This is a genomic window from Amycolatopsis samaneae, from assembly GCF_039541975.1.
GTDB classification, from domain to species: Bacteria; Actinomycetota; Actinomycetes; order Mycobacteriales; family Pseudonocardiaceae; genus Amycolatopsis; species Amycolatopsis samaneae.
Window position 1 is genome coordinate 56,166 of sequence record NZ_BAABHG010000004.1, and the last position, 57,671, is coordinate 113,836.

The following is a 57,671-nucleotide window of genomic DNA, read 5'->3' on the forward strand; positions in this document are numbered from 1 at the left end:
GCCGAACGTCCAAGCAGACGATCGGGAAGCCTTCAGTCGTTTCGCGCGGATCAAGGATGGAGAACTGGCCGTCAAGAGCGGGATGCCAGCCGCTGCCGAACGGCACCACGCGGAGATCGACGTTCCCCCACCCGGCGACCTTGCGCAGACGCTGAAGCTGCTCGCACATCACCTGCCTGTCACCGATGATCTGCCGCAACGCGGCTTCGCCGACCAGGACCCGGAGCCGCGCGGGATGCTCGGTGCGCTCGTGGTCGATCACGCTCTGACGACCCATCCGTGTCGCCACGCGGGTGGCGATCTCGCCGCGCGGAACCGTGCTCGTCATCATGATCGCCCGGGTGTACCCCGCGGTCTGCACGATGCCCGGGATCAGCAGTGGCGCCACCTCGGTGATCGTCTCGGCGCGCGCCTCGAAGTCGATGTACGCGGCAAACTGCCGCCGCTGTTCGGGCAAGGTGGTCGCCAACCACTGCTCCTCACCGGCGCCCTTCGCCAGCTCGATGATCTCGTCGTAACGCTCGGGGCCGACTCCGAGCGCACCCAGGAGCCGGGCGACCTTGTCCACCGAGGGCACCATCTTGCCGGTCTCCCACCGCGAGATCTGGGCCTTGTCGATCCTGATCCGCTTGGCGAACTGCGTCAGCGACTCGTTCGTCGAAGTACGTGCCTCGCGGAGGGCGGCGCCGAGCCGCAGACCCTTGGTGGTGGAACCGTTGTCGTCCATACAACCAGCATAGTGCAGTAATAGCTGTCAATGGGTATCACTCGATCAGGTTCTTGCCTGCACTATTGTGATTGTTGATAATTGTTTATCAACAGCGTTGACGCTCGTAAAGGGGGAGGCAGGCAATGACAGGTGGGCAGTACTGCGCGCAACCACCGGACAAGGACGTGGCCCGAGTTTCGTTCACCTGGCGGACAAAACTGGCGATGACCTCATCCTACCTGGACGGTACCACCGCGCTGCTGGCGGTCGGCGAGGTACGTACCGACGGCGGACAGTTCGTGGCGATCCAGGTCGGCGACGGAATTCCGATCCGCCTCGACGGCACCAAACCGGTCAATCTCGCGGTGTTGCTGCGCCAAATTCATTCGAACAAATCCGCGGGCACTCCCTGACGCCGAACTGTCGGCGAACTCATCACCCCTGATCGTCCGAAGTGGACGATTCGGCGGCCCCCGAACCGCGCCCGACCTGTACCGGCGGGCACGGAGCCGGGCCCCCGGGAGTTCTGCGCGCCCGGGGGCCCGGCGCGAACCCATGCCAGAACGGGAGAAGCGACACCGATGAACGCGACGATCTACGTGGACACCGACGCGATACACCCCGTGGCGAACGGCGAGTGGCACCACGCGCGGCTGACCCACGTGCCCGAGCCGGGCGAACGCATCACCATGCTGTGCGGCCTCGTCGCGTCCGCCGAGTTCGCCCAGGTCATCCAGCGCGACGTGCACGGAGTCCCGCGCACCTGCTGGCACTGCGACTACGTCTACCGCCGCGAACACGGCATGGACATCTGGCCCGGCCACCCCGCACTGCCGTCACCCCGGCCCCGAACCTGAAAGTCCACAGTGGAAAAGAACCGATGACACAACAGCATGTGACACCCCCGACCACCGCGCTCGGTCTCGGCCTGCGCGCGCACCGGGAAAGACTCGGCGTCACCGTGCGCGCACTCGCCACCGCGCTGGACGTCGACCCCTGCACCGTCTCCATGATCGAACACGCCGCCCGGCGCCCGAAACTCGAGTACGTCACCCGGTTCCTCGGCTTCCTCGGCGTCACCGGCTCCGAGTACCGGCGGCTGCGCGAGCTGGCCGAACACACCGAAGACACGCACTGGCTGGAGCACGGCCCGGTCGGCTATCCCGTGCTGCGCCTGGAATACGAGCGCACCGCCACCGCGATCACCGAATGGTCCCCCACCCTCGTCCCGGAGCTGCTGCAAACCCCGGACTACGCGCGGGCGGTGCTCGACGCGGGCATGTTGACCGGGGACGAGGTCGACGAAGGCGTCATGCTGCGGCTCGCGCGCCCCGGCACCGACGACCACGGACCCCGGTACACCGTGCTGCTGGGCGAGCCCGCGCTGCACCGCCGCTTCGGCGCCGTCCACGTCCAGCGGGAGCAACTGCGGCACCTGCTCACCGCCGTCGACGAGCGGCGCGCGACCGTCCGGGTCGTGCCGGGCGCGGGTGGCTGGCACCCCAGCCTGATCGCGCCGTTCACCTTCTTCGAATTCCGGAAACGCCGCCCGCTGGTCACCCTCGAACACCACTACATCGGCACGTACGTCACCGAAGAAACCCCGGTCACCCGATACCAGGAGGCACTGGAGCAGCTGGCGGCCCGGCGCGCGCTCGGCGGGGCGGAATCCCGTGACGCCATCGCGCGGACCCTCGGCGCGCTCGGGCCCGGCACGTGAGGCCCGGCGGGTCAGAGCGTGTCGATCGTGGCGCCGAGCGAGGTGAGCAGATTCTCCCGGTTCCCCGGAAAGAGGTTGATGCGCCTACCGCCGCGCTCGTCGCGGTCGAGATAGGTCAGCACCCGGCCCCGCGCGGTGAGATCGACCGCGCTGATCGGCAGGCTCCGGTTCCGGGCGCCCGAACCGTCCCTGGCGGCCGCGTACAACTGATGCGCGGCGTCACGATCGGCCCGCATGATCTCCCACAGCCGCTCGGCCTCCCGGTCCGGTTCGGCGAACGGATCGTCCTCGCGCCGGCCGCCCGGGTCGGCGAAGTCGGTCGCCGCCACGTGCAACGGCCGGACGTCCGCGCCGGGCACGTCCGGCAGGGTCTCGACGAAGTGCTCGCACAACCGCTCCGCCGGGACCGGGTCCAGCCGGACCGTCCGCTGGTCGGTGATCAGCCGGACGGCGTCGTGGCCCAGCGCGGCGACCAGGATGGCGCCGTCGTCCTCGCTCCGGTCCGGGAAGTTGCTCCAGGAGTAGAATTCCCGGCCGGGGCGGGCGATCGTGGTGAGCGTCTGCCGGAAGTCCGGGGTCAGCACGCCGCCGGCCGAGGCGAGGCCCAGCCGGGCGAGCCCGTCGAGCGACCGTTGCCGCAACGTGGTCCGGAACTCGTCGGTCATGTAGTAGTTGTTCGGCCCGATCACCGGGTGGGGCTCGCCGAGTTCTTCGAGTTGCCACGCCACCAGGAAGGCCAGCCGGGGCATCCGCACCGGTCTGTCGAGCACCGCCATCCCTCCCCCTCTTTCCCCGCTCAGCCGCCGATCGTCGGCGGGACGATCGGCAGGCCGGTGCGAGGATCGACCTCCCGGTCGCCGTTCTCGTCGATGGCGAACACGGAGTCGTCCTCGACGCCGTACTTGCGACTGTGCTCGCCGTCCTCGCCGCCCTTGCCGCCGCCCATCCCGGCGCCGCCCATGCCCTGGGCGCCCCGGCCGCCGGGCGTGCCCCGGCCCTCGCCGGGCAGGCCGCCGTTCGCGCCGCCGCGCGGATTTCCCGAGGTGGCCGCGCCGCTGCCCCGGCCGTTGCCGTTGCCTGTGCCGGTGCCTGTCTGGTTCGCGGCCCCGCCGCCGAACTGGCCGGTGCCGGGCCCGAACTCCCCTGGTGTCGCGCCGCCGCCCCCGGCCGAGCCGAACGCCGTCGGCGAGTAGCCGGAACCTCCCGGCGGGGTGTACCCGGCCGCGCGGGTGTGGTCACGCTCGTCGGACGGGGTGTGCTGCAGGGGCATGGTGTGCACCGGAGGCCGGTCCGGCCGCGTGTACACCGGCGGTTGTCCCGGCTGTGGTTGTCCTGGCTGTGGTTTCCCCGGCGCTGGTTTCCGCGGCAGCGGCGGGCGCGGGCCCGGCGGCGGCAGTACCGGCGGCGGCGGGGCCTCCACCTTCGGCTCCGGCGGGAACGGTTCCCTGCCGTGGTACGGCGTGAACGGCTTTCCGGGTGGTGGGGCCGCCTTCTGCGCCAACGTGACGTCGCCGCCGTCGTAGTCCTGGAGCTGCCCGTAGTCGATCTTGAGGTCCGAACCGCCGGACCGCGCCTGCCGCGCGTAGCTGTCGTAGCGCTGGAGGTTCTGCTGCGCGGTCTGGTTGTATTCCCGGATTTTCTTTTCGGTGTCGGTCTCCCACGGGGCGATCACGTCGCCGAAACTCTTGTGCGGCGGCCGATCCGGCATCGGCGTCATCGAGCGTTTCATGTCGTCGAAGCCGTGCGCGAGCCCGGTGAGATTCTGCGAATTCGCGGTGAAGGTCCGCGCCGCCGCCTCCGCGACGTCCGCGAGCGGCTTCATCTTCGCCCGCGCGGCGTCCGCGCCCGCCCCGGTCCACACCGACTCCAGCCCGGCGGTGACCTCCTGGATCCGGCCGCCGATCTCGCTGTGGTCCCTGGCCAGGCCGCCGGCGGTCTGCGCGCCACCATGCCAGTCCGGTGCTCCCCGGCTCTTCATGATCTTGTCGACCAGCTCCGGCGCCGGAACCGCCTGCGTCCCGAGATTCCCGGAAAACAGGTCCCCGAACCAGCCCCCGACGTCGCTGACCCGATCACTGACCCAGTCGACGGCGGCGCCCACCCCGTCGACCACCGCCCCGGCGGCGTCGGCGACCGCGTTCCCGACCGCTTTCGCCGCGTCCCCGATGGCATCGAAGAACCCCATCAGGAACCCGCCTTCTGCCGCAGATTCGTCACGACCATGTCCGCGACCTGAGCCGTCACCTGACAGGGATCGACCTTCCCCTTCTTCGCGGGGCCCAAGATAATGCTCGCGTCGAAGGAGAGATCGTCGGCAACGCCGACGCTGACCTGACAGAAGTAGTCCGGCTCTCCGCCGCTCGGTGTCACGTGCGCGACGGCGGGGAAACCCTGGATCGGCGGCAGGGGGCGCCACACGACCGCCTGCGGTTTGGTGTTCTCGTATTCACCACTCAAGCCTGTACGCGTCTGCGTGTCGTAACTGACGGACGCGTGGGACCCCTTGTCGCTGTTGTGCCAGTTGCACGCCGGTCCGAGCGGGCTGCTGTCCGGCTTCCCTTGCGGGGCCGTGCCCAGGATCTTCTCCAGCTGTCCCGGCGTGAGCGCACTCTGACAGGGGTCGCTGCTCAACGCCGATACTGGCATGGGACTGTCGACCTTGGGCGCGCCTCCGCGCGGCAACCCCGCAGAGGGCGACTCACTCCGGGGCGTGCCGACCGGGTTCGCGGCCGGTTTGCCAGTACATCCCACCGCGAGGGCGGCTATCACCACACAGCTGAAAGCAACAGATGTCGCGCGGTGTTTCATCCCGCGAGCCCTCCGTTCCCCGCCGTCCTGGCAAGGCCCTCCTTGGCGTGCCGGTCGGACGCCTCGGTGACGCCCAGCGCGTCCCGCAGCCGGACAGCCAATTCCGACAGGTAACCGAACTCGCGCTTGATATGCCCCGCGCCGTACTGGAATGCTCCGGCGCCCTGCGCGCCACCGACCAGCTGAGAGTTGTACCCGTTGCTCGCCGGATCGTCCGCGGGTGGACGCATCTTGCACAGGCGCTCCGCTTTCGGCAGCAACGCGGCCAAGTCGTCGAGAATGCCCTCGGCCTTCCGGAGCATGGTCCTGGCTTCCTCGGCGTTGAGGGTGAATCCCGGCGCCGAGGGCGGAGCCGCTCCGGCGCCACCCCCTCCCCCGCCGTGGTCGCCGACTATCGAGAACTGGACGTCACTGAGCCAGTTTCCCGGCTCCGGCGCTGGCTGTGTCATGCGCTCCCCTCGCTTGTGACACGTGCCGGGTCAGACGGCACACACCGGCTCGGGAGTTTCCCTCCCGAAACGACCTCGACTGTCACCGTAGCCGATTGGTCACCCGTGGTCAGCCAGGTGGGGAAATAGATTTCCGAGTGTTCGCCACCACACAGAAGCCGACCAGGTGTTTTCGGCGAAAACGGACCACACGCACTCAGATTGGCACAACATGCGAATATTCTTCTTATTGATAAGGCTGTTCCGACGAGTGTGGGTTCCCTCGATCGTAGTAAAGCGTTCCGCGCCGGTAACACCACAGGTGCCGGGATTCATGATCGTATCCGTTGTTTTCCACAGGTCACATCCCGCGAGACACATCTCATGCCGTGAAGGACCCCTTCACGGCGCTCAACGCCCTGAAGGGCCCCCTCACGACACTGAAATCCACAAAGGACAATCCAGCTACGTGTTCGGGACATCGGCGGCAGCACGAACCGCGTGCCGTGAAGGACTCCTTACCAGCGCCAATGCTGTGAAGGAGTCCTTCACGGACCTCTACCGCGCGGAAGCCGGTGGCCGCAAGTGACGTCACGTCATGTCCGTCCGGCAGGAATGTCATGGCGCTCAGGTGACGCGGTGGCACTGGTCGCGGAGCACCGCGGCCGGTGGAATCGGGGTCACACCACCGAATGATCCCGAAGAGGGGAACACCATCATGAGGAGACCGCGTCTCGCCGTGACGATCCCGGCCGCCCTGTGCGGGCTGCTGGCGGGGATGGCACCGGCGGTGGCGAGTCCCGGCCCCGCCACGCCGGACACCACCAGGATCCCGGCCCGGTACACCGGGCAGGCGCTGGAGTGGCATGCGTGCGCCACGGGCGAACTGGCCGACCTCCCGCCGGGCACCGACATCACCGGGCTCGAATGCGCCACCTATCGCACGCCCCGCGACTGGGACCGTCCGGACGACGGCCAGGAGCTGACCATCGCGATCAGCAGGCTCAGGCCCACCGGCGCGACGACGGCATCGGTACTCACCAATCCGGGCGGACCCGGCGGGCCGGGCCGCTGGTTCCCGATCATGCTGCGCGGCCAGGACAAACTGCGCACGCACCAGGAGATCATCGGCATCGACACCCGGGGCACCGGCCGCAGCACCACCGTCAGCTGCGGCGGGGCGGACGACACCGGCGCCGACCTCGACCCGCGCGACCGCGATCCGCGCAACCTGAACCTGATCGTGGACGCGACCCGGTACACGGCGACCGCGTGTCACCGGGCCACGGGCGAGTTGGGGTCGCTGATCAGCACCTTCCAGAACGTCCGGGACCTGAACCTGCTGCGGACCCTGCTCGGCCGGGACAAGATCAACTGGGTCGGGTACTCGGCGGGGACCTGGCTGGGCGCGCACTACGCCCAGCGGTTCCCGCAGCACACCGGCCGGTTCGTGCTGGACTCCTCGACCCAGTTCACCGGCACCTGGCAGCAGTCGTTCGACTGGCAGCCGCTGGGCTACGAACGTCGCTGGCGGCAGGACTTCCTGCCGTGGCTGGCGCGGTACGACGCCCAGTACCACTTCGGCACCAGCGGCGAGGCGGCCCGGCAGACCTACGAGAACGTCCGGTACGCGCTGACCCGCGAACCGGTCGAGGTGAACGGCACGAAGATCGGCGCGGTCCTGCTGGACTCCTACCTCGTCGGCGCGCTCAAGGCCAAGAGCCAGTTCCCGGCGATCGCCACCACGCTGGTCAAGGTCAGGACGCTGACCGACGCCCGCGCTTCGGCGGCGGCGAAGGACGACGCCCGCGCGGCGCTCGGGACGACGTTGTCGAAGAGCGCCTTGCCGCTGGACGGGCCGCTCCGGGCGGCCGGGGCCGACGACGCCATGGTGTCGACGCTGATCACCACCCTGTGCAACGACGGGCCGTGGACGGGCGACCGGCAGTCGCTGATCCGGCGGTCGCAGGAGTACCTCGACCGTGGCGTGACGCTGCACAGCTCGCTGTGGATGCGGTTGCAGACCTGCGCCTTCTGGCCGGGCAAGCCCCGGCCGATGCCGGTGCTGGACGGCAAGGGCGTGCCGCCGGTGGTGATCGTCCAGTCCGAGCACGACCCCGCCACGCCGATCGAGGGTGCCAGGAAGGCACACGCCGCGTTCCGGAACTCGCGGCTGCTGACCGTCACCGGTGAAGGCGACCACGGCATCTACGGGATCGGCGGCAACAAGGCCGTGGACAGGGTCGTCGACGACTACCTGGTCGACGGCGTCGTTCCGGCGGACCAGAGCGTCCCCGGGCTCCCGCTGCCCACGCCGTAGCCCGTCCTTTGTGGATCGCCCGCGCTGTGCTGAAGGACGCTTTCAGTGCGTTGAGTGCACTGAAGGCGTCCTTCAGCGCCGCCCCGACCGTCCCCAGCCGTCCCGGCCGTCCCGCCGAGGGACGCCCTAGGTGCGCTCAGTGCGACGAGGGCGTCCCTCGGCGCGCCCAATGCACCGAAGGCGTCCCTCGGTGCCGCCCCGGCCGGCCACTCGCGCGGCGCAGAAGTCCGTGAATGCCACATTGAGGGACTCTGAGTCCCTCAATGTGGCATTCACGGACCACGGGGGGCGCAATGGACACGGTTGGTGCCGGAATTCCCTTATCGCGTTGTGCTTAGGTACTTTCCGCTTGCCGGGCCGGTACGCACGGTGTTACCGAAGACGTATGCGCGTGCTGGTGGCCGAGGACGAGAAGATGATGGCGGACGCGATAGGCGAGGGCCTGCGGGACGCCGCGCTCGCGGTCGACGTCGTCTACGACGGCGCCGCCGCGCTGGAAAGATGCTGCGGCACCGCCTACGACGTCGTGGTGCTCGACCGGGGGCTCCCGCTGGTGCACGGCGACGAGGTCTGCCGGACGGTCGTCGCCGAGCACCCGGCCACCCGGGTCATGCTGCTCACCGCGGCGGCCGAGGTCGCCGACCGGGTCTCCGGGCTCGAACTCGGCGCGGACGACTACCTGGCCAAGCCGTTCGCCTTCACCGAACTCGTCGCCAGGGTGCGGTCGCTGGGACGGCGCAGCAGGCCCGCGGTCCCGCCGGTGCTCGAACGGGCCGGGGTCAGCCTGGACCCGGCCCGCCACCGCGTGGTGCGCGGCGACCGGCTGATCTCCCTGGCCAAGAAGGAGTTCATCGTCCTGGAGGAACTGCTCCGGGCGGACGGCGCGGTCGTCTCGGCCGAAGACCTGCTGGAAACGGCGTGGGACGAGCACATCAATCCGTTCACCAACGTCGTCCGCGTGACCATGACCTCGCTCCGGCGCAAGCTGGCCGATCCCCCGGTCATCGAAACCGTCTCCGGCGTCGGATACCGAATCCCGTGAAACGCTGGCCGCTGCGCGCGAAACTGACGCTGGCGTACACCTCGCTGTCCGCCGTCACCGGGGCCGTGCTGCTCGGCCTGATCATGCTGCTGTCGCACCGCGCGCGCCCGATGGGCGTGGCGGGCGTGCTGCCCGACACCGATCCGCCGGTCCCCCTGCCGCTCCCCCAGCCCATCGAAGACCTGGGCACGATCACCTACTCCACACTGCTCCAGAACGGCGCCATCGCGCTGGGCGTGGTCATGGCGCTGGCCGCCGTGCTCGGCTGGTTCACCGCGCGGCGCGCGCTGCGCCCGGTCCGGTCCATCACCGCCGCCGCACAGCGCGCGGCCGAGGAGGAACTGGGCACCCGCATCCGGCTCACCGGCCCGCAGGACGAGATCAAGGAACTCGCCGACGCCTTCGACCACATGCTGGTGCGGCTGGAACGCTCGTTCGCCGGGCAGCGCCGGTTCATCGCCAACGCCGCGCACGAGCTGAAGACGCCGGTCGCGGCCCAGCGGGCGGTCGCCGAGGTGGCGCTCGCGCGGCCGGGCGTCAGCGCCGAAACCACCGCGCTGGGCCGCAAGGTGCTCTCCGCCCTCGACCGTCAGGAACGCATGCTCGCCGGGCTGCTCGCGCTGGCCCAGAACGCGGAAACCGTCGGGAAGAACGACGTCGTCGACCTGGCCGAACTCGCCGACGGCATCCTGTGGGAGCGGCTCGCGCGCGCCGGTACGCCGATCGAGCTGCGGCCGGAACTCGCCGAGGCCAAGGTCCACGGCGACGCCGTCCTGCTGGAACAGCTGGTGCACAACCTCGTCGAGAACGCCTTCATCCACAATGGACCGCGCGGCTGGGTGGCGGTGCGCACCTCGGGGGCGGCGGGCACCTGCGTCTTCGAGATCGCCAACGGCGGACCTCGGCTCGCCGTGACCGACGGCGACGAACTGTTCGAGCCGTTCCGGCGGTCCTGTTTCGACCGGGCGGATCCGCCGCCGGGCAGCGGCCTCGGGCTTTCGGTCGTGCGCGCGATCGCCGAGGCGCACGGCGGCACGGTCACCGCCCGGCCACGCGAGGAGGGCGGACTGCTGGTGCACGTCGGCCTGCCCGCCGCGTGACCTTTCGGGCAGCCCGGCCTTCGAGTCCTTGCCGACCCGGAAAGCACCAGGCGGCCGAGGCACTGATCGGCCACGCGAAGTAGTCCGCGCTCTTCCGGAGCCGACGGCGGGCCCCATCTCCGCGAGAGATTCGCTGGATCGCTAGAAGCTATCACTTCTCGTATTGACACTCACACGCTGCGGTTATAGCCTCTAACTTGAGCAATGGTTAATCACAGCTCTTCGGGTCCGCCACACCAGGAGGAACACCATGTCCGGCACCTGTCATCGGCACGGTGCTGTCCGGGCCGACGCCGTGTCCGTGACGGTCGCCGTGTACTCGCCGGATCCGGTGGCCAGACTGGGCACGGCGAGCATCCTCGACGCCGACCCGCGACTGGAGGTGCTCGGCGAGGCCGAGTTCGCGACGGCCGAGGTGATCACGGTCGTCGAGGATTCCGTCGGGGACGAGACATTCAGGTTCCTGCGCGAAGTCCGGGCCGCGTCCCGCCTCGAAGCACCACCGCGGTGCGTGCTCGTCACCGACCACTTCCGGCCCGAGGGCCTGATGACCGCCATCGAGTGCGGGATGGCCGCGCTGCTGCGGCGGCGCGGCCTCGACCGCGACCCCCTGACGCGGGCGGTGGTCGCGGTCAGCCAGGGCGCGGCCGTGCTGCCGCCCCGGCTGCAGGGCAACCTGCTCACCCACCTCGACCGGATGCAGCGGGATCTGCTGGAACCACAGGGACTCGCGTTGTCCGGTCTGTCCACACGGGAACGTGAGCTGCTCCGGCTGCTCGCCGAAGGGCACGACACGGAGGAGATCGCGGCGAAACTCGCGTACTCGGAGAGCACCGTGAAGAACGTCCTCCACCGCATGATGTCCCGCTACCGCCTCAACAACCGCGCGCACGCGGTCGCCTTCGCGGTCCGTGCCGGGGTGATCTGACCACCCCGTTCACCGGCCGAGGACACCGTCGCCCCACGACACCGGTTCGAGGTCGAGTATCGGCTCGGCGACATCGTTCTCGGCCAGGCCGTCCGCGAAGTCCTCCCAGTCCATATTGGCTATCGACAGGTTGGTCTCGATCTCGACGACCGCCGGTGGTGTCGCGCGGAAGCTCTCGCCGTGGCTGTCCTCGTCGAGGCTGACGACCAGCACGTGGTGCTCGGCGGAGGTCATGGCCGCCCCGTCGGCGAGGAGCAGGATGTCCCAGCTCGCGCCCGGCGGCACCAGCCGCACGAGCTGGGCCGCGTCCAGCCCCTCGAACCGGACGTCGTCGACCGGCACCACGTTCGCGGAGTTCACGATGTCGTCGGCGCGGTACTCGGCGGTCACCGCCCGCGCGGTGGCCGCCCACGCCGCGTCGTCGGAGAAGTCCGTGCGTACCAAGGGAACCGAGTCGCCCGGCGGCAGGAGCGGCGTGCCCACCGGAATCGCCGGGGCGTTCGGGACCAGCGGGCTCAACGGCACCGCCGCGCTCGACGGCACCGCCGGGACCAACGGTGTCGCCGGGATCATCGGCTGCAGGGGTTCCATCGCACGGAACGACGTGGGTACTTCCGGCGCCTCCCCTCCGGCGGGCGTGCCCCGGTAGGCGACCGGAGCCTCGCCCGCGCGCTGGCGGTACCCGGCGAAACCGCTGCTGCCGCTCGCGAACAGGCGGACGGATTCGAGCTGCAGGTAGTAGTCACCGTGGTTGCCGGCGAACTCGAAGCGATAGCGATCGTAGGGAACCGGTCCGGCGATCCGGTACATCCGGGACTGGTGCCGGTCGGTGAACGACTGGCCGGCGCGGGTGTCGAGCACCTGCCAGCGGTTCCCGTCGGCCGAGCCGGACAGCGTCCACCGCTCCGGGTCGCGGCCGGGCTCGTCGTTGGCGGAGGTGAACGAGTAGGTCGTGACCGCGACCGGCCGCGTCAGGATGAATTCGAGGCTGGCAGCGCTTTCCAGTGCGAGCCACTTGTCGCGTCCCCGCTGGACGAGGTTCGCGGCGACCTCGCCCGCGTCGCGGTACTCGCTGCTCGTCCACACCGCGGTGACCAGGTCGGTGACGTCCGCGCCGCCGGACAGCCCCACCGAACGCAGCAGCACCGAAGCGCCGCCGCCGGAGGCGTCCCGCCAGGACAGCCACCGCAGTGGCGCCTCACCACCGTCGTCGATCAGCACCCGCAGCTCGCCCGCCGGGGACCAGGTGTCGGCGCTGGTTCCCCCGACCTCCGTGTGGAACTCGTACCCGCGTGCTTCGTCCCCCGTGGACGTGTGCTCGGCGAGTTCGCCGCGCAGCTCCACCACGTGGCCGTCGACGCCCTGGCGATGGCCGTAGCAGCTCGCCATGTCCGGCGCGAAGCCGACCGAAGTCCGGGTTTCGTCCTCGGTGCCCCAGGACAGCTGCACCGGCAGCGCGCCTTCGCCGTCGTCCACGCGCAGCACCAGGGGCGACTCGGGCAACCACACGGTGGAACCCCAGGTGCGCCGCCACAAACGGAACGGGAACAGCAAGCTCTCTCCTCCGACGACGTGCCACCGGTGAGTCCGGCGACGTCACCGTAGCCGGACGGCCGCGCCAGGTCCGGAAATACCGCAACGAACTGCCCTGACGGACAACGGCGAATGTCCGGGAGAACCTGTTCCGCCTTCGTACCGTCAGCGGCGAGCTCGCCGTCCAGCCATAAAGAAAAGATAAGCCGCCGGTTAGCGGCCACCACCCGTCCGCTCCGAAACACTGGGCGCACTCCGGGAAACGCCCGGAAACCGGAAAGCCTTGGGAGATCTCCGATGACCAGGAACCGTTTCGCCCAGTCGATCACCGTCAAGCGCGCCGCCGCGACGCTGGCCGCCGGTGCCGCGCTCGTCTCGGGCACCGCGCTGGCCTTCGCCGGGTCGGCCTCCGCCGCGCCGGCCGGCCACCAGACCCAGGTGTGCGCCAAGGGCGACTACGCCGCCTACGCGGTGTTCCCCGAGCGGGGCGGCCTGTCCACCGCAGTCGTCGACGCGGGTAAGTGCATGCCGTTCGACCTCGGCAACCGCGACGTCATCGAGACGGTCGAGGTCTGGGGCTTCCTCCCCGCGAAGACCCCGAACGACGCCCCCACGACCTTCCCCGTCGCGACCGGGAAGGTCCACGACAGCAAGGGCGGGACGATCGCCGCGACCGGCACCGTCGAGCACCCGGACGCCCAGTTCCCGCTGCTCTGATCGTCGTCCGTCCTTGGTGGACAACGGTCCGTGAATGCCACATTGAGGGACTCTGAGTCCCTCAATGTGGCATTCACGGACCGGGGGAACTCCGGGGCGGGGTTTCGCCGAGCGTGGCCAGTAGTTCGGTCAGCGCGTCGCCCAGCGGCCGGTCGACGCGCACGGCCGCGTGCTCGTCGCCGCGCGTCACCCCCTGGTTGACGATCGCGACCGGAACGCCCGCCGCGGCCGCGCGGCGCACGAAACGCAGCCCGGACATGACGGTCAGGGACGACCCCAGCACCAGCAGCGCCGAACACTCCCGCACCATCCGGTAGCACCGCTCGACCCGGGAACCCGGAACGTTCTCACCGAAGAACACGACGTCGGGTTTCAGCAGGCCGCCGCAGCTCTCGCAGTCCACCACGACGAACCCGGCGACCTCGTGCTCGGCCAGGTCCACGTCGCCGTCCGGGTTCACCGCGCTCACCGCGGCCCGGAATCCCGGGTTCGCCGCGCGCAGCCGCCGGTCCAGCTCCTCCCTGGCGCTGTATCTCCCGCAGGACAGGCAGATCACCCGGTCCAGGATGCCGTGCAGGTCCACCACTCCCGGCGTGCCGGCGGCCTGGTGCAGCCCGTCCACGTTCTGCGTGATCACGCCGGACACATGACCCAGCGCGCGCAGCCGGGCCACCGCGTGGTGGCCGCTGTTGGGCCGGGCGCGGGCGATGGTGCGCCAGCCGAGGTGGCTGCGCGCCCAGTACCGGCGACGGCCCTCGGCGCTGCCGACGAACTCGCCGTAGGTCATCGGGGTGTGCCTGCGCAGGCTGCCCGCCGCGCCCCGGTAGTCCGGGATGCCGGACTCCGTGCTCAGCCCGGCACCGCTGAGCACCAGCACGCCGCCCCGCCGGAGCAACTCGGCGACCGCGCCCAGCTCCGCCGTGCGCGGCAACGGATCGCCGGTGGGCGTCCAGCTCAGCGTGGGTCGGGTGCGCACACCGGCCAGTTTACGTCCACTCCCGCCGCAGCGCCCCGAGATCACCGGGGCCGCGGGTTTCCTTCCACCGCGCCGATCGTGTCCCTGGTCCAGGCGTCCCAGTCCTCGCGACGGACCTCCGGGAGCCGCGGCGGCCCCTGTTCGACGGGCGGCGGTGGCGGTTTCGTGGCCTTGTCCCACCGATCGTTGAGCCCCTTGTCCAGGTAGTACGCGGGATTCGTGGAGAACTTGCTGTGCGGGTTGAAGGCGTTGTGCGCGGCGTCGCGCGCGCCGGTGAACGCCCCGTTCTCCGCCCCGTACACCTCGTCGCCCGAGGAGCCGGTGGCCGCGTCCTGCGCGGCCGCCTCGGCGACGCCGGTCGCCGCGCCCACGCCGATGTCGAGGGGCGCGTTGAGCGCGAAATGCTTGCCGGCGTCCTTCCAGTTCGTGGGCGGGGTGCCGTCGAGATGGCGGGCCGCAGGTACGTGGCGGCTCGACGATTTCGCGGCGGCGTTCTTGGCGAGGTTGCCCGCCGCGCCCACCCCGAGGCCGACGGCGCCGCCGACGACCGCGTTGACGGCGGCGGTCTTGAACATGTCGGCACGGAACCCGGAAAGCTTGTGCTGGCAGATGAGGACGAACTGGGCCAGGAAGACCACCCCGACCTGTTCGAGCAGGGAGGCGGCCAGGTGACTGACGAGCCCGATGACGGCCCGCCGGATCACGACGAGGGCGAGCGCCCTGGTCGCGGCCATCTCGCCCGGAATGCTCGCCAGCGAAGCGCCGAAGGTGAACGGCGCGGCGGCGATCTCCATGGCGATCTGGATGACGAGCAGGACCAGGAGCTGGATGACGATGATCCGCAGCATCTCGATCTGCACGGCCATCTCGTCCAGCGAGTCCGCGAACCCGAGACACGCCTTCCGGAGTGAGTCGAGGTGGCCGTCCGGGGCGGTGAACGGCGCGATGAACGCCTGAAAGGCTTCCGGTGTCCGGCCTTCCATGGCACGACCGACCCGGTGCGCGCCCTCGCGGACCAGGTCCTGGACGGCTTCGAGCTGTTTCGCGGTGGCTCGCCATTGGACGGCCAGCTGCCTGAGGTCGTCCGGGTTTCCTTCCGGCCAGTCGTTCCCGATCAGCACCTCCAGCAAGTGCTGGACGCCGGACGGGACCTCAGTCGCGGGCATCGGACCTCATGAGCTTCCGGACCTCACCCGCGGCGTGCTCGTCGGTTTCGGCGAAGGCGCGACCGGTTCGGGCCAGCTGATCGGCCGTTCCGTCGAGGAGTTGGGAAAGCGCTTCCAGCGCGACGGGCAGGTGCTGGGCGGGTTCCGCGTACCGGCCGCCGAAGGCCGCGCCCAGCGGATCCGAGCCCCAGGGATCGACGCCGTAGCCGGTTCCGGCGCCGGCGCGTGGCGCGCCGCTCGCGGCCCGGGACGCCGCCGCCGCGGCCTCGTGGAACTTGGCCACCGCGCCCGCCAGCTCCCTCGGTTCCAGCGACAACACCCCACCCGCGGGCGGGGACCATCCCGGCGGAAGGTCTCCCGAGGTGGGGTCGGTAACGGGCGCCGAGGTGGGTGCGTTGCGGTAGCCGCCGGTCGGGCCGTCGAGTGCGGAAGAAGAAGCCACGATTACCAGTCAACGAAAACCCGGCGATGGAGGCCACCGTCTTCACACGTTCCCAACGCGCCGAGGTCAGTCCCTTAACGGCCGGAAAACGCCGCTGTGGCAACGACCACTTTGGTGCTATGAAGGGGTCCTTGGGGGCGTTGAGCGTCTTCAAGGGAGCCTTCAGGACGTCACGTCGGTCGAAGCCCGCGTCGCGAACGGAGCGTTGGGGACACTCAACGTCCCCAACGACCCGTACAAGACATCCACACCCGGACAGCCTCTGACGCGGGACTTTCGGCGTGTGGCCAGGGGTTTGCCACGTCATGAAGGGAGCCATCGAGACGTTCAACGTCCTCAAGGGAGCCTTCAGGACATCCACGTCGGTCGAAGCCCGCGTCGCGAACGGAGCGTTGGGGACGGTGAGCGTCCTCAACGACGCGTACGAGACATCCTCGCCCCGGGCCACACCCCACCCTCAGTGAGAAACCTTGATGTGGAAAAGGATTGGCGAAGAGCAACGGAAAGGCATTGATTTTTGACGCTTTACCCCGTCCCGTGGTGTCGTGATCACCGCTCGTGATCTTCTCGAAAGCACCTTTCCACCAGGAAAGACGGTCCGGCCCAGCATCGGCGAGGTGCCGGCCGCCGAAGTCGAGAAGGAGAAAATCCATGCCCCTGACGACAAACCTCAAGCGAGTGGCGCTTTCGTCCGGGACCGTCGGCGCCGCCGTGGCCGCGGCGGCCCTGCTGGCCACTCCGGCCGCTTCCGCCGCACCGGCCGCTTCTGGCGCTCTGAAGCTGTGCTCGCAGGGAAACTACCCGTCGACAGTGGAGTTTCCCGCTCGTGGCGGCTTTTCCACGTTCGTGATCAACCCCGGCCAGTGCCACACCACCACGGGGCTCGGCGACCGCGACAGCTACGAAGACATCAACGTCTACGGCTTCGACGGTGCGGGCAACCGCTTCGGCGCCGGGAGCGGGCATTTCAACCCGCACCGGGGCGGAAACGTGATCACCTACGGCACCCCCGGTAACGCGTGGGCGCTCACCCCGTCCTGATCCGGCGAATCCGGGTCCGCTCCGGAGACCCGGGAACCGCCGGTCGGCATCCGCGGCCGACCGGCGGTTCCCGTCAACGAACCGGGAACGCACCACGGCCTTCCACCGCCGTATGTCCACTATGGACGTCGGGAGAGCACCGTGCGGATCACTCCTCGGCGGCCGTGGCACGGACGGCGTCGGCGAGCAGCCGCAGGGAGTTCGGCGCGCCGGGGTTGAGCAGGACGTCGACACCGGTCGCCGGGAGCGCTTCGGCCAGTTGCGGCAGCGTCACCGCCAGCCAGTCCGCGGCCGGTACCCGGTCACGATGGCCGTAGGAAGTCGTCACCAGTGCCGAAGGCGCGCCGTCGGGCGCGGGCCGCACGATCGCGGCGCCCTCTTCGTCCACCGCGATGCCGAACAGGACCTTGCGCAGCAACGCGGGTAGCTGCTCGGCTTCGGCTTCACCACGGGCTATCCCGCCGAGCAGCGCGTCGACCGGGTCGAGCGGTGCGTCCGGTGTGGACGGACGATAGGCCGGGTTCGGCATGAACAGGCCGTACTCGCCGTCCGGCAGCAGCGACCAGGCCCCGACCATCGCCTCGATCGGCGGCTCGGGCGCCTCGTCGGTCGCCGTCCACCCGGGATCGACGAGCACCCGCATCTGGCCCTGTTCAACGGCTTCGGTCATCGGTGTGTCCTTCCAAACGGGCCGACAGGCGGGATGAGGAGGGACGCGGGGCGGGCTCCGGCGCGGAAGCGCGGAGGGACGCCGGTACCGGCATGACCACCGTTTCCATCATCCGGGACAGGAACGGCAACGCGGTGTCCGCGGATCCGGTCTCCGCGACGGCTTCCGTTTTCTCCGCCGTCCTGTCTTCCGGCGGGGCCGGCGGGGTCGGTACCGCCCGCACGGCCATCCGCGTCGTGAGCACTTCCGCCTTGTCCTCCGGCTTGCCTTCCGTCCTGTCCTCCGGCGGCGCGGCGGCGGGCACCGCCCGGACCGCCATCCGCGTCGTCAGTGCTTCCGCCTTCTCCTCCGGCCGTGCCGCGGGCGCGGCACCCGCCGTCGTCCGCGTCGTGAGCCGGCCCGGCTGCTCACCCGGCCGTGCCCCGGCGGACAGTGCCGCCGTCGCCTCGCCCGGGGGCGGGGCCGCGACGGGCAGCCGCGTCGTCCGCTCGACCGGCTCGTCCGCCCGCCGCGCGGCGGGCGGCGGCGTCGGCGTCGTCATCAGCCGGGTCGTCCGCTCCGCCTGGTCGTCCTCCGGCGGTGCCACGGTGGACAGCCGGGTCGTCCGCTCCACCGGCGCGTCCACCCCCGGCGCGCCGACGGGGCGGACCCGCGCCGTCGGCGCCACCGTCGGATCGAGACCTTTGATCAAGCCTTCGGCGGCGGCACGCAACCGGTCGGCCGTCGCCGGGTCGGCGGCCTCGTACAGCACCAGCGCGCACGCCGGGTCCACCGGCACCGACCGCGCCGTGTCACCGGTGCCCACCCCGTCGCTGTCCAGCGACCGGACCCACAGTCCGGACTGGACGATCTCGACCACCACGTCCGGCGTGTACCGGTAGACGCCCGGCACGATCTCGGGCAGATCCCCGACCGGTACGCGGTGACCACGCAACCGGGGCCGGGTCTCCCCCGGCCGGTACGCGAACCCTCGCGCGAAGGTCCGCCACCCCTGCCCGCCGTCCTGCCGCAGCGCGACCACCTCCGGCGCGTCCGGCGATCCGACCGGAATTCCGTTGTAGCACAAGGCTTCCGTGCCGATCGCGGCCGCCAGCGCCGGCCCGGCCGCACCACCCTCGGGCACCTTGAGCCCGCCGAGCAGCACGAACCAGGCACTGTCGCGCACCTCCGCCGGCAGGGTCCGCCAGAACGCCGCGACGTCACCCGGGTCCAGGCCGGGTACCTCGGCGCTGCCCAGCACGATCACCGGGGTGCCCGGCTGACAGGGCAGGGTGCCGACCAGCCCGAGGCGTTCACGGGCGAACTTCTCGTCCGCGCCTGCCGGGTGAATCCACATCCCGGCAGGCAGCGGTTCGGCCACCGCGCCCGTGCCCGCCGCGACGACCTCCGCCAGCGCGGGCGATTCCCAGGCCGGTAAGGGAAAGCGCTTCGCCGTCCACGCGGCGGGCTGCTTCGGCCGGAACCAGCCCCAGCCGGTCCGCGGCCCGGAGTGCACGAACAACGCGCCCGCGGCGCCCCGGTGCACCCGGCCGTACGGGGCCAGCACCGGACGGCCGAGCCGTTCCGCGAGCCAGGGCGGGATCGACGGGCTGATCTCCAGGGGCGGCCGCCCTGGCACCAGGCGAACGGGCCGCCGGTCCTTCGGCAGCCCGGCCGCGAAGGACTCCCATGCCTCGATCGGGGATTCGGCGGGCAGATCCGCCACCACCACCTGGTGGTCGGGGTCGACGGGCAGCGACGCGGCCAGCGCGCGAGCCTCGTCCGTGCCGCCGTCGCCCGCGTGCACCGCGACGGCGGCACCGGCGACAGCGTTCTTCCCGGCACGCGCGGACCGGCGGAGCCGGGTCAGCAAGGGCATCGGATTCCCCTTCGGGTCGCGCAACCTGGCCATCCTGCCGACGACAGTAGATCCCCGGAGCGGCGGAAACGACCGTGCGCGGGAAGCGGAGGACCTTCCGTCCGCGAGGAGTGCCCGAAGATCCACCACCGATCCGCGCGAGCGGCTCAGAAGGAGTCGTCCTCCCAGAACTCGCCCTTCGGAGCGGCCTTCGGAGCGGCAGGGGCGGCGGGCGCACCCGTACCTGTCGGGGGCGCGGCTTCGGCCGCCGCCTGCTCGGCGATCCGGAAGACCCGCAGCTCGAACGGGTCGGGGTCGATGAGCGGTTCGCCGTCCCCGGCCATCGGGTCGACGAGCCGGACCCCCTCCGCGTCGGGCACCGCCCAGAGCAGGTGACCGACGGTTTCCCTGCCCCGCCCGTCCTTGCGGCGCACCCAGACCAGGACCCGCGTCTCGGGCGGGAACCCGGAGATCCACTCCAGCGCGTCCACCCAGTTCGAGTGGGCCTGGATCTCCTCGGCCCCGCCCAGCTCGGCCATGGCGGGCGCGAACCACGCGGCTTCGCCGGGCCGCGGCGTGCCGGGCAGGCCGGGCGTCCCGGCTTCCCAGTCGTCCAGCCAGCCCCACGGATCCCGGTTCGGCAGCCCGAACGGCGGACTTCCCGCGTCCTTCGGCACCACCAGGGCCGCGTCCAGCAGCTGGTCGCGCCAGTCGCCGGTTTCGGTGAACCGCTCGGTGGTGATCGCGAACAGCCAGCCACGGCCGAGCTCGTCCTCGGGCACCGGGCCGACCAGGTGGACGGCGTCGGCGGGGTAGGTGCCGGCGAGCCAGTGCCCGGCCTTCCGGATCGCGGCGGGGAGATCCTCGGCGGCCATCTCCCACGGCGCCGCGATCGGCGACTCCGCGTCTCGCGGTGCCGCGGCGAACCGGGCGACGAGGAGTTCGTCGGCCGTGTCGTCCTCGATGTCGGCGTAGACGCCGCGCTGGGCGTCGAGGAAGACCACGCCGTCCTCCCCGTACTCCGCGAAGAGCAGGTGCCCGGTCAGCACGTGACCGTCGAGCCGCCGGCGCAGCCACACGACGGCGCGGGTGCCGGGACCGCCCTCGCCGATCGTCTTCGCCGCCTGCTCCCAGTCGAGGCACGTGGTGGACTCGGCGCCGGGGAAGTGCGTCGCCAGCAGCCGGTCCCACCAGCCCGGCGCCTCGTCGTCCGGGTGCCACGGCAGCGCGCTGGCCGCGTGCCCGTCCAGCACCGCACCGGCCGCCACCACGCAGTTGCGGGCGTTCAGCCGCCAGCGCACGGCGTTCTTCCCGCCACCGAGGTTGAACTCCTCGTCGAGCGGGTCGCCGTTGGCGGTGGGAAACGGATCCGCACCGTCACGCGGCACGCAGATCGTGGCGGCGAGCATCGGCTCCGCGCTGTCGTGGTGACGGCAGGCGAAGAACACCGACCGCTCGCCGGAGAAGACCGGTTCGGCGTCGGCCAGCACGACACGCTCGCCGTAGGTGTGGTGCAGCCATTCGCGGACGCGCCGCTCCTCGTCGCTCACGATCACTCCGTCTCCGGTCCGGGCGCGCCGGAGTTCCAGGGCATGACGTAGAGGCTGCTGTCACCGTCGGAGGGCGTGTGCTCGGCGAGGAACGCCTCGTCGGCCTCCGCGCCCTCACGGACGAAGGTCCCGGTCAGGCGCACCGCCGCGGGGCCCTCCGGGTTGACCAGCACGTCGACGCCGTCGGCCAGCTCCTCGACGAACCCGGCGTAGTCGACCCGGCGCCACACCGGCGCGGGAACCCGCTCCGCGTGCGGCGCCGCGGTGGCCAGCACCACGCAGAGCGTGTCGTCGGGAGCGGGCATCACCAGCGGCCGCCCGTCCCCGTTCATCGCCTGGAAGACCAGGCTCTGCCGCAACAACGCCCGCGCATGCTCCGGTTCGCCGTTCCCCTCGGCCAGATCGCGCAGCAGCGCGTCGACCGGGTCGGTCGGCAGCGTCTCGTCGGTCGGCCGGTAGTCGGGATTGGGCTGGAACAGCCCGACTTCGTCATTCTCCTCGACCGGCCACGCCCCGGCGACCGCTTCGATCGGCGGCGCCTCGCCCTCGTCCTCCGGGGTCCAGTGCGGGTCCATCAGCAGGTACCAGCGGCCGCTGTCCTGCTCCGGTTCGGTCCCGGTCTGCGCGGTCATGGTGCTCCTGAAGTCGGGCCAGGCGATCAACCGCCAGTATCATGTCGGAACGTACCCGCCAGGCCGGATTTGCCCTTAAGTGGAGCCGCCGGAGGAACTCCCGGGCAAGGGGTCTCCCGGCTCCCGCGACGGGTCGAGCCGCCACCCGACCAGGCGCGGCTCCCGCGCGTTCCGGGTTTCCCTTGGCGTCACGTCGACGGTGTCCCTTCGGCGGGGAAAGCCCGTGAACGCCGGTACCAGAGCCTGGCGACACGGTAGGCCTCGGTCAGTTCGAGATCCTCGTCGCCGACCGCTCGCCCGCTCCGCAGCGCGGTACGGGCGAGCTGCTCGCAGATCACCAGGTTGACGTCGGCCAGGTAGCCGGGGCGCTGATCGGCGTCTTCGGCGATGCCGAAGACCTCGTCGATGATGTCGTTCGCCAGATCGTGCAGGTCCCACAGTTCCGCGTTGCCGAACTTCTGGTGGGCGAAGCGGGCGGCGTTCGCGGTCACCGCGAGCGCTTCCCTGCTGTCCGGGACCAGCACGGGCCCGTCGTCGTCCGCGGCGTCCAGCGCCGCGTTGGCGAACAGCGTGTCGGCCGCGCGCTGCGCGGCGTCCCCGTGCTCGCCCGGCTCGGGGAGCGTCACGTGGTCGGCGAGGTCGAGCTCGGCGATCGTGGCGAACACCTGTTGTCCTCGTACGAGCGGCAGTTCCAGACCCCGGTCCTGGTAGGCGAGATGTGCCAGGGCGTCGAGGAAAAGGTGCCCGCCCGCGCCGCGACGGCGCACCTCGTCCGCACGCGGACGATCGGCGGTCATCATCACCAGAGCCGGGAGCACTTCGTGCCGCCAGTGCGTCGCGGCCTCCTCCGGCACGGTCCGCAGGGCCTCGGCGTGCCAGTGCAGGACCCGGGACCACAGCTCACTCGTGTCTCCGGCGCTGCCGAGCCTGTCGCCGAGCAGGAGGTCGAGCAGGATCGCGGCCACAGCCGCCTCCATCGCCTTCGCCGCCGCGCCCCCGTCGTCCGCCACGGCTCCGGCACGTCCCGCCTCGGCAACGACATCGACGAAGCCCGCATACGCCGAAAGATCCTCGCCGGGCAGCGCACCGAGTGCCCGGCGCGCCCGCGCCCGCCACTGTGCCGCCTCCCCCGGGTGCTCGCCGAGCGATCGCGCGGCCTCGGCGGCCGCGGCGGGCCATCGACCCGCTGACGCGTTTTCGTCCGACGCCACCGAGCTTCGGCTCCCCGGCTGATAGCCGGGAGCGTCCGGTGGGCTGTATCGCGGCGGACGGTGTTCTTCCCGCCGGTTCGGGCGGGTGTCCTCCCAGGCCGACAGATGCTGAACCAGGTTGGCGAAACCCCAGTCCCAGGCACCGGACGTGCCCTGGTGCATGGCCTGCAGCCGCTCGACGATCTCCGTCTCGATCCGGGCACGCGCGGCTTCGATCCCGGCCGCCGGTTCCGCACCCGATCCGAGCTCGTGCAGTCGCAGGACCTTCGGGAAAACGACCGTCGCCATCAGGGTCTGCAGTTCATACGCGGTGTCCGCGTCGATTCCGACCCGCCACCAGACACCGTCGCGCACTTCCCCCATATTGGCCGCCAAACCGGTCGAAGCGGTGTAGTCCAGCACTCGGGCCATGGTCTCCCGCTGGAGCCGGGCGCGGAGGTCGTCGTCGGTGATGCCGGCGAGTGCCGCTTCGCCGAGCCGCACGTCATCGTCGAGTCGTGCCCGGAAGTCGGAAACGCGGGCTTCGAGGTGACGCTCGGCCTCCGCGAACCCGGCCTCCGCCCGCCGCCGGACGGGCTCCGCCACCGAGGTGTCGTAGGAATCGGCGGGCGGAAGCGGCACCTCGCCGTACTTGTGCGTCGTCCACAGGCGATCGGTGAACGTGAGCATGCTCGCCAGCGTGCTGTCCGTCCACGCCGCGCGGCCGGCGCGAACCAGGTCGTCGCCGTGCGGGCTCTGGCTGAGCAGGACCGCCAGGCGCGTGACCAGGTCGTCGTGCATGCGGGCGAGTGGCGCGAGAGACCACCCGGGATTTTCGGCAAGCTGCGGGAGCAGCAGCTTCGCGCCCGCTCGCAGGGCGCGCACCCTCGCCGGGCCGTTCGGCGGCGCCGCGGCCAACCGGTCGAGTTCCCGCCGGTCGCGGTTCAGCTGGGCCGAAAACCGGCCGAGGTAGGTGCTGTAGATGTACTGGGGTTCCCAGCTGCCACGCAGTTCTTCGAACTCGGCTCGCAGTTCGCCCGCCAGGATCTCCGCCCGGCGCGGGTCCAGCGTCGCCGCGATCACCGTGACGACGTCGTCACGGTGATCGCCCTCGTACTCGCCGAGCAGTTCCGCTGCCCGGGACAGCAGGGCCGTGACCGTGTCCTCGCCGTCCCGGCCGGCGATGGCCGCGAGACGACGCTCGGCCGCCGGGACCGCTCGCGTGTCGAACTCCGGGAGCGCGCCGACCAGTTCGCGGGCAGGCCGCTCGGGATCCGTGTGCGCCTCGGCGACCGTCGCTTCCATCAATTGCCACACGCGTGCCTGGTCGATCGCCAGCGGACCGAATCGGGGGTCGGGCGCCGGGCGTTCGCCGAACAACTCGGCCACGATCTCGAGAGCGGGGACCTTGCCTCGCCTGCCCGCCGCGCGAAGGTACGCGACACCGTGTTCGAAGTCTTCCTGCCGGCGTGTCTCCACCTCGGCGAGCGCGTTGCGCCATTCCCCTCGCCGGACGAGCTCGCGCCAGCCCCCGGTGATCCGGACGCGTTCCTCCCCGTCTTCGGTGAACCAGGTTTCGAGCGAGGACCAGAGCGGTTCCCTGGCATCCCATTTCGCGATGGCCCGCGAGAGGTCCGGCGCGTTCAGCAGATCCGCCATGACGTCACGAAGCTGCCCGTAACGCTCGGCCCGCTCCTCCCGTCCCGGGTCGCCGATCTCGGTTTCCCGCAGCGGGCCCAGGAGGACGGCCGCGCGAACCCCGACTCGCATCCGTTCCTCGGGCGACAGCGCGTTCAGTCGCGTGCGTGCCTTCCCCGCCAGCTCGGCGAGCGCTCCCAGCGGATCGGCCGGAAGAGTGGAATCCCCCTCTTCCGAGGTTTCCGAGCCGTGCTCGCTTTCCGGCTCTTCACCGGCTTCCGAAGCCGCTTCCGAGCCCACGTCGGATTCCGGGCCCGCGTTCTCGTCGGCCTCCGCGTCTGCACTCTCGCCATCGCTCGAATCCGCCGAAGAACTCACGTCGTCGTCGATATCCAGCGATTCCCTCACCGAGTCGAAGAACGCGGGCCCCAGGTTCTTCCCGAGAGCGAAACGGTTCTTCAGCGTGCCGAACTCCGCTCGCAGTTCAGCGGTCAGGTGCCGGACATGCGCCTCGCCCGGGTAGTTCAGCGCCACGAAGCCGATCACCTCGGCCGCGCGCGGGTACGCCTCGTGCCGACGCCTGCCGAGCACGGCCTCCCCGGCCTCCCGCCAGCGGCGCAGGTCCCCGTCGTCCGCCTTCCCGATGGCCGCCAGCGTCTCCTGGAGATGCGCGGCGCTCCTCGCGGTCGCTCGCTCGACCAGCGGGTCCGACCAGGTCGGAATGTCCAATGAGGACACCAGCTCGCGCGTCGTGTCGAGGCGGGCGGGGGCGGTCCGCGCCGGAGGCCCCGCCAAAAGACGGTTTCCCAGGACCGCCGCGAACCAGTCCATGGCGGCCGAGCGGCCCGTACGATCCCACTCCTCGCCCGACCGGCCAAGCCACTCGACGCCCTTGGCACGCCATTTCCCGAACCACGCGGGATCGGCCTCCGCCACCGTCAGGAGCGCGTTCCGCACCTCGGCGTCCGACGGCCGCGGACCACCCAGGTGCAGCGCCAGCTGTCCGGCCAGCCAGGGCGGTGCGGTGCCGAGCACGGCCGTCGCGACCGACGCCGCGCGTGCGGCGGCCACCTCCCGGAATCCCTTGGCCAGGTCCAGCCGGTAGCCGATGGCATCCGCGAAGTCCTGAAACAGCAACCGTTCCATCGGGCTACGGCCCGCGCCCGGAGTCAGGCCGAGCGCCGCGAAGCCGTCGTCGCGGAGGTGCGTCCGCCGGAGGTGGTCGTTCCCTCGCCGGTACCAGGAATGCGCGTTCTCCGCGCCCTCGAAGATCCCGGTCAGGAGCGCGACGGCCTCCTGGAAGGAATCCTCGGAAGGCCCTCCGGCCAGGAAGAGTTCGTAGACCGATTCCCGGTAGGTGTTCGCCTGCTCGCGAAGGGGCGAGTCCTCGGGGATCTCCGCTCCCGGGCGCACCCCGGCGCGCAGCAGGGCGTAGGCCATGAGCTCCGTCATCCCCGAGCGAAGGTGTTCGGCCTGTGCCAAGGATTCCTCGTCCAGCGCGGGGAGCGGCGGCAGGGCGAGTAGCTTTTCGGCGTCCCGCATCCGGTGTGCCACACCGGCACCGGACCGGTCGAACTCGGTGATCCACCACGGCACACGCCAGAACGACCCGACGAGTTCGCCGGTCACGGCTCGCGGCGGCAGGTGCGGGCCGAGGATCTCCTCGGCACCGGCGCGCAACGCGGCCGACAGCGGATGGTCCCAGCTGTCGTGGGCCAGATGCGCCACGAACAGATCCTCGACGAGTTCTCGCGCGGGCTCGTCCGGGAAGGCCAGCTCGCCGAAGAGCGCGGTGCCGAATCGCCGGACCAGTCCCTCCCGCTGTCCGTTCTCCGTCCAGTGCCATTCGCCGCCCACGCGTTCCCACAGCGCGTCGAGTTCGGTGCTCCATCGCTCACGCAGCGCGTGGATCCTGGCCGCGTCGGGCGCCGGCCCACGCGGGCCCGGCAGCGTCGCCGGCCGGTAGCCGGCTCCGGTCACCTTCGCGATTTCCTTCAGCCGCACCGCGACCGGAGGATTGCGGAGGCTGCCCACCGCCGCCGTCTCCTCCCGCAACCAGCCCACCCGGCCCGAAATCTCGTCCCCGGCCATGCCCCGGTGCAGCCAGGAGGCGACGACGCCGACCATCGATGTCCGCAGGCGGGCCACCGGGGCGTCACCGACGGGACTTCCCAGCAGTTCCTTCGCACCGGCCCAGGTCTCGGCGGGCACTTCGAGCTGGTGCAGGGCCAGCCGCGCCCGGTCGTGCACGAACGCGGCGTCCGGCTCGAACGCGTCCAGCCAGGCACGCGCGTCGCGCACGGTTTCCCATCGCTTCAGCCCGCAGCTCGTGACCAGGCGATCGGCGGCCCGCCGGAAGTGCTCGTCGCCGGCCGTCCTGTCGAGCGGGGAAATCTCGACGGCCAGGAGGTCCACCAGCACCGGCCGCGCGCGCAGCCACCGCCGCGCCAGGTCACCGGGCAACCCCACCCGCTCCATCGCGGACGACAGCAGTTCGTCGGCCTTCTCCCGCCGCCACGCCACTTCGCTGGACACGGCCGTGCCCAGCTCGTTCACCGCCTCCCGCAGGATCGAACGCCAGCCCGGCGAACGCTCGATCGACTCGGCGTGGGTTTTCGCGTGCCCGGTCAGGCGCTCGTCGAGCCAGGTCCGCACGTTCCGGGTGACCGGCTCGGCCAGGAGCTCCCGCAGTCCCCGTTCCGAGGCGTCGGCGCCGGAGTGCCATCGGTACAGGCGCGCGGCGTGCACCACCCTGGCCCCGGACACGGCGAAGGAGCGTCCGTCGCCCGGCAGGTCGTCACCGACGAGCTGGTATGCCTTCCTTCGCTCGGCCTCGGGAAGGGCCTCGAGCACCGCCTTCGCCTCGGCGAGGGGAACGGTGAGCTGCGCCCGCAGCGCTCGTTCGACGGCGACCGGCTCCGGCAGATCGACGTCGTCGCGCAGTTTCCGGAACTGGTGCCGAAGATCGTCGATCACCTCCCCGGCGTCCGGCGTGTGGGGATCCTCGTACCACCGCACCACGAGATCCACCAGGTCACGAAGCATGCCCCGCTCCCGCAGGCTGCGCGGCGAGAGGTCGAACACCCCCTCGACCACCGCCCGCGCCCGGTCCAGCTCCTCGGTCCGGAACGTCGCGAACCACTTCCTCGCCTCGGCGAGCTCCTCCTCGAACGTCTCGTGCTTCGCCTGCTCGGCCGCCGGGTCTTCAAGGGTGTTCGCCCAGTCCGCGTAGCGCTCCCGAAGTCGTTCGAGCCGGCTTTCCGCGTCCGGTTCGTCGAGCACCGCGGCCGCCATCTCGGCGAACTCGCGACGGACCGCGCCCACCCGGGGGAAATGCGCGCGGGCCTCCGTGGGCAACGCCAGACGCCGTTCCGCCTCGGGGAGACGCTGTTTCACCGTGTCCGTTTCGAATGCGGTGTTCGACGACTCGTCAAACGCCTTGCGCAGATCCGAAAAGTCCCGGAAGGCGGCGATGGCCGTACCGGCGGCGGGTGCGTGGCCGGCACGCCCCTCCTGGGCCCGCACCCGCAGCGCGGCGAGGTCCGGGGCGTTCCAGATTTCCAGGAAGTCCGCGATGTCACCCGGTTCCGCCGCCCACCCGGCCAGCCGGACGGCGTGCGCGACGACGAGCGATTCGTCCACATCGGACACGTTCTCGAACAACGCCGCGACCAGTCGCGACGCGGCTTGGCGCTCCTCCTCCGGCAACGCGGCGAACGCCGCCTCGGCGTCGCGATCCGGCCTGCTCGCCGGGACGCCATGGGGCGCGCCGCCGAGCAGTCGTGGCCGTGCGGCCGAGGCGGGTGTACCGGCGTCGGCCAGCGAGTCCCTGCCGAGCCGGGAACCGTCGACCAGCCGCTTGACGAGCCCCCGCGGATCCCGGTCGAGGGCGCTGCCGGGTTCGAGCGAGGGCAGGCGGACGAGCCCGTCACGCAGCCTGCCCGGATCGACGCGGCCGAACTCGTACTCGCCGGTCGGCAGTGCGGCGGGCAGCCCGGTCACGGCGTCGAGTACGCGCACCTGACCGCGCGCGTTCTTCCAGACGCCGAGGAAGTAGTCCGATCCGTTGTCCTGCTTCGCCACGGCGATACCGGCCTCGTGGTCGTCCAGCCCGTCTGCGACGTCGAGAAGGCCCTGTTCCCCGGCGTGGTACTTCTCGAACTTCGCGATGCCGAACGCGCGTTGAACGCGGTTCTTCTCGCCGTACATCCAGTTCTTCGCGGTCGGCTCGAAGGTGTACTCGACGTCGTCCTTCGTCGCGTTGTACAGAGCCGCGGTGGCGTAGGCCGACAAGGCGGTGTAGTCGGGGTGGTGCCGCAGAGCGCCGGGCAGGTGCAGGAGCGACGCGATCGGCCGCAGCTGGGCCACGTTGACGTCGCTCCAGGCACGAGCGTCGTCCGGGTCCCCGAAGGCGGCGGCGCTCACGTGCCGGGGATTCGGCAGACCGGCCAGATCCGTGACGAGTTCCCGGACGAGGTCGGCCGCGGCGGCGACGGCGAGGTCCACGTCGTGCTCGCGTGCCACCGCGACCAGTTCGTGCGCGGCCAGTTTCGCGACGACCTGCCCCAGCTCGGTTTCGAGGAACTCGCGGCCGCCGAGGACACCCGGCGCCGTGTCCGCCACCGCGTTCTCCACGAGTTGCCGGACGTCGGAGTCCTTCTCGGCGTCCCACGTCTCGATGGGGAACGACCACCGCAGGGTTTCCGCGCGGGACAGGACCTCGTCCCCGGTCCACCCGCCCGGCGGCCGTGCGAGGCCGTCGGCGGCCGTCTCCGTGGCCCGCACCGTCTCCGGCAGGCCACGCGGTTCGGGGGCGAGGCGCTCGGCGAGCGTCTCCAGCGCCGAGAGCACGGTTTTCGCCTGGCCGCGATACACCGCGTCCGCCGCGATGGTCGCGAGCGTGTCCCAGGACAGGCCACGCGCCCGCACCAGGTCCGGATCAAACACGGTCCGGACGGTGTTCCCGGCGTCGGCCAGCAGCCGCCGTCGCGCGTCCTCCTCGTCCTCCGAGGGCGGCGACCGCAACGACCCGGCCACGTCCAGCGCGATGGCCTTCGCCACCGCGGGAACGAACTCCTCCGGGTCGGCGGACAGGCCGGCGGGCAGCCTGCGCTTCAGCGCCTCGTGGCCGCCCCAGGCGTGCAGGATCACCACTTCGACGGCCGCTTCGAGGCCGAGCCCGCCCAGCAGTGCCCGGACCGCGACCAGTTCCTGGCCGTCCGCCTTCGACGCGTCGAAACGCTGGTACACCGCACGCAGCCGCGCCGACTGGATCGCTCGCTTTTCCCTGACCGCGGGGCTGTCTTCCGCCTCGGCGAACCGCAGCCGCGCGGCCGTGCCGAGCAGGAAGTGCCGATCCCAGCGCGGCCGTTCCCCCTCGGGTCCGGTCAGGAGCGGCTCGCCGGTGACGTCGATCGCCGAGGCGTACAGCTCGTCGTAGCCGGACAGCACGCGGCGCAGCTCGTCCTCCATCCGCAGGTGCGGCCACATCGTGTGCAGCACGTCGACCAGGCCGACCCGGCCGTTGTCCCCGACGAGCAGGTTCCAGGCGCGTGACCAGTCGCCGTCCCGCCTGCCCGCCACCACCGCCGAGGCGCCGGGCTTCCCGGACAGGGCGAGGACCAGCGCGTCCAGACCGCCCGGCACGCGCGCGAAACCGGTGCCGGTGACGAGCTCCTTCGCCGCCTCCGCCGAGATCGGCTCACCCGTCGCGGCCTCCCGCTGCCGCCGGTACGTGGCCTGGTGGTACTCCACCGCCGAGGACATCACCGGAATGCCCGGCAGCCACCACTCGCGGGCCGGGCCCGTCGTCGCCCAGCGAGCCATCGCGGCCGGGATCCCGTTCTCGTGCGCGGTATCGCCGTCGACCGGGCCCATGGCGTCCCGCCAGCCACCGATGCCGAACCCGTCCGGCAGCAACCCGGCCGGCGGGACCTTCAACGTCGCCGACCGGATCCGGTGACCACGCCACGTACGCGGGCCGTCGCCGGTGAAGTCGAACAGCTCCCGCACCGTGGCGTCCGCCGCCACGGAATGCCACGCGCCCCGGCGGAACTCGGCGTAGGTCACCGACACCGCCCGCGCGCGGAACGCCGGCACGCTCGCGACGAACGTCGTCGCGGCCAGCAGCACCAGCTCGGGATCCTCGTGCCGGGCGACGAGATCCCGGACGGCCGGGTAGTAGATGTCGTTCGGCCGCCGGTGGAGATACCGGATCAGCACGTCGGCGACCTTCGCCACCAGTTCCGCCGAACGCGCGTGGTCCGCCCGCGAGATCTTTTCTTCCGCCGAGGGGCCGGCCGGTGCGATCCAGGACAGGGCGCCCCCGCCGCCGACCGCGGGCAGGAGCGGGAGCCGGCCGACGTTCCGCCGGATTCCGCGCAGCAGACCCGGTCCTCCCCCTTCGATCACCGAATCGTGGTCGGGCCAGTAGGCCTCTTCGTCCTTCCGGTCGAACAGGTCGGCGGGAATATCGTGGTTTCGCTGCCCGAACAGTTCGAGCTGGGTCTTTCCGGCCTGTTCCGCCCGCACGGCCATCGCGTGCAGCCCGGCCGGATGTCCCCGGCTCAGCAGGAAGGCGTCGTTGTTGATCAGCTGCCCGGTGTCTTCCCGCCGGTCGGTCTCCTGGACCAGCATGGCCCAGCCGTCCTCGGACTCGTGCACCCGCTCGAACACGTTCGGCCGCCGCAGGACCGCGTCGCCGTCCAGGTAGAGGGCGCCGAGCAGGTAGCCCAGCATCCACCTCAGGTCGTCACTGGCCCGGACGTAGCCGTTCGGGCCGGACGTGACGCGTTCCAGCAGCATCCGTTCGACCGCGCCGGGAAACACCTTGCCCAGCGGGAACTCGTCGACGTTGACCACCCAGAGACCGAGCCGCGTGGCCAGCCGCGTCATTTGCCGGACCGCGTCCAGCCGGTCGCCCCGCGTCCCCGGTCCGGCCAGTGCCCGCTCGACGTCCGCCCTCGGGACGTCGGTGAAGAGAACCATCGGCCCGGTGAACTTGTGCCGTGTCGCGGTGACGCCCTCGACGAACGCGGCCGTGCGCGGACCGCCGTCGACCGGACCGCCCAGCCAGATGTCGAAGTGCGCGACCGCGATCTCCCGGGCACCGGGAAGCCGGGTCCTGGTCCGGACGTGCTCCGGGAGCGCGTCGAAGGCGGCCAGATCGCGATCGGTCCAGTCCGACTCCAGGATCCGGACGTCCTCGCCCGCCTCGTCCAGTTCGTCCGGGGTCGGGCGCCGGTCGGGCAGGGCCGAGCCGAGCATGTCCGCGTGCTTGAGCAGCCCCCAGGTCTGTCGCAGCGTCAGCTTCCGCGGATCGACGTCCAGCGCGCCGGGCACGCGGGGAACGGCGGTGTGGCCGAACAACCGGGGCCCCTGCGACCGATGCTCGCCGAGTTTTCCGTCGCGCCGGTACTCGTCGGCCGCGCGCTGGTCCAGGCCGGCGAACATCTCGCGCACCCACGCCGCGTCCGGTGCGGAGACGCCCTGTCCGGCGGGCGGCGCGTCGCTCCGCTCCACATCGGACTCGAAACCGGACACCGCGGGCGAGGTGGTGGCGGCGGAGCCGGGCTGACCGGCCCTGATCCCGGCGACCACCGAAGGCTCGTCGGTCGGGCGGCTCCGCAGTAACGCGTGGTGCGGGAGGGCCTTGGCGGTGGGCATGAACCAGATACTCAGCCGGTGCGGGGCGGACGAGTCGAGGTAGCGGTCGATCTGGCCGCTGAGGAAGTAGGCGCGCCCATCGATCGGATTGACGTGCGCGTCGAACACGTCCGCGATCCCCTCGCCCTCCCGCACGAGGACGAAGCCGTGCGCGTGCGGGCCCTCCGCTTCGAGCCGTTCCCGGATCTCGTCGAATCCGGCGGACTTCCGGAACCGCGCCCGGAACACCCTCTCCAGTTCGGTCACGGGCCGCGGCGCGCTCGGCCCCGCCCGGTGCACCCGCCCCAGCGCCAGCGTCAGGAACGTCGCCACCGCCGCCGGCACGCAGTTCGTCCGGAACCCGTCGTCGGGGCTCCGCTCGTAGTTGTCCCCGTTGACCCCGCGCAGCGGCGCGTAGTACCCGTCCAGCTTCCGCCCGGACCGCACCAGGACGCGCGGCGGCGCACCGGCCTCGATGCCGGACATCGCGTCGGAGTCCTCGCCGGAGTCCCACGCGCGATCGACGTCCATGGCGAAGTCGTCGAAGTTCACGTCGTCGAAGTTCACCCAGTCCGGCAACTGGCCGTCCTCGCCCCATCCCGTGAACGGAAGCTGCTCCGGCTGCTCCGCGTCCTCCGGGAAGTTCAGGAACTCGTCGAACGCCGCGTCCGACTCGACCGGCGCACGCTCACCCGTCTCCGGCAGGCCCGGCACCCCGGCGGGCTCGGCCGCCCACCACTCCTGGCCCGGTGCCGGCTCCATCGCCTCGTCCAGTGCGTCGAAGACATCCAACGCGCTGGAGGGCTCCGGCGTGGGCGCCGCCTCGACCGGCGCGACCTCGACCGGCGGGGAGTCGGGTATCTCCTCGACGACGTCTCGCTCTCGCAGGACGAAACCGGACTTCAGCCCACCACGCTCCCGGGGAGCCTGCCGGACACGCACGAAATCGTCGTTGAGATCCGCGACGCGGCGAAGGAGTGCCTGCGACTCCTCCGACAGGAGATCCCGACGGGCGGCACGCAGTGCCTTCCTCGCCCCCTCCAGCACCGCCTCTTCCACTGCCAGCCGCCGCCGCTCGCCGCGAGCGCCACCACCGACGACCGGAATGTCCAGCGTCCGCCTCGCTCCGTGGCCACCCGCGAGCCATCGGCCGAAGAACCCCTGCGCCCGCGACACCACCCGATTCCGGACCGCCACCGAAAAGGTGTCCGAGTCAGGGTCGACGAAGTCGCCGGGCAACGGCTCACGAGAGTCGCGATAGGACTCGGACGTCCGCGCCGGGGACTCGCGCGCCTCCATGGTGAACTTTCCGTCGGAGACGCAGGGAGCAGCATGGAAGAGCCAAGTCAGCTCAAGATTCTCCGCCGCCTTCGCGATGTTCCGTAGCGCCACCACGTTGTCGACCGACTCCCGGAGACCGTGCGCCCGCCTGGCAAGCCCCACCGCTTCCCCGACATTCCCGGCGTCCTTGAGCCTTTCCGCCTCCTGGTCGAGGCTCGCCGCCTCCCGCAACCGCCGCGCCACTTCCTCCAGCCCGGCCGCCTCCTCGAACCTGCCCGCCTCCCGGAAGTTCGCCGCCGTCGCTCCCAGCACCCGCGCCGGCTGCCGAAGCGGCGCGGTGACGAGCTCCTTCAGCACGTCCCGCACATGTGCTCGAAGATCCTCGTCCCTGAAGTGGCCCCTGTCCTCGAAGCCCACTCGCACCACGACATCCGGGTACTCGACGTCCTCGTCCGCACCCCTACCGGCGACGCGAACCGCCAGTTCCCGCCCGAAGTCCCGCACCGCCGCGTCGGCACCACCGAGCCACATCGCCACCTCACCGTCGAAAAGCCGGAAATCGCCCTCCACGGCGGGCATCGCGGCCCACCGTTCCTCCTCGGCGACGGTGACCGGCGGCGCACCCGGGTCGGCGGCCGGCCTCGCGGCCCGGCGACTCCTCGTGGTCCGGCGACTCGGCGCGGCCACGCCTGCCGACGGCACGCTCAGGTCGACAACCGGCATCGCGTCCCGGCCGCTCTCCCCGGCCACCTCGGCCGGCGACTTTCCGGGGTCGACCACCCTGACGTACATGAACCTGGGATAGCGACCGACGGTGTTCCGCCGTCCCAGCCTGGTGTTTTCCCGGATCACCTGTTCCACGGTCAGCCCGGAACCTTCGGGGATTTCCGCGTCGACCGCCGCGTTGACCAGTGCCGTGGCGTCGGCGACCTGGTTGGCGGGCACCTGCGAACCACCCGGCCCCCCGCGATCGTGGATTTCGATCCGGAGCACGGGAACCCGGCCGCGTCGTTCCTCGCCCGAGGCAGGCAGACCGAGAAGCAGCCGCACGGCGGCTCGGAGGTGCCGAGGCGCGGAAGCGATGAACCCACTCCTGCGGAGGCCGAGGTAGATGCCTTCCTCGGTGAAAGCATCGGCTTCCGTTACCCCCTGCGGATAAGGGGAACGATACAGATTCCATTCGATATGACTGGATTTGAGGCCGCCCACCACTGTCTCGTCCGTGTCGATCCACAGTTCGAGCTTCTCCGTGTCGACCTGCCACTCCGCCGTGGAATCGTCGTAGGTCAACCCCTCGACCCGGCCGACCCGAGCCGCGAGCGCGGACAGCAGCCGCTGCACGAAACGGTGCTCCACTCCGGCCCGATGCGTGAGCCTTTCCTTCTTGTCATGGAAGTGAATCTCCAGCTCCGGCAGAGGGGCCCCGTCCCGGATCGCCTGCGCCAGGAAATCCACCGCCTTGACCACGAACTCGCCCACCTCGGAATCCCGATCAGGCTCCCACTCGTATCCGCGAAGGGGCGAAAGCGAAAGACCCGCCTGACAGCTGACCAGGGCCTTGCCCGCCTCGCTGCCCGGCTTCCCCTGCCACCGGCCGTCCACCGCCATGTCCAGCACCGGAAGCGGATGAGGCTCGCGCCGCTCCGGCGGAGCCGGGAGCTCGTTCATCGCGAGGTCGAAAACCCCCTGCCCCGCGCCAGGTTCCCTCCGAGAGGCAGACGGCACCTCGGGCCCGCCCCGCCTCCCGGACCGCCTGCCCGGGGGTCGCTCCGCGAGGATGAGACCCGGAGTCGACGTGCTGCCGACGGGATTCTCCTCGACGCGCACGGATTGGGCCAGCAGGCGATCGATCATGGCCTGGGAAGCGGGCGATTCAGGATCCCCGCCCGCGGCCCGCACCCCTGCGGCGAAACCCTCGCGCACCACGCTCGTCAACTTCGCCCGCCGGCTCTCACCGGTCCTACCGGCGCTGTCGACCGTCAGTACCAGACTCGGGCGCGACGCGTCGGCAACCGGACCCCACCGGCCGAAGAACCCACTCGCCCGCAGGGCCACCCGATTGCGCACCGCCGCCGGCACTTCGGCGCTACCGCCGATCAGCTTTTCGAACACGGTTCCCCGCGCGTTCCGGTAATACTCGGGCTCCCGGCGCGGCGAGCCGAGCATTTCCACCGTGAACCCACCGGCCGGCAGGGACCCCGTACGGGTGAAGACCCAAGTCAGCTCAAGGTTCTTCGCCGCTTCCACAAGGTTCTTCACCGGGACGAGACCCTGTGCCGCCTCCCGCGCCTCTTCCGCTTTCCGGGCGAGAACGGCGGCTTCCCGGTGTTCCCCGGCGGCCGCGAGCGCCTCCGACCGATGCCGAAGATCCATCGAATTCTCGAGCCTGCGCGCGGCTTCCTCGACCTCGATCGCCCTTCCGAGGTCGTTCGCCTCCCGGAGTTTCGCCGCCGTGGCCGCGAGCGCCCGCACCGGCCGGCGAATCCACGCGAAGACGGACTCGGACAGCCTGGCCCGCACCAGGTCTTCGAGCCGGTTGTCCTCGGCGCGACTCCCGGTATCCAGTCCGACGCGGACCCGGATGTCGGGGTACTCCACCCCCTCGGCCCCGCCCACGGCGACCTCGGACCCGGCGAGCAGGATCGCCAGCGCCCTGCCGAACCCCTTCAGGGCCGCATCACCCGGGCCGGGCACGGTCACGCCGGTGGAGTCGATCCCGAACGTTCCCGTGGTGGCGGGCATGGCCGCCCACCGAGTACTGACAGCCGGAGTAACCGGGGTGACCGGAGCGGCGGAGCGTGGGACAGCCGGACCGGCGGGTCCGGCCGGAGTGACCGGCCCCACCGGAGCGGCGGGCCAGGTGTCGGCCGGGCCGTCCGGGGCGTCGATCCTGACGTGGAGGAAGGTGGGATGGCTGTTGGAGCCCCTCTTCGGCCCGAGTTTGGTGTGCTGCCGGATCGCCTGTTCCAGCGTCAGGCCGGAGTCCGTCGGCAGTGCCGCCCCGACCTCGGTGTTGACCAGTTCGGTGACCTCGCGGACACGCGGGCCGGAGACGCCGTTGGCGAAGTGCAGTTCGAACCTGAGCCGGGGAAGACGCTTGCCCTCCGACGCCCGTGCCCGCCGCAGCGTGAAGAGCTGATCCGCCGCCTCCCGGACATGCCGGTGCGCGGCCGGGAGCAGTTTCCCGTAGTCGACGTAGTCGAAGTAGATCCCCGGACCGGTGAGGACCCCGGCCGCCTCCGTTCCCGGCGGATAGGGAGATTCGTGCAGGGAAAGGGCCACGTAGCTGGAACCGGCGTACGTTGACGTCGTGGTGTCGATCCACAACGGAAGCTTCCGCGTGTCGACCTTCCACTTCCCCTCGGAAGCGTCGTAGCCCAGCCCCGGCGCGCTGACGCTGCCGGCGAGCGCCGCCAGCAACTTCTGCCGAAGAACCTCTTCCAGTTCGGCCCGGTGCTTCAGTACTTCTTCGGCTTCCGGGAACGCCCGCTTCGCGCCCGCGACCCGGAAATGCACGGTGATGTCCGGCAGCCGGTGCCCCTGCCGGATCCGCGGCGCGAGCACACCCACCGTGTCGGCCACGAACCTGGTCAGCCGCGCTTCGTCATCGCCGGACCAGCCGGGGCGGCCGCCGGTGAAGGAAAGGTTCGCCTGCCAGCCGGGGACCAGCGGATCCGGTGTCCTGGCACGCTCGCCCAGCAGCGGTCCGTCGACGGCCGTGTCGATCGCGGGAAGCGGGTGCGGCTGCTGTCCTGCCGCGCCACGCCCGGTCCCGGCGTCGATGCCTTCCACCAGCGAAGGACCGTCCTCGGCCCGCTCGGGCAGCACCCCGTCCACCACCGCGTCGGCCGTCCGCATGAACCAGACACGCACGTCCTCGCCGGTGGGCAGATCCGCGTACCGGCCGGACTGACCGTCGAGGAAATACGCCCGCCCGTCCCCGGGATCCACATGCGCGTTGAACGCGTGCGCGACCGCGTCCCCACGCCGGACCAGCACGACGCCGTGCGCGTTCGGGCCCGCTTCTTCCAGCACCGCGCGAATCGGCTCGTACCCCTCGACCCGCTCGAAGCGGGAGCCGAACCACCGCTCCAGCACCGTCGCGTCCACCGCACCGGTCACCTCGGCGAGGTGGGTCACCCCGTCCACCAGACTCCGGAACGTCGCGATCACCGCCGCCGCGCAGTTGTCCACCGGCCGCCCCGCCGGGGCCGCGCGCGCGAAGATCCGGCGACCGAACCGGGTCAGCTTCGCGATCAGCTTCCGGAATCCTCGCGGAGCTTCGCCTTCGGCGGCACGCTCGGCGTAGGCCGGGTTGACCCCGGTCAGCCGGGCGTGGTCGCCACGCAGCTTCATACCGGGCTGGACCTCGTCCGCGATCCGCACCCGGTGGGCCGCCGGGTGTTCCTCGCTCCGGCCTTCGTCGTCTTCGGTGATCGTTTCGGGCGGGCCGCGCAGCTTCGCCTGGGCGGCGATCAGCTCGCCGTACCTGGTCTCGTGCGCCGCGCGGAACTCGGCCAGCCCGGTCTCGGCGAGGATCCAGCGCGTTTCGCCGGGCAGCTCGACACCCGGGACGAGCGAGCCGTCACGCACCCCGGCGAGCACGGCGTCCCGTGCGTCGGCTTCCCGCTTCTCCGCACGCAACAGGTTCGGCTGCCGCAGCTCGACCCGACGGCGCCGCTCCGCCTGGTCCCTGATCGCCGCCGCCAGCTCGTCGGCCAGCGGAGCGCGACGGTCTTCGACCGTGGCGGCCTCGCCACGCAGCCGCTCGAACTCCTCCTTCAGCTGCCGGGCGAGAGCAGCGGCCGCGTCCGCGTTCTGGTGCGCCACGACGTTCACCATGTTCCGCAGCAAGCGCTCTTCGGCTTCGTCCCGTGCCTGGCCGAGGAACTCCTCACCGAGAAGTTCCCGCGCCGCTGTCCGTGCTTTCCGGTACTCGTGCCAGCTGTCGGCGCCCAGCCGTTCGAGCCGCGACCGCGCCTCGGTGAACAGCCGGTCCCGGCCGTCGTGGCGGTCGTAGAACATCTTCATCGACCAGGTGTCGTGGAAGGCACCGGTGTCGAGCCGCTCCTGGTACCGCTCGCGCAGAATGGCCGCGAGCTGGACGGCCGGGCCCTCGTCCTCGGCGTACTTCGCGGCCATCGCGTCCCGCGCCAGCTGGTGGGCGAGCACGTCGATCATCGTCTCGGCCAGTTGCAGCGCGCGGTGCCGGGCCGCCGTGCCGGTGACCTGCCGTGCCCCGCCCCTCGGCCGCAGGTCGGTCAGGTTCAGCCGCTGTCGCGCCCGGTCCCGCCACTGGTCGGGGTCGAGGGCCTTCGCCTCGGCGGAGCGGACGGCCTGGTCCCAGCGCGTGGCACCGATGTGCTCCCGGATGCCCGCGACGGCCTCCGCCGAAAGGGACGGCTCGGCGGTCATCCAGCCGCGGAGCTCGTCCACCCGGCGCTCCGCCTCGACGAGCCGCGCGTGCAGGCGGTCGTGTTCGGCGCGGTACCCGTTCGCGAGTTCCTCGGCACGGTGCCATTCGACTTCCCGTGCCGCCGTGGTCGCGCCCGACCGCACCCGTTCGGAAACGACGTCGAGCACGCGCCGCTTCGCCTCGGATTCGGCACGTTCCCTGGCCGCGAGCCGTCGTGAACTCACGTCGTACTCGGTCCGCAGCCGCCGCACCTCGTCCAGTCGCGCACGACGCCCCGGACCATGCCCCGCCAGCGGTGTCTCCTCGACGAGGTCCCGCTCGGTCCCGAGCTTGACCAGCTGACGCCTGGCCCGGCGGAGCCGGGCGGTGACCGCGCGGTGCTCGGCGCGCAGCCGCGGTTCGCCGACCTGGCCGAGCGCTTCACCCCTGGTCAGGCCCCCGCGCTCACGCAGGCGCTCCGCCGCGCGCCGGGCGGTCTCGACCCGCTGCTCGATCCGTCCGGCCTCCTTCTCCAGCTTCTCGATCTCGGCGGTCGTCCGCTCGATCGCGGAGTACACGCCGTCTTCGGCGTCCCGCTCGTACTGCTTGACGGTTTCCAGCGCGTGTTTCCGGAGCGAATCGTGGTAGGCCTGGATCGCCTCCTGCTCCGTCCGCTGGGCCGTCGACCAGGTTTCGAGCGCCTCCTCGAAGGCTTCGGTCCTGCGCTCGCGTTCCGTCCTGGCCTCCGCCCGGACGTTCCGTGCCCGGCGGGCCCGCACCATGGCCTCGCGTTTCCGGCTCGCCGCGACCCTGGCCTCCCGGGTCCCGGCGGCCGCCGTGCTCCGGACCTTCCTGGCCTGCCGCTCGGCCCGCTGTGCCAGCACCGCCTTCGTCCTGGCTTCGCGTTCGGTCTCCTGCGCGGCGTCCAGCGCCTTCCCCGCGTCACGCAGCGCTTCTTCGGCGCCGTTGCGCGCTTCGATCGCGTCGGTCCACTTCTCGTTCTTCTCGTGCAGGTCCTTCGCGGCGTCCTTGAGGGAATCCGGCAGCTTCTTCCCGGTCAGCTCCTCGGCGACGTCGTTGCGGATCCGGACGCGCGCGGCGTCGGTGACGGTCGGCAGCCGCCACACGTCGACCTTCTCGGGCCGGGGCTGCCTGCCACCGTCCGTCTTCGCCGCGACCAGCGCCCAGCCGAGGTCCACGAGCCTGCCCTGGGACAGCTTTTCCTTCTTGCCCACCGTTTCCTTGGACATCGGCGCCTTCGACCGGTCGTCGCGCCGGACGCCGGACTGGGTGAGCGTCGAGGCCTCCGGCGCGCGGATCGCCTTGTTGTCGTTGACGGTGTTGCCGATGTTGCTGCCGAAGTAGTGCCTGCCTTCACTGCGGCTGTCGGCACCCTCCGGGTGCAGCGAACCGCCGTAAACGTTCAGCCCCGGCCGGTTCAGCTCGTGGCTGTTCCCGGTGGTCACCTCGGACTCGGACTTGTCCTTGATCTTGGTGGTCCTGCTGACGTCGATCTGCGCCAGGTTCGCGAACCTGCTGCGCAGCGCCCGCGTGTGCAGTTCGAGGTGCATCCCGGGGATCTCGATCGGGATCCCGGCGTCCGAACTCGCCTTCAGCAACGGCGCGAGCCGCAGCGGGCTGAAACCCCAGTCGATCGCCCGCCGCACGTCCGGGGTGATCGCCCTTTCGCCCCAGATGGACGTCAGCATCTCGATCGCCGACCGCTTCAGCTCGTCCACGTCGGCGAACAGGCGCTCGGTCCACGAGCTGCCGTTGTCCGGCAGGGACAGCACGGGGTCACCGTCCTCGTCCGCCCGGCGCCATTCGTCCAGCCGCGCACGGCTCCAGCCCCGATGCACGACGGTCCTGCCCCGCTTGTCGACCTGCCCGAGGCGATCCTGTCTTGGCGCCGGGTCGGACTCCGCAGGATGTTGCTTGACCGAGACCCGGCGCACGTCCCGGACCGAGGCGTATTCCTTGCCATGCCGGAGAATCCGGATCCGCTGGTCGAACTTCCCGGTGTAGGACGCCATCGCGCCGGCCGCCTTCGCGGTCTCGACGTGTTCCTCGGCCTGGGGATAGGCCTTCTTGCGGGCCCGGTTGCCCAGCTGCGTCAGCCAGGCACCCCCGAACCCGAACGCCCCGATGCCGGGGCCCTGGCCGGTCGTGGGCAGCGGCTTGCCCGGTTCGTGCGCCTCCTGCTCGTTGAACCGCGAGCCCCACCGGGTGGCCAGGAACAGGTTCAGCAACGTCCGGTGCACCACCCGGGCGGCCTTGCGCTCCAGCGGCGCCTGCCGCTCGACCTTGGTCGGCCCGTGGTGCTCGATGCGCTCGAAGGCGACCCCGGACAGATCACCGGTCACGACGACGTCGTAGGTCTCCCCGCTCAACCAGTCCGTGAGCCGGATCGGCTCGTGGTCACCGCCGTTGAGGATGTTCGCGCTCGACTGGTTCAGGGTGGACAGCAGGCGGGTGATCTTGCGCTGGTTCTGGTTGCCCTTCACCACTGAGTGCGGCGGGAGCAGCCGGTGCGCCTTCTTCTTGCCAAGCGTGGCCTCCAGCTGCCTGCGCAGCAGATTGACGACGTTCGCGTCGACGCGGTCGGCGATCCAGCCGTACCCGAGCGACTTCCGGGTCGCCCCGCCGTCCGCCAGTGCGGCGGGCGTCGGCAGGCTCAGCCGCGGTGGCGTGGCTTTCCGGTGCCCGGCCGCCCCGAGCAGTGCGTCGAAGTCGGGACCGAAGGCCAGGCTCCACCTCCGCTGCCCCGCCCGGAAGGCTTCCCGCTGCTCCTCGGTCAGCAGCGCGTACAGCTGCCGGCGGGTCAGCTGCACCTCCGCCTGGGTGACGAGGCGGGCCCCGGCCCTGGTCAGCTTGGGCCGGGTGAAGCCGAAGGTCCAGGGCCTGGTGTGCTCACGCTGCGCGGTACCGGGCACCTCGACCTCGACGACGGCGGTGAACACCGGCTCGGACTGCTCCGCGGCCGACACCAGCTCGCTGGCCTTCGAACCGTGGGCCACCGACCTGCCGCTGCCGAAGGTGAACGGGGAGATCGTGGCGACCACCGAGCCGAAGAACCCCGCTCGCGTGCCCGACGGCTCCCCCTCGGCGCCCCCGAGCACGGAAGCGCCCTTCCCGCTCGGCGCGAACACGACCGCGGTCTGCAACGGCCGGTAGACGTTGCCCCACTTCCGTTCCGTTTTGACGCCGCGGCCGTGCTGCCGCTCCACGGTGAGCTGTTGCGCCTCGGTCGGCAGGGCGCTCCAGCTCAGCACCTTCACCGGCTTGAACGACAGGTCGGCCGAGAACTCCTGGATGCCCTGACGGCGCTTGTGCGCCGCGCCGGTGATCGTCCTGATCTTGGTGAACAGGTGCGGATCGTTCTTCAGTCCGCTCAGGGAAAGCTGGTCGGTCACGATCTGCCGGATCCGGCCCAGCTGGAAGCGCACGATCGGATCGTGCTCGCTCAACCGCTCGAACAGGTCCAGCACCATGTCCCGCAGCTGCTCGTCGCCGAGGAAGTCGGTGATCCGCACCAGGTCGAGTTCGTGCCCGGCGCCCGGCTTCAGCGCGGCCGGGACGACGCCGAGTGCCTCGTGCGCCGCCACCACGGGTTCCTCGCGCTCCGGCCGCTCGCGGCCGGTGAGGTGCTCGGGCACGAGGAACCGCGCCGGGACCGTCTTGGTCAGCCCGCTCCGGTCCAGGTCCCCGGTGATCTCCCGCCACACCGGCAGCCCCCGGCCCGGCAGGCCGAAGACGAACTTGCGCAGCCCGGCGTTCTGCTTCCGCGAGGCGAACACGCGGATCGAGAAGGTGTTGTCCTGCTCGAAAACACGCATGTCGTGCTTGCCGAACTTGCCGTCCTTCTTCAGGAACGCGGCCAGCCGTCGATCGACGTGGATGCCGGACTCGCGGGAGAACTCCAGCGACCTGGCGATCTTGCGCTCCCAGGTGGGACCGAAGAGCAGGTACACGGGCACGATTCCCCAGCTCGAATAGATCCTGGCCTGGACACCGAACGAAAGGGTGGTCTCCGTGCCGCTCCGCTGGACGGACCCCTCCCGGTCCTTGACCCGCAGCACGCGTTCGAGTTCCTCGGCGGTGACCAGCGGCCCGTCGCGCACTTCACCGGAGACGCGGTTGACCACCACCTGGTACTGGTAGACGTGCAGGAAGCCCCGGTGCGTCATCGGGAACCGGTACTCGCCTTCGCGGGACGTGAAGAGTTCACGCACCAGCTCGTCCGAATCCAGCCGCTGCGCCAGCTCGTCGTTGTTACCGGTCAGGAGCTTCGCGCGCGGGGACAGGCCACCCTTGAACGACGCGTCGTCGAACGGGCGGAGGAACCGCTTCCGGCCCAGATACCACGGCCGCCGGAGCGGCAGCTGACGCATCAGCGGCATCGCCGTGTCGTAGAACCACTCGCCGACGCCCTCCTCGGGGAAGTACTCCGCCCGGTCGGCGACGGGACCCGACCACCGCTCCGAGTGCGCGAAGAACTCCCGCTGGTCTCCTCGCTTGAACTCGAAAACCGGTGGGGCGAGTTGCGTGCCCGCGCCGTCGTGCTGGTGCGCCGGCTGCCGCAGGCGACCGGTGACCGCGCCCCGCAGGGTCCGCCAGCCCCGGCCCATCAGCCGCACCTGCGGCTGGTAGACGACCGAGTAGGGGCGAGCGGGCCCGGTGGTCTCCAGCTTGTCCTTCACCGCGACCGAGCGGGACAGCGAGCCCGAGTGCTGGCTCGCGTGCTCCAGGCCGATCACGGTGCCGCCGACCACCGTGATCACCCCGGCGTCGCCACCGGCGCCCGCGGCGATCTTGAGCCCCTTCCGGTATTCGACGCCCGCCTCGTCGACCGTCTCGGCGTGGGCCCTGGCCGCCTCGGTGACCTGCATCGACGACTCGGGCGCGACCACGTAGTAGACCGGCACGAGACGCATTTCCAGCAACGTCACGTGCGTGAAGATCTCGACCCCGCCGCGGTTGGTCCCCCGGTACAGCTCCGGAGTGCGCCGGCCACCCTGCTGCGGCGTGGGATCCGTGGTCGTCACCGCCATCTCGGCGAAGTGCGCGCGGACGTCGTCCCGGCTGAGGAACTGGCGGAGGAACTGCCTGCCGTGCGACAGCCTCCCCAGCGTCTTGTCCAGCTTTCCACCGAACTCCTGGGACATCAGCGCGGCGATCTGCTCGAAGAAGTCCGGGCCGTTTTCCAGGGGATGGAGGATCACGTCGCGGACGACCGGCTTGCCGGGCAGGGACATCCCCGGCTCCAGCCGGTGGACCCCCGCCGCCGCCAGCGCCGCGCGGCCCCGCTCGTCCACCTCCCCGATCCGGCCGCCGGGCGCGTGGTCGAGCACCAGCGGGGCCGGGTCGGGCTCGATCGGCTCCAGGGAGGTCTTGAGGTTCACTTCGCCGAGTTCGGTGACGCGGCCGCGGTCGTCGGTCTCCGGCGAGACGATCACCCGGCCCTTGGCGTCGGTCAGGAAGAACACGTACCGGGCCGGCACCTGGAGGAGATGTCCCTTGTCCCCCTTGCCGACGCGGCTGTCGCCGTGCTCGTCCACGGACTTCGTGACCAGCTGCCGGTCCGGTTCGAGCCCGCCCTTGGGCTGGACCGTGAACACGGCGCCGGGCAGCGACGAGGAGGTGAGCGTCGGCGCGAACGTGTTGTCGTGCCAGGTGGCGTGTTCCGTCTCGAACTTCCGCTTGCCCTTGGCGACCGCCGTCATGGCCTCTCGCGCGCCGGGCCCGAGCAGCTTCAGGTCCGGATGCTCGAAGTCGAAGTACATCCGGGCCCACAGGACGTAGTGGTCACCGTTCTTGGCGGTGAGGAGCCGCTCCTTCCACTCGCCGACCAGCGGCCCGGGGTTGGTGAGGATCTGCTGCTCCAGCAGGGGCAGCCGCTTCCATTCCGCCGAGGGCAGGATGCGGCCCAGCACGCGGGTGACCGAGACCTGCCCGACCGCCGAGCCGTCCTCGGTGTGCCGCGGCCGGTGGTTCGTGCCGATGATCTCGCCCCCGGCGAGCGAACGGCTTTCCCGCAGTTCCGCGGGCAGCCGGGCGAGAACGTCTTCCGTCTTCAGCTCCGGCTTTTCGTCCTCGGCGGCCGAAGTCTCCGGATTCTCGTTGTCGTCGGTGCGGGCCTCCGCCGTGGTGGCGACGGGCCGCGCCGAACCGGACGCCTGGGGATCAGAACCGCGCAACCGCAACGATCCGAAGGCCGCCTCGTCCCCGGACAACGAGCGCGCAGGGGCGGCACCTTCCGGCTCCGCGCTCCGCAGCTCGCCGGAACCCGGGATCCGGACCGCCCTGCCCACATACACCAGTTCGGCGGGTTCACCGGGCACGAACCGGACCAACGGCTCGGAGCCGACCGCGTCCAGCTGGTGCTTTTCGACGATGTCCTGGTAGATCTTCCGCTGGAACGCGTCCTGCGGCTTCCAGTACATGTGCGCGCCGTGCTGGACACCGACATCACGATGGGTCAGCAGCCAGATGACGTCGTCGTAGGCCTCTTCCGACAGGCGCGTCCCGTCGTCCGGATACCAGGCGTCGAAAATGTCCAGGTCGCCCGCGACGAACCTGAAGTTCCGGTAGCCGTCGTCCTGCTGCACGATGCCGTCGACCACCCGGAACTTTCCGGATCGCTGGTAGAACTCCATGGTCTCGGCCAGCGCGGTGAACTCGACCCTCCGCAGATCGTGCCGGCGCATGACCGCGGCACGACGCTCCGGATCAAGGCTGTCGAGGACCTCCGCCGACGGCGTTTCCGGACGGAAGAAGCCGACCAGGCCGATGTGCTCCTCCCGCGCGCCCAGGTACACGTCGAGCGGGTTGATGGTCTTCGCCTTCATCTCCAGCGGCTTGGGAAGCGCGCCCCGCTCCAGCCACTTCACCGAGGCCGGGTTGGACGGCCGGACGTCCAGCGCGATCCCGAAGCGATCCACGAAACTGCGGATCCGCTCCTGGAAACGAAGGGGAATACCGTACTCGTTCGTCAGCCGCTCCGAAGTCAGCGGCCGGTCGTCGTTCGACCGGAACGAAGCCCGGGACGGCGGGCGTGGCGAGGGCGAGCGGGTGACCGGCCGGACGGAGTGATCGATGCTGTCCATCAGGTCCGGCACGAACCCACCGAAATCATGGGTGTCCACCTGCAGGAACGGCGCCGCCCGGCCACGCCCGGAATAGCCAGGAGTCACCCCGAGCAGCCGCGCGTCGCCGTCGCGCGAGCGCCGCCTGCCCCGCTCCGGTCCCGCCGGGTCCCGTCCGGCGTCACCGTCGCCCCGGGGCGGGCCGCGAAGGCGGAGCCTGCCGAAGCCCGGCTCGTGGACGAACTCGTCGTGGCCGGTGTCGAACACCGGGGCCCCGGCGTCGAGGGCGGAGCCGGAGCGGACGAAGGTACCGCCGTCGGTGACGACGAGGCCGCCCCGCTCGGTGGTGGCGGGCAGCTTCGTGGGTACGAAGACCGAACCCTGGTGCCCCAAGGACTTCAGCGTTCCGGTGAACGCGCGCTCGTAGTCGGAGCCGAGCGGCGCGCAGGCGAACGAGATCAGGTCGCCCGCCGGGTTCCAGCCGCCGACCCGCAGGCTCGTCCACACCCGCTTCGCCATCCGCACCGGATCACCCCCGGGGCGAGCCGGATCGCCACCGGCGTGGAAGTCCACCAGTACCGTCTTTTCCGGCCACTCCCCGGTCAGCAGCTCCGGTTTCCCCGTCTCCGGATCGACCCGCGCGTACTGCCGCGGCCCCGCCTCGCCGAACCGGCCGGCCATCGTGCCCGCGGCGGCCACATCCCCCGGCCTGCTGGGGAAGACGACCATCTTCACCGACCCGTCGGCATAGGTGTAAACGACTTCCCGTTCCTCCGGCTCCGCGCCGGACTCACGATCGGCCGGGCCGACCTCGCCGTCATCCAGGCCTCGCCGTCGCAGCGCACCGAACGCCTCCTCGTCCTCGGCGGAGGTCACCACGATGGCGGGGGGCTCGGCCTGACGGTCGGCGACCGCACCGGATTCCGCCCCCGTGGCCCGTCGGGTGCCGCCATCGTCCGGATCCCGCCGCTCCTCCTCCGGCGCCGTGGCCGGAGAGGACTCGGCCGCGGACCGGGCACGCGAGGCCGCCGCGTCGAACTGCCTGTCGAGCGCCGCGTGTGCCCGGTCCCCTGCCGTCTCTCCGGGTGCGGGCACCGAGTCCGCGGGCAGCGCGTCCAGTCCGCGTTCGCGCCAAGCGTCCATAAAGGACTGAACGCGTGCCATCGGCTCGGCCGACGCCCGGTCGAGATAGGCCAGGTGCGCCATCGCGTCCAGCAGGGCGTGCCGCACGGGCCGTGCCCGGTCGAGTTCGGCGGTGCCCATGTCCTCGCCGGGCACCACCGACCCGAGGACACGCAGCCGCCATTCCGCGATGTCCTCCGCGGACAGCGTGCCGAGCCGGTTCGCGTGCCAGGCCACGGTCGCCGGCCACGGCCTGCGCGCGGTGACGTCGGCGTCCTCGGCCGGCGTGGCCGGGCCGATCGCCGTCCACAACTGGGCGGTCAGCGCGTCGGCGGCCTTCCCGGCCGCTTCCCGCCCGGTCCGGCGGGCCTCCTCCCGTCCTGGACGCGCGTGCGGCGGGTTTTCCCGGTACCGGGGCGGATCCTCGGCCAGGGTTTCGAGCATCCGGCGGAGCGTGTTCCGTGCCTCGGCCGCGTTCTCGGCAACGGAGCCGCGGGTGGCCTCGTCCCACAGCGCGAGGAATCCCGGTCCGACCGTCAGCGCCCCGTGCGCGAACTGCCGGACGCGGGCGAACGGATCGGCCGCGTCCCGGTCGAGGTAGGCGAGATACGCGAAGACGTCGAGCGCGTGGGCCGCCGCCGGACGATCGAGGTCTTCGCTCCCGAGCGCGGTGCGCTTGGCCAGCGCGGCACGCACCCTGCTCCGCCAGCCGTCCGCGGTGTCCCGGGGCAGCTTGGCGAACTCCTCGAGCTGCCGGTTCCAGACCAGCGCCACCGCGTTCGGGCTGCCGCCGCCCGCCTCGGGGGTGTCCCGCCGGATCCCGCGCAGCGCCTCGTCTTCCGCGGTGCGGGCGGCCTCGGCGGCGGTGGCGGCCACGGCCCGCGTCATCCGCTCGTGCGCCGTTTCCCAAGCGGGTTCGCCGCGCCCAGGTCGTGGCCCGAGCCGTGCCGAGGCCAGCTCGGTGTGTTCTGCCGCCGGAGTCTCGTGTTCGGCGTCCAGCACGTGTGCCCACCGCTCGGTGGCCTGGCCCAGCTCGGTGTCGGTCTTCCCGAGCGCGGTGAACACGTCGTTCACCGCCGCCGTCGCCCGCCCGCGGGCGCGCTCGTCCGGCCGCCGGTCCTCGGGCGCCCGGCGCGCCAGCCGGTCCACCAGCCGCGCGGCGACGTCGGTGCCGCCGATCGCCCCGGCGTAGCGGCGGACCACCGGCCAGGGATCGCGCCGCCCCCGGTGTTCCAGGTACGCCAGGTGCGCGAACGCGTCCACCATGAGGCTCGCCGGGCCGGGCCGGGTGAGGGCCTCCCGGCTCGTCCCGGTGTGCGCGGTCACCCGGTCCAGTACGTGGGCACGCCACCGGTCCGCCACGTCGTCGGCCAGCTCGGCGAGCTGCTCGGCGTGTGCCTCCAGGGTGGTGATCCACGGCCGGTCCGCCATCGCGACCGGGTCGCCCGCCACCACGGCGGGACCGATCGCCGTCCAGAGCCACGCCGCCATCCGTCGCGCCAGCTCCGCGCCGCCCTGCTTCCCGGCGGCGGCCACCGCCAGCCGCGTGCGGAGGTACACCGCGGCCCACTCGGGATCGGCGTCACCGGGGTACCGGCCCACCACGGTCAGCGCCCGGCGGAGGTCGTCGTCGGAGACGTCGTCGTAGGGCCGGTCCAGGTAGCGGGCCCGCGACGCCGCCGCCCGCCCCAGCTCCGGGTGATAGGACGGCGGGACGTCCTCGTCGTGCCGTGGCGGGAGGTCGCCCCGGTCCGCGAGCACCGGGCGGTCGTCGTCGCGCAGGGCGCCGACGTGGGCCTCGTCGGGCTCGTACCAGGTGAGGAGGTCACGCAGGCCGGGGATGGGCAGGCCGAGGTCGGCGCGTCCCTCGCGAAGGTCCCGCGCGGCGTAGGCGGCGCTCGCCCGGACGGTGTGCTCCTCCGAGAGCAGCTGGCCCGCGATCACCGCGACCGCGCCGTCGTACAACCGGCGGGCCCGGTCGAGCGGCAATCCCTGTGCGGGCAGGGTTTCCGGTTCGGGTCGCGAGAGACCCAGATAGCGCCGCGCCCTGCCCTCGGCGTGGCCGTTGCGCACGACCGGCAGCGCCTCGTTCCAGCGGGACGCGCGCGCGTCGTCGGTTTCGTGCGTGATGTCCCAGAGCGTGTCTTCGAGCGCACGGTCCAGCTCCTCGTGCTCCCGCTCCGTGGTGTGGGGGAGATCGTTGACCCGGTACCGGTTCCACGCCGTCCGCACCGCTTCGTCGAACCGGGGCCACGCCGTGCCCGGCAGCGTGCCACGGACCGCGCCGATCGCCGCGACAAGGGCATCGCGGCCAGGGTGTCCTTCCTTCGGAAGCGAACGAAGCGTCTCGCGCGCGATCCGCCGTTCACCGGGTTTCGCCTTCGGTCGCCGCACGGCGTCGTCCATCGCCGTCTTCCAGGCCGTCGGCCGCTTCAGCAGCCCTCCCTGCACGTTCGCGTTCGCCCGCGCCAGCGCGGCGCCCGCCAGCTCGCGAGTGTGCAACCCGTTCTCGGTCCACAACCGGCGAACCAGCTCTTCGAACGCGGCCCTGCCGTCCTCCGGCGTGCGGTACCACATCCCGCCGATCAGCGCGGGCAGGTCCTCGAGCCGCGGATCGGGGTCGTAGCCCAGGATCTCGGCGGTGCGCCCGCGGTAGACCACCGCGGCGTCGGCGTCTCCGGTGCTGGTCACCAGCTCCGGCCACTGGGCTTCGAGATTCCGGTACACCCGGTCGACGGCGGCGTCGAGCTCGGGACCCGACAGCTCCGTGATCCGCGCACGCGCCTGCTCCCGCAAGGCCGTTTCGAACTCCTCCCGTTTCGCGGGGTCCGAGAGCGCCGAGTGGGTCGCGGCGATCTGCCGGACCAGCCGGTCCGCGGCGGCGTGCCCCGCGGGCGGGAGTTCGCCGAGCAGGCTTTCGGCTTCCTCGCGGAGTCGCGCGTTCCTCGCCCTGGTGTCGGCGAACCGCTGCCGCAGGTGCTCGTGGGTCACGAACTGCCGTTGCCAGTACAGGGAGAACGCTTCGGCCGTATCGAACAGGTGCTGCGGGTCGGTCACGGCGGCGTGCCGGGATTCCACCGCGTCCCACGGCTTCGCGAACCGGACGCCCGCCGCGAGCGGGAGCGGTCCGAACGGGGTCGCGCCGAGCAGTTCGTCCGCCGCCTCGCGAATGTCCTGAGTGGACTGCCAGGCCGCACGCGCGGTGCCGGTGTCCAGGTTCTCCCCCTCGGCGGAAAGCAGCGCCCCGGCCAGGGAATCCACCAGGTTCTCGCGCAGCGTCCGCCGCTGTTCCTCGCTCAGCCCGGTCCACGGCGCCGGGACCGCCGAGCCGAGCAGCGCGGTGGCGAGCCCGCGAGCGGTGCCCGCGTCCGCCGCTTCGGCGTCCGCGAGGGTCCGGACGTGGTCCGCGATACGCGGCCCGAACTTCGCCTGGAACCGCGACCACAGGTGCTCGGGCGACCCGGTGTGGCCGTGCAGCCGGTCGAACTCGGCGCGCAGCTCGGCCGCGATCCGCACGGCCGCCTCCTGCAGCCGGCGCGCTTCTCCGGCGTCCTGGCCCGCCCGGTTCCGCGCGTCCAGCGCGTGGGCCACGGTGTCGAGGATCCGCTGCCACAGCCGGCTTTGCTTCACCTCGGGGGGTCCCCGGCCCGCCACCGGCCCCGGGCGCGTCCCGAGCATCCGGGCCGCCTCGGCGTACAGCGGGGACAGTTCACTGCTCGCAAAGTGTTCAAGAGCCTGCTCCGCGGCGGTGAACTCGGTATTCCGCCGCTGTTCGAAGTCGGCGACCGCGGCCGTCACCCCGAGTTGCCTGTCCGAAGTGGACTCGCCGGCCGGGGCGGCCGGGTTCGCGGACTCGTCGGCGGCAGTGTCGTCGACGACACTGCCGTGTCCCGCCTCCCAGGCTTCGAGGACCGTGACCGGCGGCGCGAACCGCTTGCCCAGCGCGGAGAACTCCGCACGCAGTCCGGCCGCGACCTCCTCGGGATCGTCCGCCCGGTCCCCGGCGGACGTGCCGTCACCGGTCTTCTCGCGTGGCTGGGCGTGCCGGCCCAGCACCTGGGTGAGTACCTCGAACAGCGACCGGGCTTCGCCGTCCAGCCCGGTGAGGTCCGTCCCGGCCAGCTCGGCGACGAGCAGCCGGCGACCGATGTCACCCCACTGTGCCGAGGTCGTCCAGTTCTCCTTGACTCCCTCGGCGTCCCTGGTGAGCACGGCGAGCTCGTGCTCGGTCAGCTCGTCGTGCGCGGCCAGGTACCCCACCGCCATACCGAACTGCCCGAGTTCGGCGGGGGCCTCGGCCGGGCGCTTGTCCTCGTCCGGCGCGGGCCTGCCCAGCAGGCTCAGCCCGTCCCGTTTCCACAGCTTCCGGGTGCTCTCCGGCGCGTCACGCACTCCGTCGAGCGCTTCGGCGAACCGCCGCGTCAGCATCCGCGTCTCGTCGCCCCGGTTCAGGTGTGCCGCGACGACCGTCACCAGTTGCCGGCGCAGCTCCGCCTCGTGCTCGGTCAGCCCGGCCTCCGGGATACCCAGCAGCCGCTCCGCCGCACCATGCCACCGCCGTTCGGCCCGGTCGCGGTCGAGCAGTGCCCGCCACACCCGCTCGGCCGTCCCCTGGAACGATTCGAACGCCACGATCTCACCTTCGTGGGCATCTCCCCGGTAGAGCCGCTTGAAGTCGCGGCGCAGGACCCGCGCCAGCCGCTGGGCGGTTCCCCCCGGCACCTGCCCGAGCGCCTCGGCGGCCGCCAGCGACGCCACACCCGTGGCCAGGTGCCCCAGCGCCCGTCGTGCCCGCTCGGACAGCCCCTGCTCCGCGAGGTCCAGCAGGACCCGGGCCCGGTCGAGCCAGTGAGCCGGGTCGCCGGTCAGGTCCATTTCGGCGTTCCACCGGGAACTTCCGGTGAATCCGGCCACGACCACCCGGCTGATGCCGGGTTCCACGAACCGGGTGTGGAAGGCGGAGAGATCCTCGCGAATCTGGCGGCTCTTCTCGAGGACCGCGGCCGCGCTCGTGTCCGCGCCGGCGACGCCGGCCAGCTTCATGAGGTCCATGTCAACGGCGTCGAGCAGCCGGGCGTGGAGCTGGGAGGCGAGCAGACCGGCGGGCGTGTCCCTCGGTGCGATGTCCGTGCCGAGCCACCCTTGCGTGAGGTCACGAAGTTCCTTCGCCCCACGCCGGGACGCCCTCCGGACCAGGGCCAGCTCCTCGACGGCGGGACTCAACTGTCCATAAAGGACACCGGCGGCGCGCAGCAGTGCGCGCTGCGGTCCTTCGGTACCGGACAGCGCCGCCCGCGCCTCGTCCGCGAGCCGCCGGGTCACCGGATCGGCGTCGTCGTGGGAATCGAGCAGTTTCAGGACGTTCTCGAACGGCTCCGCGTCGGCGGGCGCGAGCGGCGTCGTGCCGGTGACGTAGTCGCCGTCCGCCGAGCCGTCGCCACGAGGCCGCTCCCCGTCGTCGGTGACCGGCTGGAACCGAAGCCCGGACGCCCCCCGCAACGACGGGACGACACCCCGTTGCATGTCGAAGTAGACCATCTCGCCGTCGGCGCCCGGCAGCACCGTGACCACGTGCGAGGTGCCCTCCGGGGTGTCGTACCGCAGGTGCCCGTATCCCCTGCCCGCGGCCGCCTGGAAACGGAGGTACTCATCGACCACCGCGCGGTCCCGCACCGGGTACGCCGCGCCGTACTCGTCTTCCAGCACCTTCAGGCGGACGCCCTTCGGCGGCGCCGGGTCCGCCTCGTGCACCCCACCGCCGGGGTCGGTGAAGGTCCGGCGGCCGGCGATCGCGGCCGAGAGACAGTTCGTGTCGTGTCCCGGCGCACCCGCGAGGTACCTCGCCTGGTTGACCCCCCGGAACTTCGCCAGGTTCCGGTCCACGTAGCTCTCCGCGTCCGCCGTCGAGCCGAAGTCCTCCTCCGCCCGCACCCGCACGTCCCCGGCGCCGGTGCCCTCGGCGTCCGCGGCTTCCGCCAGCGCCGCCAGCCGGTCCGCCAGGGGCGCGTCCGGCCGGTAACCGAGGGCCGCGAGGGGATCTTCCCCCTTGGCCAAGGCCACGCCGGCCTTCTCCACCAGGCCGCGCACCGCCTCCGGCGTCAGCCCCCGGTACCCGCTCTTCCACGACACCAGCGACGCGGCCAGCACCGCGTCGGCGAGCAGCGCGCGCACGCCGTCCCGGACCCGGGCAGCCGACTCCGGCAGGTCCCGCACCTGGAGATCCACCGCGCCCGCCAGCGCGCGCACCCGGTCGTCGCCGAGCACCGCCACCGGGTAGTCGCTCGCCCCGTCGCCCGCCAGTTCCCGCACCTGTGCGATCCGGGCCGCCGTCTCGGCCTCGGCCAGGCCCACCGACAGCCCGGCGAAGGTGTCCCGGTACCACTCCGAAATCTCGCGCTTCCCGGTACCGAAGGTGCTGGCGATGTCCCTGGCGAGCTGTTCGGCCGCCGCCCTGCCCTCGGCGCCGAGCCGGTGCGCGATGACCTGCATCGCATCGAGAGCGTGCCGCTGCTGGGCGGGGTCCTGCGCGCCCCACTCGTTGTGCTTGGCGTAAATCTCCACGGCTTCGTCCTGCAGTGAAGAGCGCTCCTCGTCGGACATCCGGCCCAATGCCGCCTCGGCCTTCCGGAGCCGCGAGCGCCACGCGTGGTTCCGGCGAATCGCCTCCGGCGTGGCGAACATCTTCGCCAGCTCCTCGAACCGCTCGCGATAGCCGCGCTGGTCCGAGTAGACGAAGTGACGGCCGTCGGGTGTGCGGGCCAGCTGCCCGGTGTCGTTCGTCGCGAAGTAGCCGTCGAAGGTGGGCAGGCCCTGACGGGACTCACCGTTCTCGGTCCGGTAGTCGCTGTGCGTGGTGTAGGAGGAGAAGTCGGCTTGGTAGTACTGGTGGAAGTCGGCGAACAGCCGCTGGATGGCGGTGGCGGCCTCGTCGTCGAGGTCGCCGCCCTCGTCACGGCCGGTCAGCCGCAGGGCCGTCGCGCTGAGGAAGTCGAAGACCTGCTCCTTGTCGTGCCTGCCGAGCAGGTAGTGCCCGAACGGGTCGGCGTCGATCAGGGTGACCGCGACGTCCAGCCCCTTGCCGGAGAAGAGGTCGCCATAGCGCCGGACGACGTCCACCGCGAGCCCGTGCTCCGGCGCCGCGTCGTGCCGGTACCACCCGTCGTACTGTTCCTCGATGGCGTCGATTTCCTCGCGGTACTCCCGTTTCTCCTCCTCGGAAAGCTGGGAGATCGCCTTCCGGTAGAACTCGCCCACCGCCTCGTGCTGCCGCTTGGCGTTGTCCTTTTCAATGTCGTGGAACAGGATCGCCTTCACCACGTCGTCGACCGGCAGCAGGCGTTCGGCCGACGCGCCCTCGGCCCGCACGAGCCGGAGGTACTGCCCGAGCACCATCTGCGCGTGCGAGTAGTAGGTGTAGCGCTCGTTCCAGACCGTGATCTCGTCGAACTTGTGCTTCAGCTCGGGAAGCGCCTGGAGCAGGGCGTCGATGATCTGCTTCGCCGACGCGTACTCGTCCCGCCACAACCGGGTGATCTCCGCGCCGATCCACCGGTCCCGCTCCCGCTGCAGGGGACGCAGCCGCCGGAGCTCGACGAACGGGTTGGTCCCGCGTTCCCCCGAGACATCGAGGTCGGCCCCGAACCGCGCGAAGTCGGTGGCCAGCAGGTCGGCGATGGCGCCCTGCGTCGCCAGCGGCGCGACCGTGCCCGTCATGAAGTCGTTCACCCGCGCCGAATCCGGCCGCAGGTCCGCCCCGGGGAGGTGCTCGGCGAGGAACTCCCGCAATGCGGCGAGCCGGGTTTCGAACGGTTTCAGCGCTTCACTGCGGAGCAACGCGGGCGGTTCCCCGGCGACGTCACCGTCGCGGAACTGTAACCACGTCGCGTGATGCCGGCGCAGCACCCGCGTGACGTGCCGGACGCGGATCGGGTTGGGGCGGTCGAGTTCGCCGAGAGCGGGCCACGGGTTCAACACGGAGGCCGACGTCAGCTCCGCCACGCCGGGCGCGCCCAGCCGCTCCAGCAGTCCGTCCACGTGCTCGACGTCCCCGGCCCAGTCGCCGCGGACCAGCCCCTCCCGGCCGGCGCCCGCGGTGTGGGTCCGCAGTGATCCCGGAACCACCTGCCGCTCCAGCCAGCGCAGATTGTCCTGCGGCACGGTGAACTGGTTCGGTCCGAGGCCCGGCCGGATGTTGCCGATCTCCCCCGGATGTTGCCCGGGGTAGTCCTCCTCCGCCCGCGCGTCCCCGCTGATCTCGGTGGCCACCGCGACCGGGACCAGGTACGACCGGATCACCGGTGGCATCGCCGACCGCCACGGGACGGAAGCCCGCAGCTCCCGCACGGCCGCCGACCACACCTTCGCCGCTTCGAGCGGGCGCCCCACGAACACCGGCAGCGGCTTGCCGTTCTGGCCGCGCAGGATGGTGACCCGCCCGCTCACGGGGTCCTGGTGCACGTCGCCGATTTCGGCGACTTTCGGCTCTCCCACACTCAAATGCGGCGCCTGTGCCTGGGAAACCACCGTGTACAGCCGCACGTGGGGTTCGCCGTCGTGCATCTCCACCTCGAAGTCGCCGCGGTGCACCGGCGGCGGAAGCGGCCCTTCCTGTGGTGTCACCCGGGAGGCGAGGTCCGGCCGGTGCGGGCCGGGATAGCCGACCTCCTCGACGCCGACGACCGGGCCGGTGTCCTCCTGGTCCCGGTTCCCCTTCGGCGCTTCGCCCAGCAGCGGCGGCGGGCTCTTCGGGAACTCCCGGTAGTGCGGGTTCTCCTGGAAGGTGACCGAACCGTCGTCATTACGCCGGTAGACGCCCTTGATGAACTCCCGCCTGATCCCGCCGGGGAAGACCACCTCCTGGAACCTCGGCACCACCCGCCTGCCGTGCGTGGCGACGAGATCGACACCGCCGGGGGCGTCGATCAGGTACTGGTACGGCTTCCCGCCGTAGAACATCCGCGCCCGGCTCGTCGACACCAGCGCGTTCCCGGAGGCGGCATCGACATGGACGTCGTACAGGCTGCCTTGCATCGTGGGCTTCCACGGCGCCATGCCGTGCTCGAAGATCACGTCCGGATCGCGGTCGTCCCCGCGGGTCAGGAGTTCGCGGTCGACCCGCCACAGCACACCGTAGGGCCCCGCGGAGTAGAGGAACGGCTTGAGCGTGCCGGGATCGACGGTGAAGATCGCCGCGGCGAAGGCGTCCGACGGGGGCACCGGCGACACCTCCCGTCCCGGTACGTCGTGGAGGACGGACTGCTGGTGGAACTTCGCGTCCGCCGATTCCTCCAGCCACCGCGACGCCACCTGCGCGTCGAAACGGCCCAACCGCGCGAAGTGGAAGTAGTACCGCTCGAACACCTTCCGCGCGGCCAGCAGCCGCCGCGCCACCGCTTCGACGTCCGAGGGCACCAGGTTCTCGACGGAGCGGGCACGCAGCACGCGCACCTGGTCCGTCAGCCACCTGATGTCCCGTTGCAGCTCCAGCCACACCGCCCGCGCGCCGGCGTCCCCGGCCACGGTGCCGAGGCCGTCGCCACCGCGGTCCACCCGGATGTCCGGTGCCCGCCGGATCAGCTCCTCGAGCGCGTTTCCCAGCCACTCCCGCTGGGACCGCAGGCGCGGCCCGGTCTCCTCCGTGGTCACCGGCCGCTCGGTCCACGGCAGCTTCACGTAGTCGTGAAGCGCGTCCTTCCCCTCGGTGGCGAGCCTGTTCTCGGCCTCCGCCCACTCGTGCCGCGCACTCACCTGACGACGCAGGCGCTCCCCGTCGGGGACCTTGGCCCACACCTCGTCCGCCTGGCCGAGGAGACTGGCGCCCAGATAGATGAACTCCTTCCAGTCCTTGGCGGTTCCGGGCCGGTCCTTGCCGTCCGCGCCGCGCCAGGTGCCGACCCGGCTCGGGACGTCAGTCAGGTACTGCTCCGCCTCATAGGCCAGGATCTCGTGCTCTTCCTGCTCTTCGATGGACTCGTCGTCACTGCTTTCGTCGCTGTGTTCCGCGCCCGCCCCACCGGTCAGCAGGGAGTCGGAATCCCGGCGTTCGGGTGCTTCGCCGCGCATCGGGGTCGCGCCGGTCCAGGGCAGCGGAGCGAACTGGACGATCGGATGGTGCTCCCGCGTACCCATCCGCGCGAACTTCACGTCGAGGAAGTTGACGACCCCGCGAGGATCCTTGTACACGGTGATGAAGTGCCCCTTGGCCTTTCCACCCCCGAGGAACACCATGCCCGCGGCCCCGGCCGGCTGACCGCGCATGTGCTCCGCGATCCGCTCGAAGGTGGCATCACGGAACTTCACGCCCGCGAGCTCACTCGCGTAGTCCACCGCCGTACGCCCACTGGGGCCCGCCACATAGGTGACACCGTCCATCAGGGAGAACGATCCCTGGATGTTCACCTCGAAGCAGTCTTCACGCTCCGAGAACGGCGCGATGCCGCGCAGGTGATCGAAGAACTCCGCGAAGTACGCCTCTTCGTCCGCCGTCGAGCGGAAGCTGTTCCGGAACACCACCGACCCGGCGGGCAGGTTCCTCGCCTGCCGGAAGTCGAGCGCCCCGTCCGGCTCCGCGGGCCTCTGCCCGGTGCCGCCCGCGCCGCCAGTCAGCTCCGGGCGCTCCTCCGGGGCATCGAGGCGACGACGCAGCGCGCGAGCGGCGTCGTCGTCGGCGAACCGGTCGTTGTCCGGCTGGGCCGCGC

At 71.4% G+C, this 57,671-nt stretch carries 23 protein-coding genes (2 of these 23 cut by a window edge); 9 read left to right on the top strand and 14 right to left on the bottom strand.

From position 1 onward, the window contains the following. Positions 1–727, bottom strand: the 5' portion of a protein-coding gene (locus tag ABD987_RS10975) for a helix-turn-helix domain-containing protein (protein WP_345390106.1). It extends 140 nt beyond the left edge of the window; only the first 727 of its 867 coding nucleotides appear in the window; the start codon lies at positions 725–727; the stop codon falls past the left edge of the window. A gap of 125 nt (positions 728–852) precedes the next feature. Between ABD987_RS10975 and ABD987_RS10980 the strand changes: the two genes are divergently transcribed. The 3 genes from ABD987_RS10980 (at position 853) to ABD987_RS10990 (ending at position 2,429) form a co-directional block, all read left to right on the top strand. Then, positions 853–1,122: a hypothetical protein gene (locus ABD987_RS10980; RefSeq protein WP_345390109.1), complete on the top strand. Its 270-nt coding sequence runs from the start codon at positions 853–855 to the stop codon at positions 1,120–1,122. A 168-nt stretch (positions 1,123–1,290) separates the two neighbouring features. Beyond that, positions 1,291–1,566 (top strand): hypothetical protein, encoded by a 276-nt coding sequence (locus ABD987_RS10985; protein ID WP_345390112.1) that lies wholly within the window; start codon positions 1,291–1,293, stop codon positions 1,564–1,566. Between the two features lie 23 nt (positions 1,567–1,589). After that, the gene (locus ABD987_RS10990) at positions 1,590–2,429 is read left to right on the top strand and encodes a helix-turn-helix domain-containing protein (protein ID WP_345390115.1); all 840 of its coding nucleotides are present in this window, start codon (positions 1,590–1,592) and stop codon (positions 2,427–2,429) included. Positions 2,430–2,440: 11 nt separating this feature from the next. Here the strand turns inward: ABD987_RS10990 and ABD987_RS10995 are convergent, their stop codons facing one another. The 4 genes from ABD987_RS10995 to ABD987_RS11010 are packed head-to-tail and all read right to left on the bottom strand — an operon-like array spanning position 2,441 to position 5,686. Continuing rightward, on the bottom strand, positions 2,441–3,199 hold the full coding sequence (locus ABD987_RS10995; RefSeq protein WP_345390117.1) for an ESX secretion-associated protein EspG: 759 nt from the start codon (positions 3,197–3,199) through the stop codon (positions 2,441–2,443). A gap of 26 nt (positions 3,200–3,225) precedes the next feature. Next, on the bottom strand, positions 3,226–4,614 hold the full coding sequence (locus ABD987_RS11000) for a hypothetical protein (RefSeq protein WP_345390119.1): 1,389 nt from the start codon (positions 4,612–4,614) through the stop codon (positions 3,226–3,228). Continuing rightward, positions 4,614–5,237 (bottom strand): DUF3558 domain-containing protein, encoded by a 624-nt coding sequence (locus ABD987_RS11005; RefSeq protein WP_345390121.1) that lies wholly within the window; start codon positions 5,235–5,237, stop codon positions 4,614–4,616. The genes ABD987_RS11000 and ABD987_RS11005 overlap by 1 nt, the downstream gene beginning before the upstream one ends. Then, on the bottom strand, positions 5,234–5,686 hold the full coding sequence (locus ABD987_RS11010; protein ID WP_345390124.1) for a hypothetical protein: 453 nt from the start codon (positions 5,684–5,686) through the stop codon (positions 5,234–5,236). Before ABD987_RS11010 ends, ABD987_RS11005 begins: the two co-directional genes overlap by 4 nt. Positions 5,687–6,383: 697 nt before the next feature. Between ABD987_RS11010 and ABD987_RS11015 the strand changes: the two genes are divergently transcribed. The 4 genes from ABD987_RS11015 to ABD987_RS11030 all read left to right on the top strand — a co-directional run bounded on the left by ABD987_RS11015 (position 6,384) and on the right by ABD987_RS11030 (position 11,055). Continuing rightward, a complete protein-coding gene (locus ABD987_RS11015) occupies positions 6,384–7,985 on the top strand; it encodes an alpha/beta hydrolase (RefSeq protein WP_345390126.1) in 1,602 nt (533 codons plus the stop codon). A gap of 385 nt (positions 7,986–8,370) precedes the next feature. Beyond that, the gene (locus tag ABD987_RS11020) at positions 8,371–9,027 is read left to right on the top strand and encodes a response regulator transcription factor (RefSeq protein WP_345390129.1); all 657 of its coding nucleotides are present in this window, start codon (positions 8,371–8,373) and stop codon (positions 9,025–9,027) included. Continuing rightward, complete coding sequence (locus ABD987_RS11025) at positions 9,024–10,127, top strand: sensor histidine kinase (protein ID WP_345390132.1); 1,104 nt, start codon at positions 9,024–9,026, stop codon at positions 10,125–10,127. The genes ABD987_RS11020 and ABD987_RS11025 overlap by 4 nt, the downstream gene beginning before the upstream one ends. Before the next feature lie 250 nt (positions 10,128–10,377). Then, positions 10,378–11,055, top strand: coding sequence for a response regulator transcription factor (locus tag ABD987_RS11030; RefSeq protein ID WP_345390134.1), 678 nt, complete (start codon positions 10,378–10,380; stop codon positions 11,053–11,055). Positions 11,056–11,064: 9 nt separating this feature from the next. Here ABD987_RS11030 and ABD987_RS11035 read toward each other — a convergent pair whose 3' ends face one another. Next, complete coding sequence (locus ABD987_RS11035; RefSeq protein ID WP_345390137.1) at positions 11,065–12,609, bottom strand: DUF6924 domain-containing protein; 1,545 nt, start codon at positions 12,607–12,609, stop codon at positions 11,065–11,067. Between the two features lie 276 nt (positions 12,610–12,885). Here ABD987_RS11035 and ABD987_RS11040 point away from each other — a divergent pair, with 276 nt between their 5' ends. Further along, positions 12,886–13,305: a hypothetical protein gene (locus ABD987_RS11040; protein ID WP_345390140.1), complete on the top strand. Its 420-nt coding sequence runs from the start codon at positions 12,886–12,888 to the stop codon at positions 13,303–13,305. A 73-nt stretch (positions 13,306–13,378) separates the two neighbouring features. Here ABD987_RS11040 and ABD987_RS11045 read toward each other — a convergent pair whose 3' ends face one another. The 3 genes from ABD987_RS11045 to ABD987_RS11055 are packed head-to-tail and all read right to left on the bottom strand — an operon-like array spanning position 13,379 to position 15,889. Next, positions 13,379–14,281, bottom strand: coding sequence for an NAD-dependent protein deacetylase (locus ABD987_RS11045; RefSeq protein ID WP_345390142.1), 903 nt, complete (start codon positions 14,279–14,281; stop codon positions 13,379–13,381). Between the two features lie 41 nt (positions 14,282–14,322). Beyond that, positions 14,323–15,447 (bottom strand): WXG100-like domain-containing protein, encoded by a 1,125-nt coding sequence (locus ABD987_RS11050; protein WP_345390145.1) that lies wholly within the window; start codon positions 15,445–15,447, stop codon positions 14,323–14,325. After that, positions 15,434–15,889, bottom strand: a complete 456-nt coding sequence (locus ABD987_RS11055; RefSeq protein WP_345390148.1) for a hypothetical protein — start codon at positions 15,887–15,889, stop codon at positions 15,434–15,436. The genes ABD987_RS11050 and ABD987_RS11055 overlap by 14 nt, the downstream gene beginning before the upstream one ends. Before the next feature lie 651 nt (positions 15,890–16,540). Here ABD987_RS11055 and ABD987_RS11060 point away from each other — a divergent pair. After that, positions 16,541–16,930 (top strand): hypothetical protein, encoded by a 390-nt coding sequence (locus ABD987_RS11060; RefSeq protein ID WP_345390151.1) that lies wholly within the window; start codon positions 16,541–16,543, stop codon positions 16,928–16,930. A gap of 148 nt (positions 16,931–17,078) precedes the next feature. On the opposite strand, the gene ABD987_RS11065 is transcribed toward ABD987_RS11060, so the two are convergent. From ABD987_RS11065 to ABD987_RS11085, 5 genes are all read right to left on the bottom strand, one after another. Beyond that, positions 17,079–17,600 carry a type VII secretion system-associated protein gene (locus ABD987_RS11065; RefSeq protein WP_345390154.1) on the bottom strand — a complete coding sequence of 174 codons (522 nt, stop codon included), beginning with the start codon at positions 17,598–17,600 and terminating at the stop codon, positions 17,079–17,081. Further along, entirely contained in the window at positions 17,584–19,458 is a 1,875-nt protein-coding gene (locus ABD987_RS11070; protein ID WP_345390157.1) for a hypothetical protein, read from the bottom strand. The genes ABD987_RS11065 and ABD987_RS11070 overlap by 17 nt, the downstream gene beginning before the upstream one ends. 146 nt (positions 19,459–19,604) lie before the next feature. Next, positions 19,605–20,987 carry a YrhB domain-containing protein gene (locus tag ABD987_RS11075; protein ID WP_345390160.1) on the bottom strand — a complete coding sequence of 461 codons (1,383 nt, stop codon included), beginning with the start codon at positions 20,985–20,987 and terminating at the stop codon, positions 19,605–19,607. A gap of 2 nt (positions 20,988–20,989) precedes the next feature. Beyond that, positions 20,990–21,619, bottom strand: coding sequence for a type VII secretion system-associated protein (locus ABD987_RS11080; protein ID WP_345390163.1), 630 nt, complete (start codon positions 21,617–21,619; stop codon positions 20,990–20,992). A gap of 188 nt (positions 21,620–21,807) precedes the next feature. Continuing rightward, a protein-coding gene (locus ABD987_RS11085; protein ID WP_345390166.1) for a toxin glutamine deamidase domain-containing protein crosses the window boundary here: on the bottom strand, positions 21,808–57,671 show its end. The gene runs 40,657 nt beyond the window's last position; the window shows 35,864 of its 76,521 coding nt (coding positions 40,658–76,521); the start codon falls outside the window, past its right edge; the stop codon is at positions 21,808–21,810.

Excerpts from the sequence above, each read along its gene's own strand:
- ABD987_RS10980 (WP_345390109.1), top strand. The coding sequence starts at position 853 with ATGACAGGTGGGCAGTACTGCGCGCAACCACCGGACAAGGACGTGGCC.
- ABD987_RS10985 (WP_345390112.1), top strand. The coding sequence starts at position 1,291 with ATGAACGCGACGATCTACGTGGACACCGACGCGATACACCCCGTGGCG.
- ABD987_RS10990 (WP_345390115.1), top strand. The coding sequence starts at position 1,590 with ATGACACAACAGCATGTGACACCCCCGACCACCGCGCTCGGTCTCGGC.
- ABD987_RS11000 (WP_345390119.1), bottom strand. The coding sequence starts at position 4,614 with ATGGGGTTCTTCGATGCCATCGGGGACGCGGCGAAAGCGGTCGGGAAC.
- ABD987_RS11005 (WP_345390121.1), bottom strand. The coding sequence starts at position 5,237 with ATGAAACACCGCGCGACATCTGTTGCTTTCAGCTGTGTGGTGATAGCC.
- ABD987_RS11010 (WP_345390124.1), bottom strand. The coding sequence starts at position 5,686 with ATGACACAGCCAGCGCCGGAGCCGGGAAACTGGCTCAGTGACGTCCAG.
- ABD987_RS11015 (WP_345390126.1), top strand. The coding sequence starts at position 6,384 with ATGAGGAGACCGCGTCTCGCCGTGACGATCCCGGCCGCCCTGTGCGGG.
- ABD987_RS11020 (WP_345390129.1), top strand. The coding sequence starts at position 8,371 with ATGCGCGTGCTGGTGGCCGAGGACGAGAAGATGATGGCGGACGCGATA.
- ABD987_RS11030 (WP_345390134.1), top strand. The coding sequence starts at position 10,378 with ATGTCCGGCACCTGTCATCGGCACGGTGCTGTCCGGGCCGACGCCGTG.
- ABD987_RS11040 (WP_345390140.1), top strand. The coding sequence starts at position 12,886 with ATGACCAGGAACCGTTTCGCCCAGTCGATCACCGTCAAGCGCGCCGCC.
- ABD987_RS11050 (WP_345390145.1), bottom strand. The coding sequence starts at position 15,447 with ATGCCCGCGACTGAGGTCCCGTCCGGCGTCCAGCACTTGCTGGAGGTG.
- ABD987_RS11060 (WP_345390151.1), top strand. The coding sequence starts at position 16,541 with ATGCCCCTGACGACAAACCTCAAGCGAGTGGCGCTTTCGTCCGGGACC.
- ABD987_RS11065 (WP_345390154.1), bottom strand. The coding sequence starts at position 17,600 with ATGACCGAAGCCGTTGAACAGGGCCAGATGCGGGTGCTCGTCGATCCC.
- ABD987_RS11070 (WP_345390157.1), bottom strand. The coding sequence starts at position 19,458 with ATGCCCTTGCTGACCCGGCTCCGCCGGTCCGCGCGTGCCGGGAAGAAC.
- ABD987_RS11080 (WP_345390163.1), bottom strand. The coding sequence starts at position 21,619 with ATGACCGCGCAGACCGGGACCGAACCGGAGCAGGACAGCGGCCGCTGG.